Source organism: Paraburkholderia sp. BR10936 (genome assembly GCF_040965735.1).
GTDB lineage: Bacteria > Pseudomonadota > Gammaproteobacteria > Burkholderiales > Burkholderiaceae > Paraburkholderia > Paraburkholderia nodosa_A.
In genome coordinates, this window is sequence record NZ_JBFRCM010000023.1 from 1 (window position 1) to 56,656 (window position 56,656).

A 56,656-nucleotide genomic window follows, 5' to 3' on the forward strand; every position below is an offset into this window, starting at 1 on the left:
TGAAGGTGCGAGGTGACAGACGCTCCGGAGCCATTCACCATTTACGTCGAGATGTGAACTGTGGCAGGCGCTAGCGGTTTGAGCGGCTTTCTTTGCCTACTTTCTTTGCCGCCGCAAAGAAAGTAGGTGCCGCCCCGCACAGGGGCAACACTTGCATACCGACGCGAACACAAGGAAAGGCCAAAGCAAAAGCCGCAAACGCTCAGACCGGCGCCAACTGCAGCCCCTCCAGCAACTGCCGCACCCGCGAGAGATCGCGATTCACCGCGCCAGCATCCTCGAACAGCTCCGCGAGCCAGTCAACGAACACGCGCACACGCGGCGACAACTGTCGCGACTTCACGAACGCCACCGAAACGGGCGTAGGCAGCGGCTTCCACTGCGGCAGCACCTCGACCAACGCACCGCTGTCCAGGTACGGCTGCGCAGCGAGCAGCGGCGGCTGGATCAGCCCATAGCCCTGCAAACCGCACGTGAGGTAGGCGAACTCGTCGGAGACATGTACGAAGCCATCCACCTTCACCTTGGTCGGACTGCCCTCCACCTCGAAGTCGAACTCGAACGGGCGGCCCGTGAGCGGCGAGAGGAAGTTGACGACCGGATGCCGCGCGAGATCGTCGAGCGTTTGCGGCGCGCCGTGCCGCTCAAGGTACGCGGGGCTCGCGCAGGTCACGTGCTCCAGCACGCCGAGGCGCCGCGCCGCGAGTCCCGAATCGGGCAACTCGCCGAGCTGGATGCTGCAATCCACGCCTTCGCCGACGAGGTCGACGTTGCGCAGGCTCACGCCGATCACGAGGTCGATCTGCGGATAGCGCGCGTGGAAGGCGTCGAGCGCGGGCAGCACGATCGCATTGGCGATGAGCCCCGGCATTTCCACGCGCAAGCGCCCGCCGATCGCGCCGGGCGACTGGCGCACGCTCGCTTCGGCATCGTCGATGTCGGCGAGGATCTGCGAGGCGCGCTCGTAGTACGCGGCGCCTTCGGGCGTGAGCGAAAGGCGCCGCGTTGTGCGCACGAGCAATTGCGTGCCGAGCAGCGATTCGAGGTTTTGCATCAGCGTGGTGGCACTGGCGCGCGGCATATCGAGTGACTGCGCGGCTTTGGTGAAACTATTGGTGTCAACGATGCGCACGAACGTGCGCATCGCCTGGATGCGGTCGATCACGGGCGAGCTCCTGCAATGGGCTTGAGGCTTGAACGAAATCCGCGCTGCTGCAGCAAAAGGGTGAGCCGCGTAGCGATGAAAGCGCTTCGCGGTGCCGGCGTCTCGCGGAAAGCGACGCTCAGCGGTTAAACAGCCATGACGATTGGATGGCGGCGTATGTGACGCCGGCTCGACTACGGGAGGCCAAAAAAGAAGGCCTCGAAGGGAAAGGGCTGGCGGGCCATCCGGAACGGATGGCCCGGCGGGGCAGGGTGGTACGTCTGGGTGCGCGGCGCTTGTTTGCCGCGCTGCGTGCGCGTTACTTGCGCAGCGAATCGAGGTCGATCACGAAGCGGTACTTCACATCGCTCTTGAGCATGCGCTCATAGGCGTTGTTGATGTCCTGCATCTTGATCATTTCGATATCCGACGTAATGCCATGCTTGCCGCAGAAGTCCAGCATTTCCTGGGTTTCTGCAATGCCGCCGATCAGCGAGCCCGCCAGACGGCGGCGCTTCAGGATCAGGTTGAACACTTGTGGCGACGGGTGATCGTGTTCGGGCGCGCCCACCAGCGTCATCGTGCCGTCACGGCGCAGCAGCTCGATGAACGGGTTGAGGTCGTGCTGCGCGGCCACGGTGTTCACGATCAGGTCGAAGCTGTTGGCGTGCGCCTGCATCTGCTCCGGGTCCTTCGAGATCACCACTTCGTCCGCGCCCAGGCGCTTGCCGTCTTCGATCTTCGACGGCGACGTGGTGAACAGCACCACGTGCGCGCCCATGGCATGCGCGAGCTTCACGCCCATGTGGCCGAGGCCGCCGAGACCCACGATGCCGACCTTCTTGCCGGGGCCGGCGCCCCACGTGCGCAGCGGCGAATACGTGGTGATGCCCGCGCACAGGAGCGGCGCGGCCGCGGCGGCATCGAGGTTCTCGGGTACGCGCAGCACGAACGCTTCGTCCACCACCAGCTGCGTGGAGTAGCCGCCGTAGGTGATGTCGCCGCTCACGCGGTCGGCGCCGTTATAGGTGCCGACCCAGCCGTTCTCGCAATACTGTTCGAGGCCTTCGGCGCAGCTCGGGCAGGTGCGGCAGGAGTCGACGAGACAGCCCACGCCGACGAGTTCGCCCACCTTGTACTTCGTGACACCCTTGCCGACTTCGGCCACGCGGCCGACGATCTCGTGACCGGGCACGACCGGGTAAATCGTGTTGCGCCATTCGTCGCGCGCCTGGTGCAGGTCGGAGTGGCACACGCCGCAGAACAGCACGTCGATACGGACGTCGAGTTCGCGCATGTCACGGCGCTGGAATTCGAACGGGGCGAGCGGCGAGGCGGCGTCGCGGGCGGCGTATCCGTAGGTTGGGTACATGGGTTGGCTCTCCTCTAGTGCATGGGTGTTGCGGCAGGGTTCCCATCGTAAGGATCGGCACCCACCCAGGGAATACCTGAAGCTATCGAAGACTTGCCTGATTCTCCTGGCGCGCAGCACATCCACAGGTTCGGTGATAGATTGGCAAGCCTGTTTCTCTGCCTGACTTCATCTTTTGGGGCACAACCGATATGGGCTACGTCAAAACCCTCGCCGCGGCGGCCATCGCGCCGGCGGCCGCCACGCAGGCGCGCACGGTCGACCTGCTCATGCAAATCACGCAGCGCGACGGCGTGCACGCCACGGCGGTCGAAGGCGTGCGGCTCTACCGCGGCAGCGAAAGCCATCCGCGCCAGCCGGTCATGTACGAACCGAGCATTTTCATCGTCTGCCAGGGGCGCAAGCGCGGCTTTCTCGGCGACCAGGTGTTCATCTACGACGCCCAGCAATATCTGGTCCTCTCCGTGCCGATGCCGTTCGAGTGCGAGACCGAGGCGAGCCCCGAGAAGCCGATTCTGGCCATCTCGATCCGCGTCGATCTCACGACCGTCGCTGAACTGCTCATGGCGCTCGACGATCCGCGCCGCGCCGTGTCCGAACCGTCGGGCATCTACGCCACGCCGCTCGACGCCACGCTCTCGAACGCCGTGCTGCGCCTGCTCGAAGCGCTCGCGCAGCCATACGAGGCACGCATTCTCGGCCCCTCGATCGTGCGCGAAATCTGCTACCGCGTGCTGATGGGCGAGCAGGGCGACGCAATTCGCGCGGCGCTCACGCATCAGCATCACTTCGGGCGGATCGCGAAGGCGCTGCGGCGCATTCACACCGACTACCGCGGCGACCTCGACGTCGAAACGCTCGCCTCCGAGGCGGGCATGAGCCTTGCCGTCTTTCATGCGCACTTCAAGGCCGTCACCTCGACGTCGCCCATGCAGTACGTGAAGACCACGCGCCTGCATCATGCGCGGCTCCTGATCACGCACGACGGTCTGACCGTGAGCGCGGCGGCCACGCGCGTTGGCTATGAAAGCGCGTCGCAGTTCAGCCGCGAATTCAAGCGCCTCTTCGGCATGAGCCCGGCCGATCAGATGCGCCGCGCGCGCGACGCCGCAGCCGCCGCAGCCGCGCCGCGCGTCGAGGTGTTGCCGCCGCGTTATGTGACGGCCGTATGAAGTCCACGCGCGGGCGTGCGGTATTCGATTCGCATATCGAAACATTGACGGAAGGGTGACACGACGATGAAGCCATGCCTGCTGGTCCTGATACTGCTTCCCGCTGAAGACCTCGCCGGGTTTGGCGAACAGTTCGACGTGATCTACGCGCCCGATGCCGATGCGCGCGCCAAAGCGGTCGCGGAACGTGGCAAGGACGTGCACGTGGTGCTCACCAACGGCACGACGGGCCTCACCGCCGACGAGATCGACCGCATGCCCGCGCTCGAACTGGCGGCCGCGCTTGGCGCGGGCTACGAAAATATCGCGCTCGACCGTGCACGCGAGCGTGGGATCGCGCTGTGCAACGGCGCGGGCGTCAATGCCGACTGCGTGGCCGACCACGCGCTCGCGCTGCTGCTCGCGGCCGTGCGCGCCGTGCCGCAGTTCGACGCCGCGTGCCGCACCGGCGTCTGGCGCGACGCGCTGCCCATGCGTCCCACGGTAACGGGGCGGCGGCTCGGCATTGTCGGCTACGGTCATATTGGCGAGAAGGTTGCGAAGCGCGCGGCGGGCTTCGGCATGGAACTCGGCTATCACAACCGCAAGCCGCGCGAGGGCGCTCAGGCGCGCTACTTCGAGAGCGTGATGGCGCTCGCGCAATGGAGTGACTTTCTCGTGATCGCGACGCCGGGCGGCGCGCAAACGAAGCATCTGATCGATCGCGCCGTGATCGATGCGCTGGGGCCGCAGGGTTTTCTCGTCAACGTGTCGCGCGGCAGCGTGGTCGATACGGCCGCACTCGCCCTCGCGCTGAAGGCGGGGGCGCTGGGCGGCGCGGGGCTCGACGTCTACGAGGGCGAGCCGCAGCCGCCCGCTGCGCTCATCGGGTTAGACAACATCGTGCTCACGCCGCACGTGGCCGGCGCGTCGCCCGACGTGCGCACCGCCACGGTGCGCCATTTCGCCGAAAACGCGGCGCGGCACTTCGCGGGCGAGGCGTTGCTCACGCCGCTTTGAAGGCGGACGTTGGGCGCTTTTAGCGCCCGCTTGCGCCGCCTTGTGTATGCCATCGTGCGCGGACGCCTGCGGCGCATGACGTATCATTCCTTCTGTGCGAGCCACAATCGCTGTTCGAGCGGCCGCTAATGACCACTATGGCCATGAACGTGGCGCGACATCCTGCCCGATTTGCAGATCCGGGCCGTGACGCCAGGGCGGTGATATCGAAGGCTCAAAAATGAAAACGCTGATTGGCGCGCTACACGAGCACGCGGCCCACGTGGTCAACCGCTTCTACGAGGAGCTGGGCCGCTTGCCCAAATCCCGCCGCATCCTCGAAATGCTTTCGGGTGCGGAACTCGCGCACCTCAAGGCGCGGCAGATCCAGAATCTGCTTGCCCTCGCCAGTCTCGGGCCGACCTCGCGCGAGCATGAGGACATGGCGCAGCGCATCGGCCGCATTCATGCCATTGTCGGGCTCGACAAGGAAGAACTCGTGCGCAGCCGCGGCATTCTTCAGGAACTGATCTACGCGGACGTCGGCCGCACGGTGAGCACGCAACAACTCTCGCTCTACGCGCGCCGTCTGACCGCCGACCTCGCGTGGCAGCTCAAGGCGTATCAGGCCGTCCAGGACTCGCAGCAGGAGGCGCTGTTGCGCATCACGCGTCTTGTCTGGGAGGCGGGCAGCTACACGAATTTCATCGACCAGGTCATTGCCGCGCTGGCGGAGCATGACGAAGTGAGCGCCTGCACCATCGGACGTCCTGACGAAGCGGGTATTTTTCACTTCGAGGCCGGCGCGGGCGGCAAGACGCAAGGCGGCATGCTCAACGTGCTTGCCGCGCACGATCGGGAAATCAGCGTGCGCGCCGATCATCCGCAAGGGCAGGGCGCCATTGGGCGTGCGTGGCGCAGCGGCAAGCCCGAGCGCGTCATCAACTATCAGACGGATCCGCTCGTCGCGCCGTGGCGCGATCTCGCGGCGCGCGAGGGCGTGCGCTCTTCGGTGTCGATTCCGCTGGCCGCGCCCGGGCAGCCGCCGCTCGCCGTGTTGAGTCTGTATAGCGCGTTTCCGGGCGGCTTCGTCGGGCCCGATCAGGTGGCCTTCGTCGATTTACTGCAAACGCTGCTCGGCTGCGCCGCGACGCGCATCGCCGGCAACGACGGCCTGAGCGCCGCGGTGCCGGTGAGCGTGCGCCAGCATTGGGCGGCGCTCGTGCGTACCGGCGCGCTGGAAATGCACTATCAGCCGCTGCTCAGCCTCGCCACGGGCAAGGCGACCAAGGTCGAAGCGCTGGCGCGTCTGCGCGACGGCGAGCGCCTGCTCGTGCCCGACGTGTTTCTCTCGGCACTCTCTTCCGACGATCTGCTCGCACTCTTCGCACGCGGCATCGAGCAGGCGCTCGCCGACCGCGCACGCTGGTACGCCCAGGGCCGCGATCTCGACGTCTCGATCAACCTGCCGCCGGCGGCGCTCAACGACATCCGCTATTTCGAGGCCGCCCGCACCGCGCTGGCCGCGCACCGTTGCCCGGCTGAGCGGCTCACGCTGGAAGTTCTGGAGAACGAAGCACTGTCGCTGAGCCAGGGACAGCGCGCCATTCTCGCGAAGTTCCGCGAGCTGGGCGTGCTGCTCGCGCAGGACGATCTTGGCGCGGGGCATAGTGGCCTCACGCGACTGCGGGAATTGCCCTTCGACTGGATCAAGCTCGACCGCGAGATGGTGAAGGTGAGCGGCGGCGACGCGCTCAGTACGCTGCGCGTGATCTATCAGTTGACGCGCCTCGGCCATTCGCTGGGCAGGCGCGTGCTTGCCGAAGGCATCGATACGCTCGACCTCCTTCGCGCGCTCGCCATTCTCGGCGTGGACGGCGCGCAGGGCTATGGCATCGCGAAGCCGATGGAAGGCGCACGTCTCATCGAATGGCTCGACACGACGCCGGCCTTCGCCGCGACCGCGAACGTCGAAAGCGGCGCTGGAACGGAAGGCCTCCTGGCGCGGCTCGCCCGCTTCGTGATCTGGGAAGAGCGCATGCTCATGATCGCGGCGGTGCCCGAAGCGGCGCAAGACCTCTTGCGCGCCTTGACGCGCGAAGAGGGCGAGGGCGGCAGCACGCCGCTCGCGCAGTCGCTGACGGGCTTCGGCGATATTCTGCCCGCCGGCGCGCGACGCGACGCGTTGCATCGGGAGGTGGTGGGCGCACTGCTGACCGAAGGCCCGAACAGCGAAACGTGGCGCGTTGCGCTGAACGGGCTGATAGCGGCGATTACGGCGGCCGTCTAGCAGAGCGTTAGTCCTGAACGCGATCGCCACATCGCCTTGCGTGGCCGACGACTGCTTGCGCTGCAGCACCGCGATACACACGAGGGAAATGGCCGCAGGCGCGCTGTAGAACAGCGCCAGCGGCCACCACGCCGCCCCGGACTTGAGCACCAGCCCTCAACCGCAGGTCCCGATCTCGCCGCACGCCGTGCAGAAGTCGCACCCGTCTTTGCGGATCACCGCATTCGCCCCGCACGATCCGCACTTGCGGCCGAGCATCGCGTGAGCAAAGGCATGCTGGGTATCGGCGGGCAGCGCGTTATCGCCGTCCAGCACCTGGTCGCCGGGGTGCTCCGCGCCGGCCCGCGCGTTGCCGGTGAACTGCGCGGCCAACGCACCGTCACGCCGCTGCGCGAGCAGCCGTGACGGCACTTGCCGTCCCTCGGCATCGAGAAAGCCGCGCCGATGCAGGATCTGCTGGATTGCGTAGGCGATGGCCGCGACCTCGGAGTCGTGCCACAGCGGAATGCGCCGGCCGTCCAGACGCTGCGTCTCGCCATACCGCACCTGGCCGCGATCCCACGACACCTTGCGCAAATCCTGCAGATTGCGCGCGACGAAGCCGCCTCGCGCCGCGAGCGAGAGCGAACGCATGGTCGCCGTGATCCATTGCTGCTGCTCGTCGCGCTGGCCCACGGGGATGAAGAATTCGATGGGCCGCTCGATGGTCACGGCTTCGCCGCCCACCTGGCCCGTCACTTCGAGAAACGACACCGCCACGTAGAGCGACACCTTGCCCGTCTGCGTGATGTATTCGATCTTCTCGATCACGGCGGGCAGCTCGCCCTTGGGCCGGTGGTCGATCGCCACGCGCAGCGGGTCGAGCAGGGCGTCGCCGAGCGCATCGTCGGCCGTTGCCGCCGCTTCGGGAGGCAGCGTCTGCAGCACCGCGCCGAGCGTCTCGTTCGGGCGGTAAGTCGCGAGTCCCTTGAGGCCGCGACGCCATGCGTCGAGATAGAGATTTTCGAAATCTTCGAACGGATAGTCGGCGGGGACGTTGACGGTCTTCGAGATCGACGTGTCGACGTACGGCTGCACGGCCGCCATCATCGCCACGTGTTCCTGTGCGCTCATTTCCAGCGCGCTCACGAAGTACGGGGGCAGTGCGCTCACGTCGCCTCCGAGTTCGCGGAATACGCGCCACGCGTGGTCTTCGACATTGAACGTTTCGCGGCTGCCGTCGGCCATGCGGCGTGTGCGCTGGTAGGTCCACGAGAACGCGGGCTCGATGCCGTTCGAGACATTGTCGGCGAACGCGAGGCTCACCGTGCCGGTGGGCGCGATGGAAAGCAGATGACTGTTGCGGATGCCGTGCGCGCGGATCTCGGCCTTGAGGTCCTCGGGCAGGCGCGAGGCGAAGGTGCCTTCTTCGAGGTAGGACTTCGCGTCGAAGAGCGCAAACGCGCCGCGCTCGCGCGCAAGCTCGACGGAGGCGCGATAGGCCGCGTCGCGCATCGTGCGCCCCACGCGCGCGCCGAATTCGCAGCCTTCGGGCGAGTTGTAGCGGATGCCGAGCATCACGAGCGTGTCGCCGAGTCCCGTGAAGCCCACGCCGATACGCCTCTTGGCCGCCGCCTCCGCCTGCTGCTCGGGCAGCGGCCAGAGCGTGGCGTCGAGCACATCGTCGAGAAAGCGCACCTGGGTGCCCGTGCGCTCGGCGAGTTGATTCCAGTCGAAATCTGCCTTGCCGCCGCGCATTTGGGCGAACGGGTCGATCACGAAGCGGGTGAGGTCGAGCGGTCCGAGGTTGCAGCAACCGTACGCGGGTAGCGGCTGCTCGCCGCACGGGTTGGTCGCGCGGATCGATTCGAGCGCGCGCAGGTTGTTGTCCTCGTTCATGCGCGAGATGAACACCACGCCCGGCTCGGCCACGTCGTAGGTCGAACGCATGATCGCGTCCCATAGCGCGCGGGCGCGCGTTTCGGCGTAGACCCACAGGCCGTCGTCGCGGCGCCGCAGGTCGCCCGAGGCGCGCAACGCGGGCGAGGGCTCGGCGCGATGCACGAGCTGCCAGGGCGCGTCGTTTTCCACCGCGCGCATGAATTCGTCGGTCACCGCGACCGACACGTTGAAGTTGTTCCAGCGCCCCTTCGAATGCTTGGCCTCGATGAATTCGGGCAGGTCGGGGTGATCGCAGTCGAGCACGGCCATCTGCGCGCCGCGCCGTGCGCCCGCGCTTTCCACGGTGCGGCACGAGGCGTCGAACACGTCGATGTAGCTGCACGGGCCCGATGCGCTCGACCCAGTCGACTTCACGTGTGCGCCGTGCGGCCGGATCGCCGAGAAGTTGTAGCCCACGCCGCCGCCGCGCCGCATGGTTTCGGCGGCCTGCAGCAGGGCGACGTAGATGCCGGGGCGGCCTTCGTCATCCACGCCCTGGATGCTGTCGCCGACCGGCTGCACGAAGCAGTTGATCAGCGTGGCTTCGATGCCGGCGCCCGCCGCGCTCATGATCCGCCCCGCACCCAGCGCGCCATTGCGCAGGTTGTCGACGAAACGCGCCTCGACCTCGGCGCGCAGCGCAGGCGGCTCGACCTGCGCGACGCCGCGCGCCACGCGGCGGTAGATGTCGTCGGCGGTCTGCTCGTCGCCTTTGGCGTACTTCTCGAGCATCACGTCGAGCGAGAACTGCTGCGGGGGAAATGGAAGCGGGGGCGTGTTTTCTGCCATGACCGGACCTCGCGTAGCGCCGCGCGGGAGCGGCAGTTGAAGGGCGTTCGAAGGGCGGCGGCTGGGCCGCGACCGTTCAACCTTACCCCAGCGGCGCGCGGCGTGCACGGTGGCGCGAGCGCGCATGCGGCGGCGCCGGAGCATGCCGGTGTCGCGGCGGACGAGGCGTGTCTGCGGTTACACTGCTCCCGCCTGCACGCGGGCACCAAATATGGAGACGGGAGAGGAGACTGGATGACGAACGAAACGGCGCCCGTGGTCTACCGCGACACGGTGCGCGCGGAGTGGGTCGATTACAACGGCCACTTGCGCGATGCGTTCTACATGCTGATCTACAGCTACGCGACCGACGCGCTGCTCGACGCCATCGGGCTCGACGCGGCGGCGCGCGAGGCGCGCGGGCGGTCGATGTACACGCTGGAGGCGCACCTGAACTATCTCCGCGAGATCAAGGAGGGCGCGCAGGTGCGCATCGACGTCCGGGTGATCGAGCACGACGCGAAACGCATGCGCCTGTATCTGGAGATGTTCGCGGGCGATCTTGACGATGCGCTCGCCTCGGCCGTCTCGGCGAGCGAGCAGTTGCTCCTGCACGTGGACCGCTCGGGCCCGCGCGCGGCGCCGTTCGACGCCGATGTGCTCGCGCGCGTGGCAGCGTTGAGCGCCGCCTCGGCGGGCTTCGCGCCGCGCCATGCCGCGCGGGCCATTTCGCTCGCGCCTCGCTGAGGCCGCGGCAGACGTCGCCGCGCTTACTTCGGCAGTTCCGCGCCGATGAGGGCGCCGAACACTTCGGCGGCGATCATGACGGAGGCGTTGAGCGGCGCGGGACGTTCGGCCGGCTTGAAGACGGCGTCGCCCCGGCGGATCTTGCGGCGCGACACCGCGCAGGTGCCCGACGAATGCGCCGAGCGGCGGCGCCAGCGCTGTTCGCCATAATGGCAGCGACCGGGTTCGACCCAGCGGATCACCAGCGCCGTATCCGTCTGCTCGAGTATTTCGATACGCTCACCGTTGGCTCCGTCAAGCGAGAGGCACGCTTTTTTCTTCATTGTCGGCTCCGTAAGTGTGGTGCCGCGAATGTAGTCCTGCGCGCTGACAAGTGCCATTCTGTCGCCGTTGAAACACCATTCCATTATCAGCAACAATCGCCCTGCGACACGTTGCGATTCACGAAGGAATGGGGGTTTGCGCGGATTTGGGGTCGACATCTCGAATTTGTGCAACGCACTGTTGTGCGTGGCGCGACATCGAGGGGCCCGAAAACGGGCGCCTGGAGGGCGTTCCAGGATAGGGACGGAACGACCGGGGCGGATTGGGATCTGAGGGAAGACCAGCCCGGCTGGATCGATTTTCTGCACCGCGCTGGCGGGTGGCACCGCACCTGCGCAGCCACGAAACCGGCCAGCTGTTTTTGAATTTTCAAGAGGTTACATGATTCATCGTCCGCCTGCTCCGAACTCCGCAAACGAGCAAAAAATCCAGCGCGCCGCCTCTGCGGTGCTGTACGCCACGCTCGTGTTGCTGGCGCTGTGGATCGTGCGCGAGTTCGTGCCCGCCGTGGCCTGGGCGAGCGTTTTTGCCATCGTGCTGTGGCCGACCTATCAGGCGATCGAGCGACGCGCCCCGTTCAAGGGCCGCAAGACGCTGATCGCCACGCTGCTCACTGCCGCGATCGGCCTGCTCGTGCTGCTGCCGATCGCCGTCACGGCCATTCAGGCCGGCGGCGAGGCCCACGAGCTTTACCTGTGGCTGCGCGACGCCCAGGAGAACGGCGTGCCGGTGCCCGACTTCGTTTCACATTTACCGGTCGGCAGCCGTCAGGTGAGCGACTGGTGGCAGGCCAATCTCGCCCAGCCGCTCAAGGCTTCGCCGGCGATGAAGAGCCTGCACGGCGACACCATCACCTCGTTCGGCCGCCACTTCGGTGCGCGCGCCGCCCACGCCACGATGACGTTCGGCTTCATGCTCGTCACGCTGTTCGTGATCTTCCGGGCCGGCCCGCGTCTTTCGGCAACGGTGATGCGCGGTGCGCGCCGCGCCTTTGGCGCCGACGGCGCGCAACTCCTGCAGCGCATGGCTGCCGCCGTGCGCGCCACGGTCACGGGGCTCGTGGTCGTGGGGCTGGGTGAGGGCGTGCTGCTGACCGCCGCCTATATCGCGACCGGCGTGCCGCATGCAGCGCTGCTCGGCACGGTCACCGCCATCGCGGCTATGCTGCCGTTTTGCGCACCGATCGTGTTCGGCGGCGCGGCGCTGTGGCTCGTCATCCAGGGCTCGCTGATCGCGGCGGCGGCGCTCGCGATATGGGGATTCGTGGTGGTGTTCGTCGCCGAGCATTTCGTGCGGCCCGTGCTGATCGGCAATTCCACGCGTCTGCCTTTTCTGCTCGTGCTGTTCGGCATTCTGGGCGGGGCGACGACCTTCGGCCTGATCGGCATCTTCATCGGCCCGGCGCTCATGACCGTGCTGATGGTGCTTTGGGTGAACTGGGCGGAGTGACGCTCAGTTCAGGGCGAGGCGCGCCTCGTGCCTTGCTCAACGGAAGCAGGCGAGCGTGTACTTGAGCGCGGCGGGCAGCAGCTCGCGCCACACAGGCCACACGTGGCCGCCGTCCACGATGCGCAGCGCCGCCGTATTGCCGGCCTCGCGCAGCCGCGTGTAGAGCAGCGACGACTCGGCCTGGATCACGAGGTCGTCGTCGCCGGCCGCGATGAAGAACGGCACGCGCCGGGGCTGCGCGAAGTACGGCTTCCAGAGCGCCGGATAGTTGAGCGTGCGCCAGATCTGCGCATCGAACTGATGATCGCCGAACACGCCCACGTGACGCGCCGCCGAACTGGGCGGCGGGTCGCCCGCGTAGACCGCCGGGGACAGCAGCAACGCGCCGCAGAACATGTCGGGGTGCTCCAGCGTGTAGCGCAGCGCGCCGAACCCGCCCATCGAGACACCGCCGATCGCGCGGCCGTCGCGCGCGTCGTCCACCGCGAAGTGCGCCTCGATCTCGGGCAGCAGATCCTGGAAGAACGCCGTCTCCATCCTCTCCTTTCGGTCGACGTACCAGTCGGTGCCGCCCTGCGGCATCACGATCACCACGGGGGGGATCTCGTGACGGGCGATCAGCGTGTCGGCGGTGGTCTGGAGCTGGCCTTGCGTGACCCAGTCCATCGGCTCGCCGTTGTTGCCGTGCAGGAGATAGAGCACCGGGTAGCGGTGCTGGTCGGCGCGATAGCCGTTCGGCAGGTACACCACGTATGGCCAGTCGCGGTTGAGCGCCTCGGCGTGGAACGTGCGGACCACGACGGTGCTCGCTGCGGCCGGCGCCGCGGGCGTGGCGAACGCCGCGCAGGAGAGAGCGAGCGGGAGCAGCGCGGTGCGAAGGAGTCTGCGCATGGCAGGGACATCGAGAGCGGTGGCGCGCGGGCGGCGCGGGGTCATCATGCTAGCAGCCGCTCATGCGTGCCGGAAGCCATGATGATCGGTTCGCCGGCGCGCAGTGCATGGCCTGTGCGCCGCGTCGTTTCAGGCGGAAGCTTTGGCGCGCGAGGGCAGCAGCCGCTTGAGCGGGTCGGACGCACGCGCGACGAGCAGCAGCGCGGTGATCGCGACGGCGTCTGCGCAGAGGCCGAGCGGCACGTTCAGATAGCCGTCGGTGTACCAGTAGAGCACCGAGTCGACCGTGAGCGAAATGACGGCGCCGGCCACGAACGAGAGCATCCCCTTGCGACCGACGAGGCCCACCCAGGGCAGCGCATGCGCCACGCGCTTCGCCCAGCCGAAGCGGATGACATGCGCCGTGAGCCACGCGATGCCGAGGAAGTTGAGCACGCGAAACCATGCGAGGTTGCGCTTGAAGTCGCCGTCGAGCGCGACGTTGCCGAGCTGCAGGCGATAGATCGCGGCACCCGCCACGACGGCGAGTGCGGCGAGGGTCACGAGCGTGCCGAGACGATGGGCAGTCACGCGCTGGAACACGGGTTGCGCCTGCGCGATCACGCCGAGCACGAACATCAGCTGCCAGCCGAACGGGTTGAAGTCCCATTGCACGTCCTCGACGTGCGGCAGCCACGGTGCCAGGTGCGGTGCGACGCCCCAGAGCACGAGGCTCACGGCCAGCAGCAGCCACGGCCGCGTGCGCGCAAGCGGCAATGCGAGCGGGGCGGCGAGGGCGAACCAGGCATACATCGGCAGCACGCCGGCCAGATACGGCTGGCGGCGCAACAGCACGATGTCGCGCAAAGCGGCGGCAGGCGCGAGCGTGAGATCGTCGAGATCGGTGGTGGCGAGGTTGGGCGCATCCACGTTGCACGCCACGAGAATCGCCGTGACGAGCAGCATCAACAGCGCCGTCACGACGAACGCGCGGTAGATCTCGAACGCGCGCTTGATGAAACGCTGCCGCGCCGCGGCCTCGGTGCGGCGTGCGCACAGCGTGGCCCACGCGGTGGCCGTGGCGAAGCCGCCGAGGAAGACGAAGACCTCGGCCGCGTCGCACAGCGCGTAGGCGTGGAGCGTGACGCGCGAGACGATGCTGCCGCCGATGTGATCGACGACGATGATGAGCAGAACGAGGCCGCGGAAGAAATCGAGTTCGACTAGACGGTTGGATGACTTTGGCATGGTGGGGCAGCAGGCCGGGCCGGTATGAGGCGCATGAAGCAGCCGATGATGCAAAACGGGCCGGGCGGGCAGATGCTGGAAGTACCTGGCTAAAAATCGGGAAATCAGGAATTCGGGCGACGTTCGCGGCGCGCCTCGCGCCGGGAACCGGGAAGTGGCCATCAGGGCGGCCGCACGACAAACGCAGGAAAAGACCTGAAGAATACGCGAGGGTTCCCGCCGAATGCGGGTTTACGTTGACACCGCCGATGTTAGCGTAATTTCAAATAGCTTTCAGTGGGCGCGGCCAGTGCGCTGTTCAAGTTTCTGGGACGTGTGCCGATAAGGCAGGGGATGGGGCACGATCATGCAGGTGCACCAAACGCCGCCCTGACGCGGGTTTGGGCGATTTACTCTGGCCCTTTGCCAATGCGCTGCTGAGCAAGAATTCGGCTAATTAACATTTGTTTCAAAGTGTTCTCCCTGGGCTGATTTCGTGGAGTTGCGCTTTACAATGCCGGATCGAATTTGAGATGGCACGCTCGTTCGTTAATGGGGCGATCGCGTGCGTTGAATGTTTATGGTTCGAGATGTCGTCGGTTTAGATGCAGATCGACGCAGCCCGGCGCAGGCGAGCCGGCACGCCATGAGGGACGGGAGCGCGGCATACGCGGCAGACCGTCCGGGGCAGCCATTCGCTGCATCGCACGGCTGCAGGCACCGCAGGAGAGAGGGTTATGTTTGAAGACGATCGTATCGGTCAGCGCGGCCTCAAAGGGTTTTGGGCCGCGTTGGGATTGGCGGCCCTATTGGGGGGCTGCGCCAACATGAATCAGCAGCAGCCGCAGCAACAACCGCAGCCTGACACGGCGGCAGCGGCGACCCCGGCCTCCGACGCAGCGAGCGCCGACGCCAGCAGCGCACAACAAGCGACGAGTGCGCCCGTCACGCGCGTCGTCACCAAAACGACCTACGTGCGCGTGCGCCGCGGTGACACGCTTCAGCGCATCGCGCAAAAGCACAGTGTGTCGGTCAAGGATCTGGCCACCTGGAATCACCTGAAGCCGAACGCTCACCTGCGCGCAGGCCAGTCGATCAAGCTGGTTTCAAAGCAGACGATCACCGTCCAGGTGGCCGCGCCGCAAGCAGGCGGAGCGACGGCGAATGCCAGCCCGAACGCAGCTGGAAACCGCCAGGTTGCGGCCGAAGTGGCACGCCATTCGAACAGCGTCGCACTCGTGTGGCCAGCGCATGGCCGTGTGGTCGAACCGTTCGCGCCGGGCACGACGCGCGGCATCGAGATCGCGGGCAAGGCCGGCGACCCCGTGCTCGCCGCCGCCGACGGCAAGGTCATGTATGCGGGCACGGGCCTGAACGAATACGGCAGCCTGATCATCGTCCAGCACAACAAGGACTTCCTTACGGCTTACTCGCACAATCGACGTCTGCTCGTGAAGACCGGTGACACGGTGCATCAGGGCCAGCAGATCGCCGAGATGGGTAGCGAGAACAACGACCGCGTGGCGGTGTTGTTCGAGGTGCGCCGCGATGGGAAGCCAGTGGACCCGATGCCCTATTTGCCTTCTTCTCCGCAGGGCTGAGCGTCCCACCTGTGCGGCGAGAAAAACAAAACCGCCCTGACGCATCACAACGTCAGGGCGGTTTATTTCATCATCGCAAACCGCGTACTTCCTAAAACCGCTGCTTAAAACGCGTCGCCCGGCACTCGCACCCAGCCTTCCATCAGCACGCGCGCGCTGCGGCTCATGATGGCCTTCGTGACCGTCCATTCGCCGTTTTCCTGACGCGCCTCGGCGCCTACGCGCAGCGTGCCCGACGGATGCCCGAAGCGCACCGCGCTGCGTTCGCCGCCGCCCGCCGCGAGATTCACGAGCGTGCCGGGAATGGCCGCCGCGGTGCCGATCGCCACGGCCGCGGTGCCCATCATGGCGTGGTGGAGCTTGCCCATCGACATGGCGCGCACCAGCAGGTCCACATCGCCGGCTTCCACGCGCTTGCCGCTCGACGCCGTATAGCCCGCGGGCTTCGCCACGAAGGCGATTTTCGGCGTGTGCTGGCGCGTGGCGATCTCGTCGAGGTGCTTGATGAGCCCCATGCGCAGCGCGCCGTGCGCGCGGATCGTCTCGAACTTCTCGAGCGCCTGCGCGTCGCTGTTGATCGCGTCCTGCAATTCCGTGCCCGTGTAGCCGATGGCCTCGGCGTTCACGAAGATCGTCGGGATGCCCGCGTTGATCATCGTGGCCTTGAGCGTGCCCACACCAGGCACTTCGAGGTCGTCAACGAGATTGCCGGTGGGGAACATCGCGCCGCCCGCGCCCTCTTCCTCGGCGGCCGGGTCGAGGAATTCGAGCTGCACTTCGGCGGCGGGGAAGGTCACGCCGTCCAGTTCGAAATCGCCCGTCTCCTGCACGTGGCCGTTCGTCATCGGCACGTGCGCGATGATGGTCTTGCCGATGTTGGCCTGCCAGATGCGCACCGTCGCCACGCCGTTGTCGGGCACGCGGCTCGGGTCGACGAGGCCGCCGCTGATCGCGAACGGGCCCACGGCGGCGGAGAGATTGCCGCAGTTGCCGCTCCAGTCGACAAAGGCCTTGTCGATGGCGACCTGGCCGAACAGGTAGTCGACGTCGTGGTCGGGCTTGCTGCTCTTCGCCAGAATCACGGTCTTGCTCGTGCTCGACGTCGCGCCGCCCATGCCGTCGATCTGCTTGCCGTACGGGTCGGGGCTGCCGATCACGCGCATGAGCAGCTTGTCGCGCGCAACGCCCGGCTGCTGCGCCGAAGCGGGCAGATCCTGGAGGCGAAAGAACACGCCTTTGCTGGTGCCGCCGCGAATGTAGGTGGCGGGGATCTTGATCTGAGGTACGTGTGCCATGTGTTGTCCTGAAACGAAGGGCGGCGCGCGTGTGAGCGCTGCGCCGCCCGTTTCCCGTTTATGCCGCTGCCTGTGACGATTCGAGGAAGTCCTGCGCGAAACGCTGCAGCACGCCGCCGGCTTCGTAGATCGACACTTCCTCGGCCGTATCGAGTCGGCAGGTGACCGGCACTTCCACGCGCTCGCCGTTCCTGCGCTGAATCACGAGTGTGAGGTCGGCGCGCGGCGTGCGCTCGCCGATCACGTCGTAGGTTTCCGTGCCGTCGATGCCGAGCGTCGTGCGGTTCGTGCCCGCCTTGAACTCGAGAGGCAGCACGCCCATGCCGATCAGGTTCGTGCGGTGAATGCGCTCGAAGCCTTCCGCTACGATCGCTTCCACACCCGCGAGACGCACGCCCTTGGCCGCCCAGTCGCGCGACGAACCCTGGCCGTAGTCCGCACCCGCGATGATGATGAGCGGCTGCTTGCGTTCCATGTAGGTTTCGATGGCTTCCCACATGCGCGTGACCTTGCCTTCCGGCTCGACGCGCGCGAGCGAGCCCTTCTTCACGTTGCCGTCCACCACGGCCATCTCGTTGATGAGCGTGGGGTTCGCGAAAGTTGCGCGCTGCGCCGTGAGGTGGTCGCCGCGGTGCGTCGCGTACGAGTTGAAATCCTCTTCGGGCAGGCCCATTTTCGCGAGGTACTCGCCCGCTGCGCTGTCCAGCAGGATGGCGTTGGAGGGCGAGAGGTGGTCGGTCGTGATGTTGTCGCCGAGCACCGCGAGCGGGCGCAGGCCCTTGAGCGTGCGCTCGCCGGCCAGCGCGCCTTCCCAGTACGGCGGGCGGCGGATGTAGGTGCTTTGCGCGCGCCAGTCGTAGAGCGGGTCGGTCGTTTCACCTGTTACCGCGGTGGCCGCGAACATCGGTTCGTACACCTTGCGGAACTGCTCGGGCTTCACGCTCTTCGCGACGATGGCGTCGATCTCTTCGTCGCTCGGCCAGAGGTCCTTGAGGTACACGGGCTTGCCGTCCTTGTCCGTGCCGAGCGAGTCCTGTTCGATGTCGAAGCGGATCGTGCCCGCAATCGCGTACGCGACGACGAGCGGCGGCGAGGCGAGGAACGCCTGCTTCGCATACGGGTGAATGCGGCCGTCGAAGTTGCGGTTGCCCGAGAGCACGGCGGTCGCATACAGGTCGCGGTCGATGATTTCCTGCTGGATCTTCGGGTCGAGCGCGCCCGACATGCCGTTACACGTGGTGCATGCAAACGCGACGATGCCAAAGCCGAGCTTTTCCAGATCGGGCAGCAGGTTGGCTTCCTCGAGGTAAAGCTCGACGGCCTTCGATCCCGGCGCCAGCGAACTCTTTACCCACGGCTTGCGCGTAAGGCCGCGCGCGTTCGCGTTGCGCGCGAGCAGCGCCGCGGCGATCACGTTGCGCGGGTTGCTCGTGTTCGTGCAGCTCGTGATGGCGGCGATGATGACCGCACCGTCGGGCATCTGGCCCGGCGTTTCTTCCCACTTGCCTGCAATGCCGCGCTCGGCGAGAGCGGATGTGGGCAGACGCTTGTGCGGATTCGACGGGCCGGCCATGTTGCGCACCACGCTCGAAAGATCGAACGTCAGCGTGCGTTCGTATTGCGCGTTAGCGAGCGTATCGGCCCACAGGCCCGCGGTCTTCGCGTAGGTTTCGACGAGCTTGACCTGCTCTTCGTCGCGGCCCGTGAGACGCAGATACTCGAGCGTCTGGTCGTCGATGAAGAACATCGCGGCCGTGGCGCCATACTCGGGCGCCATGTTGGAGATCGTGGCGCGGTCGCCGAGCGTGAGGCTCGATGCGCCTGCTCCACGGAACTCCAGATAGGCGCCCACGACCTTTTCCTTGCGCAGGAACTCGGTGAGGGCGAGGACGATGTCGGTGGCGGTAATGCCGGGCTGGCGCTTGCCGGTCAGCTCCACGCCGACGATATCGGGCAGGCGCATCCACGAGGCGCGGCCGAGCATGACGTTCTCGGCTTCGAGGCCGCCCACGCCGATGGCGATCACACCGAGCGCATCGACGTGCGGCGTGTGACTGTCGGTGCCGACGCAGGTGTCGGGGAACGCCACGCCTTCACGCGCCTGGATCACCGGCGACATCTTCTCCAGATTGATCTGGTGCATGATGCCGTTGCCCGGAGGAATCACGTCGACGTTCTTGAACGCCTTCTTCGTCCAGTTGATGAAGTCGAAGCGGTCTTCGTTGCGGCGGTCTTCGATTGCGCGGTTCTTCTTGAACGCGTCCGGGTCGAAGCCGCCGCATTCCACGGCGAGCGAGTGGTCGACGATCAGTTGCACCGGTACGACCGGATTCACCTTGGCGGGGTCGCCGCCCTGGTCGGCAATGGCGTCGCGCAGGCCGGCGAGATCGACGAGTGCGGTTTGCCCGAGGATGTCGTGGCAGACCACGCGCGCCGGGAACCACGGAAAGTCGAGGTCGCGCCTGCGCTCGATGAGCTGCGTAAGCGAGGCGGTGAGCGTGGCCGGGTCGCAGCGGCGCACGAGGTTTTCGGCGAGCACGCGCGAGGTGTACGGCAGCGTGGCGTAGGCGCCGGGCTGGATGGCCTCGACGGCTTCGCGCGCGTCGAAGTAATCGAGCCGGGTGCCCGGGAGGGACTTGCGGTAGGCGGTATTCACGGCTTGGGGACCAAATGGATTGTAAGCGGCGATGCGCAGGATCGAAGGCGACGTCGTCACGCTACGACGCATCGCCTCCGGCGATCAGCGCTTGCTGATCGGCGTGAACTTCAGATTCTCCGGACCCGTGTAGTTCGCGCTCGGGCGGATGATCTTGTTGTCGATGCGCTGCTCGATGATGTGCGCGCTCCAGCCGGCCGTGCGCGCGATCACGAAGATCGGCGTGAACATGGCGGTCGGCACGCCCATCATGTGATACGACACGGCGCTGAACCAGTCGAGGTTCGGGAACATCTTCTTGACTTCCCACATTGTCGATTCGAGGCGCTCGGCAATGTCGAACAGCTTCATGTTCGACTGCTCCTTCGAGAGCTTCTTCGCGATTTCCTTGATGACCTTGTTGCGCGGGTCCGAGATCGTGTACACCGGGTGGCCGAAGCCGATCACGACTTCCTTTTTCTCCACGCGTGCGCGGATATCGGCTTCTGCGTCGTCGGCGTTTTCGTAGCGCGACTGGATCTCGAACGCGACTTCATTCGCGCCGCCGTGCTTCGGACCGCGCAGCGCGCCGATCGCGCCCGTGATGGCCGAGTAGATGTCCGAGCCCGTGCCCGCGATCACGCGGCCCGTGAACGTCGAGGCGTTGAACTCGTGCTCGGCGTACAGGTTGAGCGACACGTGCATCGCGTCGACCCACGACTTCGACGGCGCGCGGCCGTGCAGCAGGTGCAGGAAGTGGCCGCCGATCGAGTCGTCGTCGGTTTCGACTTCGATGCGCTTGCCGTTGTGCGAAAAGTGATACCAGTACAGCAGCATCGAGCCGAGCGAGGCCATCAGGCGGTCGGCGATATCGCGCGCGCCAGGCAGGTTGTGGTCGTCTTTCTCTGGCAGCACGGTGCCGAGAATCGAGACGCCGGTGCGCATCACGTCCATCGGATGCGCCGAGGCGGGCACGGCTTCGAGGGCCGTCTTCACGTTGGCGGGCAGGCCGCGCAGCGCCTTGAGCTTCGCCTTGTAGCCGGCCAGTTCGGACGTGTTCGGCAGCTTGCCGTGCACGAGCAGGTACGCGACTTCTTCGAATTCGCACGCGGTGGCGAGGTCGAGAATGTCATAGCCGCGGTAGTGCAGGTCGTTGCCGGTGCGGCCCACGGTGCACAGCGCCGTGTTGCCCGCCGCCACGCCCGACAGCGCAACGGACTTCTTGGGCTTGAAACCGCCAGCGGCTTGCGTGGTGTTTTCTGCTTCGCTCATGGTGTCTTCCTCTCTCCAGGTATCTGTGAACTATATGGTGGGCGGATTTACTTCTTCGCGGCAAAGAGCGCGTCGAGCTTGTCTTCGTATGCGTGATAGCCGAGGTAGCGGTAGAGGTCTTCGCGCGACTGCATCGTCGAGACGGCGGCCTTTTGCGTGCCGTCGCGCTTGACGGTCTCGTAGAAGTTCAGCGCGGCGGCGTTCATCGCACGATACGCGCCGCAGCAGTAGAGCGCGATATCCACGTTCGCGCTCTTCAGTTCTTCGGTCGTGAAGAACGGCGTCGAGCCGAACTCCGTGAGGTTGGCGAGAATCGGCACCTTCACGGCGGCGCGGAAACGGCGGTAGTCGTCGAGCGTCTTCATCGCTTCGGGGAAGATCATGTCCGCGCCCGCTTCCACGTAAGCCATGGCGCGCTCGATCGCGGCGTCGATGCCTTCCACGGCGGCCGCGTCGGTGCGGGCCATGATGACGAAGCCGTCGTCGGTGCGCGCGTCCACGGCGGCCTTCACGCGGTCCACCATCTCGTCGGTTCCCACGACTTCCTTGTTCGGGCGATGGCCGCAGCGCTTCTGACCCACCTGGTCTTCCAGGTGCACGGCGGCCACGCCTGCCTTGATGAACGACTTGATCGTGCGCGCGATATTGAATGCGCCACCCCAGCCGGTGTCGATGTCGACCATCAGCGGAATGTCGACGGCGTCGGTGATGCGGCGGGCGTCGATCAGCACGTCGTCCATTGTGCTGATGCCGAGGTCCGGCACGCCGAGCGAGTTGGCGGCCACGCCGCCGCCCGAAAGATAAACGGCCTTGAAGCCGGTCGCCTGCGCGAGCTTGGCCGCATACGCGGTGATGGCGCCGACGACTTGCAGCGGTTGTTCGGCGGCCACGGCTGCGCGGAATTTCGCGCCGGCGCTGGCGGGGGTTTTGTTGTTCATGCGGGATGTCTCCAATTGAATCGCCGCCTGATACTGCAGTTAGCGTGCCAGCTCCGCGCCAGGAGGCTAACGCGTTGATTTTGCGCCGGAATCGCGTGTGCCGGTGGCGGGCCCCGATTTCCATGGTGAAATCACAATTTCAAAAATGAAATCGGCGCGCGATAATGCGAAATCTGGCTGACGGTCGGCTATCGGCTGCACCGTCCCCGGCGTCACGACCGTATCGTTGGACATCATGAACCGCTTTCCCGCTCCCGCTTCCTCCGCGATCCGCCCGCGTGTCTGGGCCATGGGTATCAGCCGCCTGCGCGACCTGTTTCGCGACATCGCCCGCGAATACGACGAGCTCGCGGACCTGCGCGTGGTGCCGCGCGGCTTCGAGGAAGCGGTGGCCGAACTCGCCGCCGCGGGGCCGAACCAGCGGCCCGATGTGGTGGTCGCGGCGGGCTCGAACGGCACCTATCTGAAAGCGCGTATCGACCTGCCCGTAGTGCTCGTGCAGCCCACCGGCTTCGACGTGATGCAGGCGCTAGCCCGCGCGCGGCGCGAGGCCGATCTCGTCGCGCTCGTCACCTACGGTGAGACGCCTGTGGAAGTACGGCGCTTTGCCAGCGCCTATGGCATCGACGTGGTGTTCGGCCAGTACCGCACGGTTCAGGACGCCGAGGCCTGCGTGCTCGACCTGCGCGACCGCGGCGTGGGCGCGGTCGTGGGGCCGGGCCTCGTCAACGATCTCGCGGCCCGGCTCGGGCTCGTGCCGTTTTTCGTCTACTCGCGGCCCTCGGTGCGCGCGGCGTTCGACAACGCGCTGGATCTCGTGCAAGCCACCTGGCGCGAAACGCAGCGCCGGCAGCGCCTCGACAGCGTGCTGCAACACCTGCGCGACGGCGTGGTCGCGCTCGACGCGCGCGGCCGCGTGGAGGCGATCAACCAGCGCCTCGCGGCCGTGCTCGGCATCGATCCGGCGGCGGCCGCGGGCCAGTCGCTCGCGGCGCTCGCGCCCGACATCGCGTTCGCGCTGCCCGAAGCCGATGGCGAATCGCTCGAGACCGTGCGCGGCGTGAGCTATGTCGTGCATCGCGGGCCGCTCGTCGACAACGGCGTGACGACAGGCGCCGTGCTCACATTTCAGGAGTCGCGTGCGGTGGAGCGGCTCGACCGCACGCTGCGCTCGCGTCAGCGCACGCAGCAGTTCGTCGCGCGCTACCGGCTGGACGACCTGAGCGGCGCGACGCCCGGCATCGAACGCGTGCGCCAGCTCGCGCGGCGCTATGCGAAGTCGGACGCCACGGTGCTGATCCGCGGCGAAAGCGGCACCGGCAAGGAGATGATCGCTCAGGGCATTCATCGCGAGAGCCCGCGGCGCGACTTTCCGTTCGTCGCGATGAATTGCGGCGCGTTTCCCGAGGCGCTACTGGAGAGCGAGCTGTTCGGCTACGAGGAGGGCGCGTTCACGGGTGCGCGGCGCGGCGGCAAGGTGGGGCTCATCGAGGCCGCACACCGCGGCACGCTCTTTCTCGATGAAATCGGCGAGATGCCATTGCCGTTGCAAAGCCGCCTGCTGCGCGTGCTGCAGGAGCGCGAGGTGGTGCGCCTCGGCGCCACCGAGCCCACGCGCGTGGACGTGCGCGTGGTCGCCGCCACGCACCGCGCGCTCACCGAGCAGATCGAAGCGGGCGAGTTTCGCGCGGATCTCTTCTATCGCCTGAACATTCTCAATCTCGCCATTCCGCCGTTGCGCGAGCGCGGCGCCGACATCGCGCTGCTGGCGTCGGAACTGCTGTTCCAGGCCTCGCGCCGCGAGCCGCGCGTGGCCGTGCGCATCCGCACGCCCGAAGACGCGTCGCGCACGCTCGCACGGGTGAGCGGCGCGCTCGCGCGGCACGCATGGCCCGGCAACGTGCGCGAGTTGCAGAACGTGGTCGAGCGGATGGTGGTGGAACTGGCCGATTCGGAAGAGGACGTGCTGGCGCCCGACGTGCTGCGCTCCATCGCGCCGGAGGTGTTCGAGTCGCGCCGTGCTGCGAGTGGCGCCGCGGCGACAGCAGGCGAGGGTGCGCTCACCTTGCGCGAGCGCAGCCTCAACACCGAAGCCGATGAAATCCGCGCCGCGCTCGACGCCTGCAACGGCGATCGCGACCGCGCGTGCGAGATGCTCGGCATCAGCAAGACGACGTTGTGGCGACGCCTTTCCGCCGCGAAGGGCAAGCGCGGCGGCGCAGCAGCCGAGGCCACGGTGGCCGCGGCGCCTCGCAAGGCGCCGCGCGCCTGAACCCTTAGTTCTTCAGGGCGTTGAGGAGAGGCGCCACGGTCCCGTGCAAGTGCAGGATCTCGGGGCTCGCCTGCAGCAACGCCTGATAGCGCTCGTAGAACTCCGCCGATTCCTCGCCGGAGAAGAGTGCGGCCACGCCTTGCGCCGCACCGATGCGATCGTCGGGGCTCGCATCCTTGGCGTCGAGCGTTTCGTCGACGTTGGCGATCACCGTCGAGAGCGGCATGAGCCAGCGAAAGCCCGAGCCGTTGATGAGCACCTGCAGGAAGGCCGCCGGCGTGACCGGTCCGAACTCGCGTTCGTAGTCCTTGCGCTCGTGGTCGAGAATCGCCTTGTGCAGCGTGAGCAGGGGCTTGCGCACGGTCGTGAGGAATTGAATCGCGCTTTGTTCGTTCATCGTACGGCTCCTTGGGTAGCGCGAACCGTTCGCGCGGATATGCGGACGATGGTAGCGCAATGGCCGGCTGCGCGTGGCTAAGCCGTGGATGGGCGGTGGATGAGCGGTGGATGAGCGCGGCCAGCGCTACACTCTGCCGGTCCGCGAAACCGCGATGCCCACGCCGACCACCCTGAGAACGCTTCGATGACGATCCTGCCACTGCACCGCCACGACCTGCCGCTCGATACCGCCGAGCTGGCGCGCTTCATGGTCGGCAAATATCTCGTGCGCGACCTGGCGCGCGGGCGCATGGTGGGGCGGCTCGTCGAAGTCGAAGCGTATCCCGTGGGCGACTCCACGAGCTACGCCTACATCGGACGCCGGCCCTATAACGCCGCAATGTTCCTCGAGCGCGGTCATGCCCACGTGCGGCTGACCTACGGCAGCGCCTGGATGTTCAACATGTCGAGCGAAGCCGTGGACGTGGGCGCGGGCATCCTGTTTCGCGCGCTGGAGCCGCTCGAAGGCATCGGCGCGATGGAGGCGCTGCGCCCCGGCGTCCCGCTGCGGGATCTCGCGCGCGGGCCGGGGCGGCTCTCGCAGGCGTTCGGCATTGCGGCGGCCTTCGACGGCGTGGACCTGTGCCGCGGGCACGGACTCTGGATCGGCCGCGTGGACGAACCCGAGCGGCCCGTGGGCGTGACGACACGCATCGGGCTCTCGCGCGAGATGGACCGGCCGCTGCGTTTCTACGAACTGGGCAGCCGGTTCGTGAGCGGCCCACGCAAGCTGCTGGACGGCAGCGTCGCCCCGCTGTGACTGGCTCGAGCGCTCCGGCGAAATCCGCGGGAAGCGCCGCGCCGCAAGGTGTTCGGCCGATATCGCATGCGCGCGGCATTGTTGCCGCGATTGAAAGTGTATTTTCCCAAAATTAGGGTTTCCCCTGGGCTCCTGTCTCAATACACTGAAATCACTGGTTCGGCGATGCAAGCAGACACCGCCGTCGGAATAAAACAAGTGATGGAGGTAATGAACATGAAATCCCGTACCCTGATTCAAGCCGCATTCGTCGCCGCCCTCGTGGCTGCTCCGGCCCTTTCGTTTGCCCAGGTGCAAGGCAACGGTCCGGTCACACGCGCCGAAGTGAAGTCCGAATTGATCCAGCTCGAGAAGGCCGGCTACAACCCGGCTACCGCCAACGACGCGACGTACCCGAGCGACATCCAGGCCGCCGAAGCCCGCGTGAGTCAGCAGGAAGGATTGGCGCAACAAGCGCCGGCAGCCGAAACGAGCGGCTATGGCCCGTCGACCTCGGGTTCGGCGCAGTCGGGCCAGCCGGCCACGGTGCGCCCGTCGCAGTCGGTGTACTTCGGCAACTAAGCGGGCGACCGGCGCGGGCAACTAGCGAATAGCTGAGCGGCTAACCGGGCAGGGCGCACGGTCACCGGACGCCAACGGCTGTCGCTCGGACACACGGCACAGGCGAGATCGATCGGCCACCGGCTGGCCGCTCCAGCGCCAACCGCTGTCCGGGCGCTTCGAGCAGGCACCGATGCCCTCGCAAGCTGAGCCCGCAGCGCCACCACCCAGCAAAGCTCCCAACCGACACCGGCGAAGGCGGACACCGTTGCGCCTTTGCCGCCCGCCGCCCGCGCAAACCATCGCGCGATTTTTTATGCGTGGAACCTCCGCCGCCGAAAGGTGGCTTCGCCCAACCCCGTCGGGATTGGGCGCTTTTTCACGTCTGGTGGTCTGGAGGGGCAGGAGCGTTACGTCAGGCGCCAGACCCGCCGGTGATGTAATGCTCGAGTTGCTCGATCGTGAACTTCTGCTCGGCGATGATTTCCTTCACGAGGTCGCCGATCGACACCATCCCCACGAGCTTGCCGCCGTCCATGACGGGCAGATGGCGCATGCGCCGCTCGGTCATGAGCGCCATGCAGTCGTAGGTGGTCTGCTCCGGCTGGACGAAGCGCACGTGCGTGCTCATGATGTCGCGCACGGCGGTCGTTTTCGAAGATCGGTCCATCAGCACGATCTTGCGCGCGTAGTCACGCTCCGTGACGATGCCGGCGATCGATGGACCGTCGGTCACGAGCAGCGCGCCGATCTGCTTATCGGCCATCAGGCGGATTGCGTTGTAGACGGAATCGGAGGCTTCGATCGTGTACACCACCTGTTCCGGTTTCGATTTGAGTACCTGTGCAACGCTTGTCATAGGGCGACCCTCTTCGTCCTTCTGGTTGTCCAGTCATTGCGCGGTGCGGCAAGCCGGGTGTATCGCCCGTCAAGCCATTGGAAAGCCATTTCAGTATAGGCGGCTGGCGTGCCGTGCGTCCTCGGGGTATGCGCGGGGGTCGCACCATTTATGCCGAGGGCATGCGGCGCGGGCCGAGCCTCCCCTACTGGGCTGGGCGGCGGGGTGGAGCAAATGGCGGTAAACTCCGGTTCCGAACCTCAACCCGGCCCCTTGCCGGTTTTGCCAGTTTTTGCTCGAGAATCATGCCTACGCTTCCTGAGTCGTCCTGTGCGGACGGCGACAACGCCAACGAATGCGTCGTGCTCGACGCGACCGCCACGCTGCCGACCCGCTACGGCACGTTCGAGTCCTATGTCTACCGGGTGAAGGACGGCGGTGCCGAGCATCTCGCGCTCGTCATGGGCGACGTGGGCAGCGGCGAGCCCACGCTGACGCGGCTCCACTCCGAGTGCCTGACCGGCGACGTGTTTGGTTCCTACCGTTGCGACTGCGGCGAGCAGCTCGACCTCGCGCTGCGCTACATCGCGGCCGAAGGCCGTGGCGTGCTGCTCTATCTGCGTGGCCACGAAGGCCGGGGCATCGGCCTGTCGAACAAGATCCGCGCGTACCAGCTCCAGCAGCAGGGCCGCGACACCGTCGAGGCGAACCTCGATCTCGGTCTGCCCGACGACGCGCGCGAATACGATTCGGCGGCAGCGATCCTGCGCCTGCTGAAAGTGTCGTCGGTGAAGCTCATGAGCAACAATCCGAAGAAGTTCGACACGCTCAGGCAGCACGGCCTCCCGGTGATCGAACGCGTGGCGCTCGCGATCCCGATGCGCGAGGAAAACGAGCGTTATATCCGCACCAAGCAGGTCAAGTTCGGGCATTACTTCGAAGAAAACGAATAGCCTCGAATCGTCGTCACGACGGGCCGGGCACGGCAATTGCGCAGCGGCAAAACAAACTAGCTGGAACAGGGAGAAACGATGTCCAAGCGCTTCAACACGCGCCTGCGCGCGGTCGTACCTGCGCTCGCCGGCGCGTGCCTCGCAACCGGTCTCGTGCTCGCGTCGTCCGCCGCCAGCGCGCAATCTGCGGCCTACACGAGCGAACCGGTGGATCTGTACGCGGGGCCTTCAGGCGACTATCCCGTCGTAGCCGAACTGGGACCCGGCCAGCCCGTCACCGTGATGGGCTGCGTGGGCGACTATTCGTGGTGTGACGTCACCGTGCCCGGTCTGCGCGGCTGGGTCTACGGCGGGTATCTCAGTTATCCGTATCAGGGCAGCTACGTGCCGCTCACCGACTATGGCGCGCAGATCGGCCTGCCGATCGTGGCGTTCTCGCTGGGCGCTTACTGGGGCAGCTTCTATCGCGACCGGCCGTGGTATGGCGAACAGCATCGCTGGGAGCACGTGCCGCCGCCCGAACGCGGCCGCCCGCCGGCAGCGCCGGCGTGGCATGGTGCGCCGGGCCGGCCGTCCGCCATTGCGCCTGGCGGTGGCGAGCGTCCCTCGCGACCCGATGAGCCGATGCGCGGCGCACCGCCGCCCGGGACGCAACGGCCGCCTGGCAACCCCGAAGCGCCGCGTGCGCCGGGCTACATGCCGCCGCAGGGCGCGGGCCGCCCGCCCGGCAACGGGGAGCAACCGGGCACCATGCGTCCCCACGAGGCGGGGCATCCGCCCGAGCAGCAGCAGTTCGGCGGCCGGCCGCCCGCCGGCGCGCCCGCGCAGGGCTATGCGCGTCCGCCGGAGCCCCAGCCGCAGGGCGGCATGCGCGCGCCTGGGCCCGCACCTCAACAGCCGCAGGCCGGCATGCGCCCGCCCGCACTTCAACAGCCGCAGGGGCGGCCGGCTGCGCCGCCTCAGGGTGGTGGTCAGGGCGGGCATGCTCCCCAGGGTGGCGAACGGGGCAATGACCGGCAATCCGAGCACTAACGCATACTGACTTGCTTCGCTGCGGCGGCGGGATATCTCCATGGCGGGAATCCCGCCGCTGCCGTCTTCCGGCTGAGAGTTAGGATTACGAATCAATCCGGGCGCGTGACGGGCATGCGCTGCGTTACGCGGGCTCGCTGGAGCCATCCCCCAAGCCATGCCATCTGCCCGGCTGTTCACCGCTTTTCATCGGCTCTGACAGATTTAACAATCCCTGACAGTAAATTCACGGCACCCAGGTGAGAATACGTCGTCGCGGCAAGTGCAATCACGGCCGCACGCCGCCAGCGCCACGCGAGCTTCGCGCATGCGCCGCTGGCAACGGATTTCTGCTACGGGGGCTGGCTCGCTCGGGACCTGGCGACGCAGTCAGCAAGAGGAAGTCAGAGCGAACCCGAGTTCGCCGGATAACGCTGGGAAAACCAGTGCTTTGAGGTGGACGTGGCGATGGCGGCACGTGCCTCGTCGTGCAGGGAGGCGGCTGCGGCCCGCTGACAGCGTCGGGCGGTGACGCTGGCAGCGGGGCTCGCGCCGCGTACGACGATGACTGCGCTGGCGGTCCGACTCCGGGGGCGGAATCCGGAGACCACGCAGTGCGTAGCACGCGGCCGTCGCCACATTTTTTTCCGCACCAGAGAACGCATTCTTTTTGCCGCTTCGCGCATTGCGAGCGGCTCGACGTTGTTGCGTCCGCGAAAAAACGCCTGGCCGCCCCTTCACTTCTGTTGCTCTGCCTGCTTGTCTTCACGGGGGCTACATGTTTTTCCGATCCGGCCGTAAGCGTTTTCCACCGGGCTCGCGCGCGGACGGCCCCGACGGTGGCCGCGAGTTCGACCGCATCGAGCTCGACCTCGCGCGCGACCAGCATGCGCGCGCCGCGATGGAAGCCTACGCGGACTCCTGCGCGGCCGAACTCCCGTGGCTCAGCGAAGCGCTGCACCTTTCGCGTTTCGGCGCGGCCGAGCGTCTGACACAGTGTTCGTCCACGGTACTGCGCGTGTTCGTGATGGCGCAGTCGCGCGCGGCCTTGCAGCCGGACTATGCACACGCGGCATGGGAGCACGTGCGCTCCCACCTGACCGCGCTGCTCGCGCAATCGCCGTCAGCTGCGGGCGAGGCGGCCAGGCCCGGTTCGAACGACGGCAAATTCGACTACCATGAGTGATTAACATGAGAGCGATCTGTTCACCGAAGTCGAGCGTGGCCTCGCGCTCGCATTTTTTTCGAGACGCGGCGAGAGTAGCGGGCTTTGGTGCGCGGCGGGTCCCGCGTGCCGCCAGAGCCCGGGCCCGGGCCCGGGCGGGTGGCCCACGATCCGGCGCCGAAGCGCGCGCCGGCGCCCGCCAGGCAATGGTCCTGGTGGCAGCGCGGTGCGGCAGGGAAGCAGTCCATCGCAGGACGATGAAGAACAAACCTGGTTGCGGGGTGCTATGAGAGTTGCAGTACTGGATGACGATGCAGCGCAGACAGAGTTCGTCTGCCAGGCCTTGAGCGCTGCGGGCCACGTCTGCCACGCGTTCGCCAAGGGTAGCGAGCTCGTCAGACAGCTTCGGCGGCAGACGTTCGATATGCTCGTGCTCGACTGGAACGTACCCGACATGGCGGGCGACGAGGTGCTGCACTGGGTGCGGCAGAGCCTCTCCACGCGCCTGCCGGTGCTCTTCATGACGAGCCGCAGCCGCGAGGCCGACATCGCGCAAATGCTCAACGCCGGCGCCGACGACTATGTCGTCAAGCCCGTCTCGGCGCCGGTGCTGATCGCCCGCGTCAATTCGCTGTTGCGCCGCGCCTATCAACTGCACACGCCCGCGTTCAAGGAAACCTTCGGCGAGTACGAGTTCGACCTGAAGTCGCGCCAGGCTTCGGTGAGCGGCCGCAACGTCGCGCTCACGCAGAAGGAGTTCGAACTCGCGCTGCTGCTGTTTCAGCACCTGAGCCGTCCTCTGTCTCGCGCGCACATTCTCGACGTGATCTGGAAGCAGTCCGACGACATTCCTTCGCGCACGATGGACACGCACGTTTCCATGCTGCGCTCGAAGCTCGGCCTGCGTCCCGAAAACGGCTATCGCCTCACGCCGATCTACGGCTACGGCTACCGGCTCGAGCGTATCGAGGGGGACAGCGCGTGAGGGGCGCGCGTGCGGTGCGCGCCACCGCGGCGCCGTTCCTTGCTTTCGCGCTTGCGTTCGTTGCACTTCCCCGCGGCGCCGAGGCGCGCGAGAACGCTCCGGCCCAGCCGCCCGAGATGACCCCCTACGTCGCGCGCCCCGGCGACTCGCTCTACGACATCGCCACGCGTTACCTGCGCAATCCCGCCGACTGGAAGAAGCTCGCGAGCCTCAATCATGTGAGCGAGCCGCGCCACCTTCGGCCGGGTACGACGCTGCGCGTGCCGGTCGCGCTGCTGCGCCAGGACGGCCTGAGCGCGAAGGTGATCGCCGCGAACGGTCCCGTGCAGCATGCGTTCCGCACCGGCCCGCTTCTGCCGCTCTCCGTCGGCGCGAGCCTTGTCGAAGGCGACCGGGTGCAGACCGGCCACAACGGTTTCGCCACCCTCGAACTGGCCGATGGCTCGCATATCGCCCTGCCGCCCGATACCTCGCTCGACCTTGCCACGCTGCGTCAAACGGCGCTCACGGGCGCGACCGACCGCATCGTCGATCTCCATCACGGCGAGGTGAGCAACGAGGTCACGCATGCCACGAAGAAGGACGATCGCTTCCAGATCCGCTCGCCTTCCGTGGTGGCCGGCGTGCGCGGCACGCAGTTTCGCGTGAGCTACGACGGCGACAAGGGTGCGACGGCGGTCGAGGTGCTGGACGGCGCAGTGGGCGTGGACGCCGACTCGGTGGCCCGCAACGGCCGCAGCGCGCTCGCGCGGCCGCCGTCACCGGGCACCCCGCTCAGCGCCTCTGAGCAACTCGTCGCCGCGCACCACGGCAACCTCACGCTGACGGGCCGGCCGGCGGGCGCGCCCGTCACGCTGCTCGACGCGCCCGAACTGCTGCAGCCGTCCAAAGTGCAGGACGACGAAGCTGTCGTCTTCGAAATCGCGCCCTCGGCGGGTGCGAGCGCCTGGCGCGTGCAGATCGGCCGCGACGCGGGCCTGCTCGACATGATTCGCGACCAGCGCAGCGCCGACCCGCGCGTGTCGTTTGCCAATCTCGAAGACGGCACCTACTTCGTACGCCTCTCCGCCATCGACGCCAGCGGTCTCGAAGGCATGCCGGCGTCGTATGCGTTCGAGCGCCGGCGCGTTGCGCTGGGCACGAGCGCCGGCCCCATTGAAGGATCGCGCGACTTCGCGTTCCGCTGGTTCATCGACCGCAATGCGCCGAACACGCGCTTTCGCTTCGTGCTCGGCACGACGTCCGATCTGCGCGTGCCGCTCATCGACCGTACCGACATCACGACGGGCGATGCGGTCGTGCGCGACCTGCCGAAGGGCGTCTACTACTGGACGGTGATCGCCGAGCAGTTCGACAACGGCCACTATTACCAGAAGGCCAGCCCGGTCCAGTCATTCAGGCTCGACTGGTGACTCGGCCGGACGAGGTGGAGCCCCGCATGAGCGTGAGGCCGCCCGCGCGCCTTGGCCGCTCCGTCGGGCGACGCTTCCTGTTCGAATGGGCCGGCGTGGGCTGCGCGGGCGTGGTCGTGGTCGTGCTCTGCGTGCTCTGGCGGCTCACGAGCGGCGCCGACCATCTCGTCTATGACCGCCTGCTCTCCGCGCGTGCGTTGCCGGTGTCGCCCGACATCGTGCTCGTGGAGATCGATAATGCGAGCGTCGCGGCGCTCGGGCGCTGGCCGTGGCCGCGCGAGCTGCATGCGCGGCTCGTCGATCAACTCGCGAAAGCGGGTGCCGCGGCCGTCGTCTACGACGTGCTGTTCACCGAATCGTCCCCCGACGACGCGCACTTTGCGCAGGCGCTGCACGCGCGCCCGTCGTTCCTCCCCATCCTGCTCACGCCCGCCGACGACACCGGTCGCCGCGAGGCCGTGCGTCCGGTCGCGCCGCTCGCGCAGGCGGTCGCCGGCATGGGCCATATCAACCTCGAAGTCGATAGCGACGGCATCGTGCGCAGCGTCGCGCTGTTCGAAGGCGACGCGCAGCAGCGCTGGCCGCAACTGATGGTGCCGGTCTGGCGGGCGGTGCGCAGCGGCGCGGTGACGCTCGCGCACGGCATGCCCGCCACCGCGCAGCGCGATGATGTGCTGCATGCGGCGGCGCCGGGCAGCGAGGCGCGTTTCCTGATTCCGTTCGGCGCAAATTCCCAGGCGTTCCACAAGGTCTCGTTCGCCGACGTGCTCGATGGCCGCGTGCCGCCCGAGCAGTTGCGCGGGCGCGTGGCGATCGTCGGCGTCACGGCCTCGGGGCTCTACGACCGCTTCGCCACGCCGCTCTCGGGTACGCTCGGGCCGCTGCCCGGCGTGTACATCCACGCCATCGTGCTCGACACGCTGCTCAACGGGAGCGCCATCCAGCCAGCGCCGCCGGTCATGGTCGTGTTTGCCTCGCTCGCGCCGCTCGCGGTGCTGCTGGCGGGTTTCCTCGTGCTCTCGCCGTTGCGCACGCTGCTGCTGCTCGCGTTCCTGATCGCCGTGTCGCTCGGTGCGAGTGCGGGCATGCTGCACGCGCGCCTCTGGCTCCCGCCCGTGCCAGCGATCGTCGCGCTGCTCATCGTCTATCCGGTATGGAGCTGGCGCCGTCTCGAGATGACGATGGCTTACCTGCGCAAGGAACTGCGCCAGCTTGCCGACGAACCCTACCTGCTGCCCGAGGCGCCCACGCCGCGCCGCGAATTCGCCGGCGACGCGCTCGCCCAGCAAATGGCGCTCATGGCGCAGGCCGCGCAGCGGCTGCAGGACATGCGCCGCTTCGTATGGGACAGCCTCGATTCCGTGCCGGAGCCGATTCTCGTGGCCGATCTGCGCGGTGTCGTGCTGATCGCGAATCATGCTTCGCGTGCGTATCTCGAGCGCCTGAACGTGAGCGCCGCGGAAGGGCGCCGGATGCAGGACGTGTTCGGCGACCTCGCGCTCGTCAAACCGATCGACCCGGCGCCCGACGCGATGGCGTTTGCGCACGCGCATTGGCCCGCGCCGCTCGACCCGGCGCGCGACGAGTTCGCCGAGTTGATGGAACGCGGCGTGGAAGTGCGCGCGCGCGACGGCAGCGACTATCTGCTGCGCTACGCGTGCTGTACGAACGCGCAGGGACAGGCGGTGGGCTGGATCGCGGGTCTCGTCGACGTGACCGAGCTGCACGACGCCGAACGCCAGCGCGAGGACGCGCTGCGCCTGCTGTCGCACGACATGCGCTCGCCGCAGGCCTCGATCGTCGCGCTCGTCGAGACGGAGCGCGAGCGCGGCACGCTTGGCTCCGAGCCCGTGCGCGGCGTGATGGAGCGCATCGAGCGCTACGCGCGCCGCTCGCTCAAGCTCGCCGACGACTTCGTGCAGCTCGCGCGCGCCGAGTCGCAGGTGTACGCGCTCGAGCCCACCAGCCTCGCGGAGCTGGTGATCGACGCGAGCGACGAAGTGTGGCCGCAGGCGCACGCGAAGCGCATCCAGATCGACACCGTGTTCGAAGGCGAGCAGATGGGCTGGATCAACGCCGACCGCTCGCTCATGACGCGCGCGCTCGTGAACGTGCTGAACAACGCAGTGAAGTACAGTCCTGCGGATACGCGCATCGTCTGCACCGTCGCGCTGGACGACCGCGTTCCGCCGCGCGTGGTCTGCTCGATTCGCGATCAGGGCTACGGCATCGCGCAGGAAGATCAGGCGCGGCTGTTTCAGCCGTTTCAGCGCTTTCATGCGGAACAGCGGCCCGAGGTGAGCGGCGCGGGGCTCGGCATGGCGTTCGTGAAGACAGTCGTGACGCGCCACGGCGGCGACGTCCTGCTGGAGAGCGAGCCAGGCAAGGGCACCGTGCTGACGATGTCGCTGCCCGCGATCGGTGCGCCGGCATGAGTCGTGCCGTGTCGTTCCTGCTGCGCATGCATGCATGAATAACCCGAATGCCGTTGGCCGCATGCCGGCGGCAACCCGATGGAGTGTTTCGTGAAGACCTTGCTGTCGATCTGTCTGCTACCGATGCTCGTCGCCCTTGCCGGATGCGCGGGCGTGACGACCGACGTCGTGGCCACAGGCGCGCTGCCCGCAACGGCTGCGACCAGCCAGCCCGCGACCTACCGTTTTGCGCCAACGCCGGCCCAGGCCGATGCGGGCGAGATCCTCCCGTACCAGGCTTTGCTGAGCGACGGTCTCGCGCAGCGCGGCTTCAAGGCAGGCGCGCCCGAGGCGGCGCGCTATCTCGTCTCGGTGGCGTGGGACACGCATCCCGCCGAGGTGAAAGTCGTGGACGCTAGCTGCGGCGCCGGCTGCGCGCCGGCCGAGGGACCGTCGTTGCCGTGGTTCGGGCGGCCCTACGTGCACACGCTGACGCTGCGTTTTTTCGCGTTGCCCGATGGTAACGAGGTCTACAAGGTGAGCGCCGTGAAGCGCGACCGCAACGCCGACGCCCGCGAGGCCGTGCCGTATCTCGTGGCGGGCGCACTGGCGCGGCTGCCGTACGCGGGCGCGCCGCAATGGCGCGTCAAGCTGAAGGGTCCGGCCAGCGCCGGCACGGCGGATCAAGCGCCGGGCATGCCGGAAGTGCTCTCCGTCTCACCCGTCAATCAGCAGTAGTTCAGGGCAACTTTCCGGGTGTGTTCGGCGCCGCTTCGGGCACGCTCGCCGGCTCGTCCTGCGGCCAGCGGTTTTCGAACACGCATTCGCCAAGCGGCTTGCGTTCGGCCCACTGTTCCATTTCGAGCATCGGCTGCGGGTAGAACGCGTCGACCTGACCCACGCAGAGGATCGCCACCGGCTTGGCGCCGGGCGGCATGGCGAGCAGGGTGCGCACCTCGTCGACGTCGAAGATCGACACCCAGCCCATACCGAGCCCTTCGGCGCGCGCCGCGAGCCACATGTTCTGGATCGCGCACGCCACGGAGGCGAGGTCCATCTCGGGCAGCGTGCGGCGGCCGAAGACGTGGGTTTCGCGGCGGTCCATCAGCGCGACCACGAGCACCTCGGCGCAATCGCGCATGCCCTCCACCTTGAGCTTCATGAACTCGTCGCGGCGTTTGCCCAGCGCATCGGCGGTTGCAATGCGCTCACGCTCGACCGTCGCGTGCAACTGCTCGCGCACCGAATGGTCCGTGATGCGCACGATCCGCCACGGCTGCATGAAGCCCACGCTCGGCGCGTGATGCGCGGCGTCGAGCAGGCGCGCGAGTGTCGCGGGATCGATCGGGCCCGGTGCGAAGTGCCGCATGTCGCGGCGCTCGTAAATCGCGCGGTAGACCGCCGCGCGTTCGGCTTCGTCAAAGGGCTGTGCCATGGAAGAGTGCGGCCGCGAAAGCCGGGTTGGAGGGCCAGTAAGCGTGCATATAGGTGGCCGCGATCGAGCCGTGCCGGTACAGCGCCTCGCCGGGCGCGCCGGTCTGTGCGTGGTGTGCCGTGAGCGCGGGCGCCAGCGGCGTGGCGACGCGCGAATAGTGAAACGTGTGGCCGCGTAGCGCGCCATGCGCGCCGTCGAGCTGCTGCATGCCGAGCGCCGCGAAACGCTTTTGCATGACCGCCTCGCCGGGAAGCAGGCCGAGCATCGGCGTGCGCGTGCCTTCCACGTCGGTCAGTGCATCGAGCAGATAGAGCATGCCGCCACATTCAGCGACGAGCGGCTTTCCCGCGGATACATGCGCGCGCAACGAATTCGCGGTCTGCGTATTGTGCGCGAGCGTCGAGGCATGTAGCTCGGGATAGCCGCCTGGCAGAAAGATCGCGTCGGCGCCGGCGGGCGCGAGTTCGTTTGCGAGCGGCGAGAAGTAACTTACAGTCGCACCCAGCATCTCGAGTAACGCGATGTTCTCAGGATAGAGAAACGAGAACGCAGCGTCGCGCGCAATGGCGACATGACGGCCTTCGAGCCGGCGTGCAATCGTTTCGTCGTGCGAAGGATCGGCGAATGCCACCGCAGGCGGCAATTCGGCGAGCGCGGTTTGCGCGAGCGCGTCGGCGGCGCGTTCGATGCGCGCGTCGAGGTCGTCGATCTCAGCGGCCTGATGCAGGCCGAGATGGCGATCGGGCAGCGCCATCGTTGCTTCGCTCGCAACGTGCCCGAGCCAGCGCACATCGGCGGGCAATGCCTCCTGCAGCATCTGCGCGTGACGCGCCGAGCCCACGCGGTTGGCCAGCACGCCGTGAAAGGGCACTTCCGGCCGAAAATGCGCGAGACCGAACGCGATCGCGCCGAAGGTCTGCGCCATCGACTTCGCGCTGACGATGGCGGCCACCGGCACGCCAAACTCGGTCGCGAGATCGGCGCTGCTCGGCGTGCCGTCGAACAGGCCCATCACGCCTTCGATAAGGATCAGGTCGGCGTCGCGCGCGGCCTGCGCGAGCAGGGCGCGGCACGCTTCTTTACCCACCATCCACAGGTCGAGCGAGAGCACGGGCGCGCCGCTCGCGCGTGCGAGGATCATCGGGTCGAGAAAATCCGGCCCGGTCTTGAAGACGCGCACGCGTCGGCCCGCGCGCCGGTGCAGTCGCGCGAGGCCAGCCGTGAGCGTGGTCTTGCCCTGGCCCGAAGCGGGCGCGCTGATGAAGAGCGCGGGGCAGGCAATCGTTGCGCTCATGCGCTTAAAACTCCACGCCCTTTTGCGCCTTCACGCCTTGCTCGCGATACGGATGCTTCACGAGGCGCATTTCCGTGACGAGGTCGGCCGCTTCGATCAGCGCGTCGGGCGCATGGCGGCCCGTCACGACCACGTGCACGTGCGGCGCGCGCGAGGCGATCACACCGAGCACTTCGTCGAGCGGCAGGTACTCGTATTTGAGCACCGTGTTGAGTTCGTCGAGGATCACCATGGCGTACTCGCCGCTCTCGATCATGCGCTTCGCTTCGTCCCAGCCCTTGCGCGCGGTGGCGATGTCGCCGTCGCGATTCTGCGTGTTCCAGGTGTAGCCGTCGCCCATCGTCACGAAATCGCAGTGAGCAACGCTGCCGAGGAAATCGCGTTCGGCCGTGTGCAGCGCGCCCTTGATGAACTGCACGACGCCTAGCTTCATGCCGTGGCCGAGCATGCGCACGGCCATGCCGAACGCGGCCGTGCTCTTGCCCTTGCCGTTGCCGGTGTTGACGATCAACAGGCCCTTTTCGTGCGTCGCGGCGGCCTGCTTCTTCTCGTGGCCCTCGCGGCGGCGTTGCGTCATGCGTTGGTGCGATTCGGGATCGGTTTTCATCATCGGGATTGGATTGGTTGCGGCGCTTTCGCGTCCGCATTTGCGTCGTTTGGCAGAAAGGCTGCGATTGCGACCGTCACGCCGTCGAGCGCCAGCTTGCCGCGCACGAGCGGAGCGCCGCCCGCCGCCAGACGCGCGCAGGGTTCGCACACGCCGCCTACGCCGAACTGCGTTTGCGCGGCTGCGGAGGGCGGCGCCAGTATCGGTGTCGCGGCGAGTTGCTCCCGCGTGTACGTCTGAAGCGGCAGCGCATGTGCCGCGCAAAACGCCTGCAAGCCGGGTTCGCCGGCTTTTGCATCGAGCGTCGCCACGGCCGTTACGCTGTCGAGAGGCCACGCGCCGAGCGCGGCGCGCACCGCGGCTTCGACCTGCGCGAGCGTCACGCCGCGCCGGCAGCCGATGCCGAGCGCAAGCGGCGGCACGCGCTGCGCGGGTTCCGGCGTGGCTTCGAATGAGGCTGCGCCCGAGGCGCGATTTTCGGCAGGATTCACGGCGAGGGCGTCGATCGAAGGCGTGACCGCAGGGGCAAAACGAGCAAAAGCGTCGCGTTCCGGCGGGCGCCGGATGCGCGCTACGATAGCACACGCTTTTGCGGCTTCCCACGCCTTCCTTGACGCACGGGCCCCCCGCGCCTACACTCGCACGCACTCTGGTGCTCGCGCGCGATTCATAATGCGCGCGCAGTTAAACGGGAATCAGGGAGCCATCCCGCCTCGGGCGTGGCCAACCTGAACTGCACCCGCAACGGTACAACGAGCGCGGCGTTCGCACGAATGCCGCAAACCGCTTCCATGCTTTACGCAGTCCACGCCACTGTGCAAGCCGGCCGCAAGGCCGCTCGCGCGGGAAGGCGAAGCGGTGTTTCGTCAGTCCGGATACCGGCCAGATACGTGGGATTCGCGCTGCGGGGATGCGGTGCCGGGTCCGTGATTTTCATGCGTCAGCCGGGCGAGGCCCGGGTGCGTTTCTGGTCGTTCGTCCCCTGCAGGTTGTTGAATCGTTGCGCGTGACAGCGTCTCCATGGATACGCGCGTGTGCGCAACACGGCACCCGCACGAACGGCAGGCGCGACGCACCATGCCCCTCGATACGGCCTGGCGCCGAAGGAGCACTTCATGCAAATGCGCAAGATTCCAGTCACGATCGTGACGGGCTTTCTCGGCAGCGGTAAGACCACGTTGCTGCGTCACATTCTCCAGCACGCGGGCGGCCTGCGCGTCGCGGTCATCGTCAACGAATTCGGCGAACTCGGTATCGACGGCGAGATTCTGCGCGGTTGCGGCATTGGCTGCGACGAAAACGGCAACGAAACGGAAGGCCAGCTCTACGAACTCGCGAACGGCTGCCTTTGCTGCACCGTGCAGGAAGAGTTCTTCCCCGTGATGGAGAAACTGCTCGAACGCCGCGGCGATGTCGATCACGTGCTGATCGAAACTTCGGGCCTCGCGCTGCCCAAGCCGCTCGTGCAGGCGTTCAACTGGCCGTCGATCCGCAACGCGTTCACCGTCGATGCGGTCGTGACCGTGGTGGACGGCCCCGCCGCCGCGAGCGGGCAGTTCGCCGAAAATCCGCAGGCCGTGGACGCGCAGCGCCGCGCCGACCCGAACCTCGATCACGAGTCGCCGCTGCACGAGCTGTTCGAAGACCAGCTTTCGGCGGCCGACCTCGTCATTCTCAACAAGACCGATCTGCTGGACGTTGCGGGCCAGGACGCGCTCATCGCCGAACTGCGCGAAGAGCTGCCGCCGCAGGTGAAGATCGTGCGCGCGCAGCACGGCAAGCTCGATCTGCATACGCTGCTCGGGCTCGAGGCGGCCTCCGAGGAGAGCATTCATCTGCGGCACGACCATCACGGTTCCGCCGACGATCCCGATCATCATCATGACGAGTTCGATTCGGTTGTGGTGTCGGGCAATGCGGCTTCGCGCGAGACTGTGATCGAGGCGCTGCAGCAACTCGTCGATGCGCACACGATCTATCGCGTGAAGGGTTTTGCCGCGTTGCCGGGCGCGCCCATGCGCCTCGTGATTCAAGGCGTGGGCCGTCGCTTCGACAGCTATTTCGACCGCCGCTGGAACGCGCAGGAAAGCGCGGCGCAGCCGCTTGCGAGCCGCTTCGTGCTGATCGGAGAGGATCTCGATGGCGCGACGCTGCAAGCGGCCTTCGATGTCGCACTGGCGAATGTGCAGACCGCGGGCGCGAAGTGATCGCACCCAGCTAGACGAGGCCGTCCCATGCATTTGCTGCGCACTACGCCTGGCGGCTTCGTCGACGACACGCAGGGCGTTATCCGGATCGACCAGCAGCCCGCCGAGATCGTCGTGCTCAGTTCGGCGGACACGACGCTCGCGCTGCTGGCGAGCGTCGTGCCGCGCCTGCCCGCAGGTTTTCCGAGCGTGCGGCTTGCGAACGTCACCTATTTGCGCCAGCCCGCGTCGGTGGACTTCTACGTCGATGATGTCTTGCAGCACGCGCGCGTGGTGGTGGTCGATCATCTGGGCGGTGAAACGTACTGGCCATATGGCATCGAGCAGGTCGTCTCGCTAGCCGAGCGCCGCGGGCAACTGCTCGCGATGTTTTCGGGCGACTTGCAGGAAGACCCCAATCTCATCGCGAAGAGCCGCGCCGAGCCCGAGTTTTGCCGCTTGCTGTGGCGTTATCTGCGCGAAGGCGGCGCGGCCAACGCCGAATCGTTCCTGCGTGCGCTCGCGTGGCGCGCATTCGACTGGGGCAGCGAGCCTGCGCCGCCCATTGCGTTGCCCGCCGCTGCGCTCTATTGCCCGCAGCGCGACGTCGCGACCATCGACGAATGGCGCGTGCGCTGGCAACCTGGCGCGCCGGTCGTCGCGCTGCTGTTTTACAAGGCGCATCTGCAGGCGGCGAACACCGCCGCTTTCGATGCCCTCATCGACGCGCTGCTCGCGCGCGGCCTGAACCCGCTGCCGCTTGCGATCACGTCGCTCAAGGACACTTTGAGCCGCGACGTGCTTGATCAACTGGCGGCCGAGCACGACGTCTCGCTCGTGCTGAATACCACGGCCTTCGCGGCTTCGTCGCTCGACGACCCCGAACCGATCGCGCTCGCCGGCGACGCGCCCGTGCTCCAGGTGATCCTGAGCGGCGGCAATCGCGAAGACTGGGTGAAGGACAATCACGGCCTGAATTCGCGTGACATCGCCATGCATATCGCGCTGCCCGAAGTGGACGGCCGCGTGATTACGCGTGCGATCAGCTTCAAGGGCCTCGCATACCACTGCAAAGAGACGCAGGTCGATGTCGTGCGCTATCAGCCCGATGCCGAGCGCGTGGCGTTCGTCGCCGAACTGGCGCGCCGGTGGTGCCGTCTGCGCAGCCTGCCGAACGCGGAGAAGAAACTCGCGCTCGTGCTCGCGAACTATCCGATGAGCGAAGGGCGCATTGGCAACGGTGTGGGGCTCGACACGCCGGCCTCGGTGGTCGGCATCCTGCGCATGCTGCGCGACGAAGGCTATCGCGTGGCCGATCTGCCCGCAGACGGCGACGCGCTCATGCGCATCCTAACGCAGGGCGTGACCAACGATCCCGACACGCGCGCGCTGCGTCCCGCATGGCAGAGTCTTTCCCTCGACGACTACCGCGCGCGCTTCTCGCAACTGCCCGCCGAGGCGCAAAACGCGCTGATCGCGCGCTGGGGCGTGCCGGAGGATGACCCCACGGTGCGCCGCGGCCGCTTCATGATTGCGGGCTGGCGCTGTGGCCAGGTGTTCGTGGGCATCCAGCCGTCGCGCTCGCGCGGCGACGACACCTACGCGAACTACCACGACGCCGAACTCGTGCCGCCGCACGCGTATCTCGCGTTTTACTTCTGGCTGCGCGAGACCTTCGGCATCGACGCCATCGCGCACGTGGGCAAGCACGGCAACCTGGAGTGGCTGCCGGGCAAGAGCGTGGCGCTCGCCGACACCTGCTGGCCCGACATGGCGCTCGGGCCGCTGCCGCATCTGTACCCGTTCATCGTCAACGATCCGGGCGAGGGGAGCCAGGCCAAGCGCCGCGCCCAGGCCGTGATCATCGATCACCTGATGCCGCCGCTCACGCGCGCCGAAAACTACGGACCGCTGCAAGACCTCGAACGTCAGGTCGATGAGTATTACGAAGCATTGATGGTGGACCCGCGCCGCGCGAAGCTGCTGCGCAAGACCATACTCGCGACCATCATCGAGCATCGGCTGCACGAGGAATTGAGCGTCGCCGCGCCGCAGGATCAGGCTGCCGAAGACGAATTGCTCACGCGCGCCGACGCTTACCTGTGCGAGCTGAAGGAAGCGCAGATTCGCGACGGCCTGCATACGTTCGGCGAATCGCCGCAAGGCCAGCAGCGGCGCGACACGCTGCTCGCGCTCGGGCGATACGCATGCGGGGACGGGCAAGGCGCAAACGCAGGTCTCATCGATGCGCTCGCGCGAGACCTGCGCATCGATCACCTCGTCGATCCGGCCACGGTCGATTGGGCTGCGCCGTGGCAGGGCCCGCGTCCACCACGGCTCGCAGCGGTGAGCGATACGCCATGGCGTCATGCGGGCGACACGCGCGAACGCCTGGAAATGCTCGCGGCCACGCTGATCATCGAAGACATTTGCTCAGGTCAACGAAGCGATGCGGAGACTGCGTCGCTTCCCCACGCTGCCCAGGTGCTCGCGCGCCTGCGCGACGACGTGCTGCCGCGCCTCGACGCCTGCGGCCCCGAAGAGATGCGCCAGCTGCGTCGTGGCTTCGAAGGCCGCTTCGTGCCGCCAGGCCCGAGTGGTTCGCCCTCGCGCGGCCGCCCCGATGTGCTGCCCACGGGCCGCAACTTCTACTCCGTCGATACGCGCGCCATTCCGACGCAAGCAGCGTGGGCGCTCGGCATGAAATCGGCGCATCAACTCATCGAGCGCCATCTGCAGGAGCACGGCGACTACCCGCGCGCCATTGGGCTTTCGGTCTGGGGCACGGCGACGATGCGCACCGGCGGCGACGACATCGCCCAGGCGTTCGCGCTGATCGGCGTGCGGCCGAAGTGGGCCGCCGGCAGCCAGCGCGTGACCGACTTCGAGATCATGCCGGTCGAGGCGCTGGACCGGCCGCGCATCGACGTGACGCTGCGCGTATCGGGCTTTTTCCGCGACGCGTTTCCGAGCGTCATGCATCTGTTCGACGCCGCCGTGCAGGCGGTGGCCGATCTCGACGAGCCGGAGCACCAGAACCCGCTGCGCGCACGCGTGCTGCGCGAGCGCGATGCGCTGGTCGCGAACGGCATGGCCGCCGACGAGGCGCGACGCCGCGCGGGCTGGCGTGTCTTCAGCGCGCGCCCCGGCGCGTATGGCGCGGGCTTGCAGTCGTTGATCGACCATCGCCAGTGGCAGACCGACGCCGATCTCGCGAACGCGTACCAGGCGTGGGGCGGTTACGCCTACGCACAAAAGAGCGCGGGCGACGAGGCGAGCGAGGCGTTCCGCGCGCGACTCGCGACACTCGACGTGGTCCTGCAGAACCAGGACAACCGCGAACACGACCTGCTCGACTCGAACGACTACTACCAGTTCCAGGGCGGCATGGCCGTGGCGGCGCGGCATTTTTCGCAGGCCCAGCCCGCGCTCTATCACGCGGACCACAGCAACCCCGCCGCGCCGCGCATTCGTCTGCTGCACGAAGAGATTGCGCGCGTGATCCGCTCGCGCGTGGTGAACCCGAAGTGGATCGACGGCGTGAAGCGCCACGGTTATAAGGGCGCGGCGGAAATGGCGGCGACCGTGGATTACCTGTTTGGCTATGACGCGACTGCGCGCGTGGTGGGAGATCATCAGTACGCGCTCGTCGCGAACGCCTACGTGCACGACGACGACACGCGCGAATTCATGCAGCGCCACAATCCGCACGCGCTGCATGCCGTGTGCGAGCGCCTGCTCGAAGCGATCCAGCGCGGGCTCTGGCAGGAGCCGGGCGAGCATCGCGCACAACTCGAACACCGTCTGCTCGAAGCCGGGCAGCATCTGGAAGGATCAGGACCATGAGCGCAGCGGCCACGCGTCCCGCTTTTCCTTTTACCGCGCTGGTTGGCCAGGCGGCATTGCAGCGCGCGCTGCTGCTCGCGGCCATCGACCCCGCGATAGGCGGCGTGCTGGTGAGCGGGCCGCGCGGCACCGCGAAATCCACGGCGGCGCGTGCGCTCGCGGCGCTCTTGCCGGAAGGCGCGTTCGTCACGCTGCCGCTCGGCGCGAGCGAGGACAAGCTGATCGGCACGCTCGACCTCGAAGCGGCGTTGCGCGAGAGCGCGGTGCGCTTCGCGCCGGGGCTGCTCGCGCGGGCACACGGCGGCGTGCTCTACGTGGACGAAGTGAACCTGCTGCCCGATGCGCTCGTCGACGTGCTGCTCGACGCGGCGGCGAGCGGCGTGAACACCGTGGAGCGCGATGGCGTGTCGCACACGCACGACGCGCACTTCGTGCTGGTTGGCACGATGAATCCCGAAGAGGGCGAGTTGCGTCCGCAATTGCTCGATCGCTTCGGCTTGATGGTCGAACTCGGCACGCCTTATGACGTCGCTGAACGGCAACGCATCGTCAAGGCGCGGCTTGCATTCGACGCCGATCCGCAGGCGTTTTGTGCGGTGCGCGAGGCCGAACAGCGCGCGCTCGCGCAGCGCATCGCGGCGGCCCGCGATGCGCTCGACAAGCTCGACTGGAGCGACGCCGTCCACGAGCGCGCGGCGCAGCGTTGCATCGAGGCCGCCGTCGACGGCTTGCGCGCCGATCTCGTGATGCTGCGTGCGGCGCGCGCGCTCGCCGCGTTCGAAGGGGCGCAGGCGGTGAGCCCGGAACACGTCGACGAGGTTGCCGATTGCGTGCTCGCGCATCGCCGGCACGCCATGCCGCAGCGCTCCGATGTGCCGTCTTCACCCGAGACGCAGCCGCCCGCCTCGCCGAGGCACGAAGACAAGCACACCGAAACATCATCGGATGCCGATTGGGGCGAGCTGCCGCCCGAGCCCGTCGCGGCGAAGGCCGTGAAGGGCGTGATCCCGCTGCCCGCAAAAAAACGCTGACCCGTCGGGCACAGGCCGCCGCCTCGGCACAGGGCGGCGCTCGACGGCGAGAAGGCCCGGGACGCGGTCCCGCACAAGTTGCGAAGCACGGCGAGCGCATCGCCTGGCCGCCCACGCTCGCAGCCAAACGCGCCGGATCGTTGCAGGCGCGACATTTCCGCTACGCCAAACGCAAGACGGGGTCCGGCGCGCTCCATTGCTTCGTGCTGGACTGCTCGGCTTCGATGCTCGCGCGCGGCCAGCTCGCGCTCGCCAAGGGGTTGTTGATCGCGCTATTCGACCGCGCCCGCGCCGAGCGTGTGGAAGTGGCGCTGATTGCTTTTGGGGGTGCCGGCGCCGAGCTGAGGTTCGGGCCCGCGGTGCCGCGCTGGTGGAACGAGCGCTGGATCGAGCCGATCGGCGGGGGCGGCGGCACGCCGCTCGAAGCGGGCATCGGCTGGGCGGCACAGGTGCTCGACACTGCCGCGCGCCGCGATCCGGCGCGCACCCGCCATCTCTGGCTGTTCAGCGACGGCCGCACGACGCAGTGGCCCGCGCGGCCACGCCACGCCGACCACGTTACGGTGATTGATTGCGAACTTGGCGCGCTGCGCCTGGGGCGCTGCGAGGCACTCGCGCAGGCATGGGCCGGCGAGAGCCTGGACGCTCAGGCGCTGCTCGCCTGAACGCGCGTCAGCGCATGCTGCCGGTCCAGTAGAGTACGTCGTCCTGACGATCGAATACGTACACTTTCATCGCCATTTGCTCGGCGGCCGTGAGGCGGTCGAGTTCGAGGCCGAGCGTCGCGTGGGCGGGGTCGCCCGTTTCCGCTTGCACGTTGCGGATGACAGCGCTGGTTTCGATCGCCGTTGCGTTGTCGCCCGAGCGCAGCTGGAAGGCCACGCGCAGCCGCTCGCCAACCTTGCCGAGCGCCCACGCGGCGCTCACCGAAAGCCCGAGCGCGCTGATCCCGCGCGCGAGCGCCACGCCGTCATAACCCGCACCTTCCTCGCCGATGCCGTAGCGCACGGGAAATTGCGCGCGCACCCGAATCGAGCGGCGTTCGCGCAGGCGGCGGATGTTGGCGGGCTTCGAAAGCACGAGATAGTCGAGCGGCGACTGGCTGAGCGCATGCACGGTGCATACGAAGCGATAGACGGCCTGGCTCGCAATCGCGACGATCTCCACGTTTTCACCCGGCGTGATGGCGACGGGGCGGCCATCGACATAGGGCGTCGTCACGAAGAGCGCCTCGTTGGGCGCGAAACCGATCATGCGGCACGGGTGCATCGGCGCGCCGCTCGCACCCATCTGCGGACGCAGGCCCATCAGCGCGCCGATGGTCAGGTGCATGTCGCGCGTGGTGGCCGCGGTATCGCCGATGCTAGCCCCATTCGCGGCCGCCGCGCTCTCCGGTGCAACCTCGAGCCGTTCCTTGTCGCCGCGATGCGGCGCGAAATGCAGGAACAGGAAGTCGCGTTCCGCTTCACCCATCAGCACCGAGCCGGCATCGAGCAGCAAGGCGCCGTCCCGATCGACGACAGGCCAGGCGAGCGGCTCGCCGACCGGCAGGGCTTGCGGCGTGAGCGGGGCGGCTTCGGTTGCAGCGTCGGCTGCGGCGTCGGTGGCTGCGGCTTGATCTTCAGTGGTCGGCTTGGTCATCGGCGCAGGGTGGACGGTGAGCGGTTCGCGTCGCGAATTCACTTCGCGGGTTCACCTGGTTTACGGCGCTACGACAGGGAAATTGAGTATGTGCCGCGATTCGAAGGCGGTTTCGCGAGCCGCAGTATGATGGCGCCTGAATGCAATCTGTAATCGGCCGGCACGCGGTACGAGCGGTATCAACGGAACGCGCGGAGCAAGAGGAAATGCCTCATGAAGCTCTGGACACGATGTTTGCGAATCCTCCGCCAATGGAACCGGGCGCTCATGCAGTGGGTGGGCAGCCATCCGTTCATTGTCGGCACGATGGGCTCGCTAGTCGGCGCGGCCATCGTTGCCATCGTGCTGTTGGGGCTGATGCAGCAGCGCACCCAGGCCATCTTCGGCACGCAGCGCCATTCGGCCGCGCTCGTTGCGCTGATGTCGAACGACCTCGAGGCGAATTTCGGCATCTACGACCTTTTGCTGATCGATGCCGCCGAAAGCGCGCGCGACCCGCGCACGCAAGGGCTTCCGGCCGACATCCGCCGCAAGTTGCTGTTCGGCCGCGTGGCGGCCGGCGCGTATCTCGACGACGCGTTCAGTGCCGACGCGAGCGGCAATATCGTCGAATCGCGGGACGGCCGCGCGTATCCCGGCGTCAATCTGGCGGATCGCGACTATTTCACGGTGCAGCGCGATCGCTCGGTCGGCATGTATATTTCGGACCCGATTCGCTCGCGCACGCGCGAAGGCCAATATTCGATTGCGCTGTCACGCCGCGTGACCGAATACGACGGCTCGTTTGGCGGCGTCGTGCTGCTCACGCTGCGGCTTGCCTATTTTCAGCAACTGTTCGACCGGATCGACGTCGACCCGAAGGGCAGCGCGTTTATCCTGCTGAACGACGGGACCATGCTCGCGCACCGTCCCTATTCGGACTACGAAGTGGGTGCGCAAGTCGGCGAGCTGGAATACATCCAGCCGATGCTGAAGGCGGGCGCCGGCTCGTTCATCGCCGCGGGCGAGGAGGACGAGGTCGAACGCATCTACACGTTCAAGCGTGTTCCGCACACGACGCTCATCGCGGTGGTCGCGCCTTCCGTGGACGGCGCGCTCGACGCATGGCGGCACCGCCTGCAAATCTATGCGCCGATGGCGTTGATCTTCGGCGCGCTGATTGCGGCTTCGTCGTGGCTGCTCGCACTGTCGATGCGCACGCGGCTCGCCACGCAAAAAGAATTCGAACGTCTCGCGGTTACCGACGCGCTCACGGGCCTCTTCAACCGGCGCGCGCTCGACTTGCGCATCGAAACCGAATGGCAGCACGCGAGACGCGCGGGCGAACCGCTCTCGGTGCTCTTCATCGATATCGACAAGTTCAAGCTCTTCAACGACTTCTACGGGCACGCAGAGGGCGATAAGGTGCTCGCCGCCGTGGCACGCGCGATACGCGAGGCCTGCCGCCGCGCCACGGACATGGTTGCGCGCTACGGCGGCGAGGAGTTCGTCGCGGTCCTGCCGGCCACGCCGGCGGACGGCGCCGTGAAAATCGCGGAAGCGGTGCGCCAGCAGGTGGCGGCGCTCGGAATCGAGCACGAGCACAGCGAATTCGGCACGCTGACCGTGAGCATTGGCTGCGCCACCTGCGTGCCGCACAAGCGCGATGGCGCGCAGGCGCTGCTGCGCGCCGCCGACACGGAGCTTTACGCCGCGAAGCAGGCGGGGCGCAATCAGGTGAAGGCGCGCGAGTTCGAGGGTGCACCACCCGACCCGCGCGACGCGCTGCCTACCTTGAAGGCGTGAGCGCTTTTTTAGGCATCCTCGCGATACCAGCGCGGCGTGTAAATCCATTCGCCACCGTCACCACGAGCGAACCCGCGTGTGGCCGACGACCCGACGATCACCATCGTGCGCATATCGACGTCCGCCGAACGCAGTTCGCCCAGGGTCATGGCGCGCAGCGTCTCGCCGGGGCGGCCTACGTCGCGGCCCAGCACCACGCGCGTGTGCGGCGCGCGCACGCTGCGCACGATTTCCAGCGCGCGCTCGAGCTGCCAGGGCCGCGCGCGCGAGATGGGGTTGTAGAACGCCATCACGAGATCGGCCTGCGCCGCGTGCAGGAGGCGCTTTTCGATCACCGTCCACGGCTTCAGGTTGTCGGAAAGCGAAAGCACGCAGAAGTCGTGGCCGAGAGGCGCGCCGACTTGCGCCGCCGTGGCGAGCGCTGCGGAAACGCCTGGCACGATAGCCAGCTCGACGGCATGCCAGCGTGCGTCGTCCGAGCCTTCGAGCGCTTCGAGCAGGGCAGCCGCCATGGCGAACACACCGGGGTCGCCCGAGGAGACCACGGCCACGCGCCGGCCTTCGCTCGCCATCTCGAACGCGTGGCGGGCGCGCTGCAGTTCTTCGCGATTGTCGGTGGCGTGGCGCTGCTGGTCCGCGCGAAACGGGCCCGCCATCTCGACATAGGTTGCATAGCCGACGATATCGGTGGCGCTGTCGAGCGCGGCGCGCGCGGCAGGCGTAAGCAGGTCGGCGCGGCCGGGGCCGAGGCCCAGCACCGTGAGCTTGCCGCGCGCGCGGCCCAGCGCGCGCGGGTCGAGCGGCACGGCCGCGCAGGCGAGGGCGACGCCGTTGTCGTTCGGCGTGTAGCGCTCGACGTCCGCCGCGAAGTCGAGGGCGGCGAGCGTAGCTTGCGCCGTGTTCTCCTCGCTATCGACGAAGCGCAGCGGTACGCCGAGTTCCGCTGCCGCCTGCGCGAGCGACGCATCGCGCATGTGCGCAGCAGGGGCGACGAGCGCCGCGAGCGCAAGCGGCGCGAGGCCGTGCGCATCGAGCGCGCGGCGCACGTTATCGGCAAGCGCCTCGCGTGGCGCACCCACGGCCGCGACGATGCTGCGCGGATGAATGACGAGGTCGTCGGGACTGCCGTCCCAGACATGCGCGCTCACGCGGATGGCATGGCGCGCCGCGGCCTCGCGTGGCAGATCGACATTTTCGAGCCACGGTGCGTGGCCGTCCACGCGTGTCGCTGCGCCCGCAAGCAGATCGGAGACGAAGCGCTTGCCTTGCGCGAGGCTCGCGAGCGCATAGCCCGCAGGCGGATTGAGCAGGCAGGTGCCGAAGCGCAATTCGCCGCTCGTGGTGATGGCGGGCGCAACCGCGAGCGCCGCGCCGATTTCGCGTGCCATGACGTTCACGCCCGTGAGTCCACCGAGCAGCGGCACGACGGCGCTGCCGTCCTCGGCGAGCGCGAGCACCGGCGGCTCTGCGCCCTTGTTGGCAAGGAGCGGCGCGAGGCAGCGGATCACGATGCCCGCCGCACACAGCGCGACGATGGGCAGGCCGCGCGTATAGCATTCGCGCAAATGCGCGCCAAGCTCGCTGAACGCGACATCGCCTGCCACGCGGCCCTCCAGCGCATGGACCTGCGCGCCTGGGTAAAGCGTCTGCACGCGCCGCGCCGTGGCGAGCGCGCCGGGCCCGAGAATGACGATGGCGGGCGGCGTCACGACTGCCATTTCACCCCCGGCACGACGAGCAGCGAGAAGTACGGCGAAGCCATCGGATCGACGTCGTCGAGCGGGACGATGCGCTGGTTCGCCATGGTTGCGCGCTCGACATACAGCGCGCGATGCGCGAGGTCCAGTTCGCCCAGCACGCGGCGCACCTTGTCGAAATTGCGGCCCAGCTTCATGATCACGGCGGCATCCGCGTCGGCCAGGCGCCGGCGCAATTCGTCCTCGGGCAGCACGCCCGAGAGTACGGCGAGGCTCTGGTTGCGGTAGACGAGCGGCACGCCCAGCACCGCCGCGCCGCCCAGCATCGAGCACACGCCCGGCACGACTTCGGCCTCGTAGTGTGCGGCGAGCCGGTCGTGCAGATACATGTACGAGCCGTAGAAGAACGGATCGCCTTCGCAGATCACGGCCACGTCGCGTCCGGCGTCGAGATGGCGCGAAAGCGTTTGCGCCGCGCCGTCGTAGAAGTCGGCGATGATCGCTTCGTACGAGAGCGGCGGTTCGAGCGCTTCGGTCGTCACGGGGTACACGAGCGGCAGGCGTTCCTGCTCCGCTTCGAGATGGGCCTCGACGATGCCGAACGCATTGCCTTTCTTGCCCTTCGCGACGAAATACGCGACCACGGGCGCGGCCTTGAGCAGGCGCAGCGCCTTGAGCGTGAGCAGTTCGGGGTCGCCGGGGCCGACGCCAATGCCGTGCAGACGTCCTTTGCGGATCATTTATTCGGTCTCCGAAGCGAGTGCGTTGATGGCGGCGGCGGCCATCGCGCTGCCGCCGCGACGGCCGTGCACGACGACGAAGGGTACGCCGTGGCTTTCGGCTGCAAGCTGCGCCTTGGACTCGGCCGCGCCGACGAAGCCGACGGGAAAGCCGAGGATGAGCGCGGGGCGCGGAGCACCGGCGGCAATCATGTCGAGCAGATAAAAGAGTGCGGTGGGCGCATTGCCGATCGCTACGACGCTGCCTGCGAGATGCGGCCGCCACAGTTCGAGCGCGACTGCCGAGCGCGTGTTGCCGATCTCGCGCGCGAGATCCGGTACGGCGGGATCGTCGAGCGTGCAGATCACGGCGTTGTTCGCCGGCAAGCGCGCGCGCGTCACGCCATAAGCGACCATTTTCGCGTCGCAGAGAATCGGCGCGCCGCCCGCGAGCGCGTTGCGGCCCGCTGTGCCCGCGCCTGCGGAAAATGCGAGGTCGGCGGCCACATCCACCATGCCGGATGCGTGAATCACGCGCACGGCAAGTTTTTCGAGGTCGGCGGGAATGCGCGAGAGGTCGGCTTCGGCGCGGATCGTCGCGAACGACTCGCGATAGATCGCCTGGCCGTCGCGAATGTAATCAGACATCTTGGTTACTCCGGGGCCGCTGCGCGAGTGCAAGCGCAGCGGCTTCGATCGTCAGGTTGCGCGCGATGAGTTGGCCAAAGCGCTGGACGAAGCCGCTTTGCGTGTCGTCGCGCTGGTACAGGTCGTAGTGGTCCGGGGTGCTGGCGAGCAACGTGAACGGCGCGCAATGCGCGGCCGCGCAGGAGCGCTCGCAGCCGCTCAGGTGGGCTTCGGCGTCGGGCGGCAGCATTGCGGCGAGGCGCTGTGCGTCTGCCTTCGTGTCCGCGCGGCTTTTTGCACATCCCGTCGAGCCCGTGCACGCGACGAGGCGCGCGAGCGGGTCGGCGCGGGAGGCGATGAGACCGAGCGCGTCCAGGCGTTCGAGCGCGACGGGCATGGCGTGCGCGGGCACATTCGGCAGCAGGACGCCTTGCCAGGGCGTCACGCGCAATGTCGCGTCGCCCGAGTCTTCCGCGAGCGCGGCAAGTGCGCGCAGCGTTGGCGCGTCGATACGGCCGAGAGCGGGCTGCGCGCCCACGTAGCCGCTGCCGTCGGCGTGCAGCGCGTGTGCGCCGAGGCGCAAGCCGGCGGGGCTCGCCGCGCGGCGCCAAGCGGGCAGCGTGGCGTCGTCACGCGTCAACGTGAAGTCGCCATGCTGTTGCGCGCGCTGTAGCAGCGAGTCGAGCGAATGAGTGGCGAGGACGTCGCGCATGCGTGTGGCGTCCGCGCCCGCGAGATCGAGGAACGCATGCAACAGCGCGCGCATCGATGCGCAAACGTCTTCGGCCGCGAGCGTGCCGACTGGCTGCGCCGTGGGGCGACCTGCGAGGCCCACCGCGAAGCGCACCGTTGCGCCATAAGGCAGCGCGGCGAGCCAGATGTCGTGCGGATGCTCGAGCATCGCCACACGTTCACCGCCGTCGAGTTGCAACGCGAACTTGGGCGAGAGTGCGGCGAAGCGTGGCTCGCGCTGCATCATGTCGATGAGCGCGGCGGCGAGTTCCGTCGTGTCCCACAACGCGTCAGGGTCGAGGCCCGTGAGCGGGCTCAGCATCACGTTGCGCAATTCGTCGGCGGCGCATGCACGCTCGACCGGGCTCGCGGCGTCGATGCCGGCAGGTCCGAGGCCTGCGTCGATCAGCGCGGCGCTCAATGCCGCTTCTTCGCCGGCGCGCACGCCGCGAATCTGCACGTTCGCGCGATTGGTCAGTTCGAGTACGCCGTTCGCGTGCGTCGACGCTGCGTCGGCGAGGGCCCGCGCACGCGCGGCGCTCAGCGCGCCGCCAGGCAGGCGGATGCGGCACAGGCCGCCGTCGCGCGCCGCGACCACGCGCAGGAGCCCCGGGCACGCCGAGGGGCGGAGCACGGCCAATGCGGCAGCGGGCGAGACAGGCTTCGTTTCGTGTTTCAAGGCATTACCGGGTAAGCATCACGCTGGAGCGGCGCGTTGCCCGCACGGCAGGCGGGAAACGGCAGCGGTATCGGTACACCCCGTCCGATATGGGTTCGCGCGAACAGTCGGCCGGCAGGTCTCCTGGCTCGCAGGTCGTGAACCGCATCGGCCTTCCCGGTAAAACCAGTGGCTCGGGTGGATGCGGTCTCGCTGCTCACAGTCGCGGGGCGGCCACAGCTTGCTGTGTTCCCTGATTGCGATCCGGAGTTAGCGCTTCAGCGCTTACTCCGGTCCCATGCAAAACTGCCTTAAAGGCGCCGGCGGACACGGTATTATGCCCGTTTTCACGCGTGCTCCGCCCCACAATAGGGCTGCGGGCCCGTGGCGGTGTAGAGAAACAGGCAACGGCGGGAGAGCGAATGCAGGGCAAGCAGGTATGGCTGACGGTGGTGGGCATCGGCGACGATGGATACGCGGGGCTCGGGCGCGACGCGCGGCGCGCGCTGTTCGACGCGGCCATCGTGACGGGTGGCGAACGCCATCTGGCGATGTTGCCCTCGCGCGTGCGTGCACGGCGCGAAGCGTGGCCGCAGCCGTTTAGCGTCGAGGCGCTGCTTGCGTACCGCGAGTCGAATCAGTCCGTATGCGTGCTCGCGAGCGGCGACCCCATGCTGTTCGGCGTGGGCGCGACACTCGCGCGCCGCGTGGTGTCCGGTGAAATGCGCGTGCTGCCCGCGCCTTCATCGCTCTCGCTCGCGGCGGCGCGCAAGGGGTGGGCGCTGCAAGATACGGCGATGGTCTCGCTCGTCGGTCGTCCGCTCGATGCGCTGCGCCGCCATCTCTACGCGCGCTCGCGCGTGCTCGCGTTGAGCGCGGATGGGCGCACGCCCGCGGCGCTTGCCGCGTTGCTCGCCGAAGCGGGCTTCGGCGCCACGCGTCTTGCCGTGTTCGAGCATCTGGGCGGCCCGCTCGAACGCCGCATAGAAGGCCGCGCCGATGCGTGGCACGTTGAAGAAGCCGCGGCGCTCAATCTGGTCGCGTTCGAATGCGAAAGCGATAGTGCGCAGACGCCCGCGCGCGGCTGGACGCTCACGCCAGGGCTTCCCGACGACGCCTACCGACACGACGGTCAGATTACGAAGCGCGACGTGCGCGCGCTCACGCTCGCGCGCCTCGCGCCGACGCCCGGCGCGTTGCTGTGGGACGTGGGCGCGGGCAGCGGCTCGATCGGCATCGAATGGATGCGTTCGCACGCCGCTTGCCGCGCGATCGCGATCGAGGCGAACGCCGAGCGTCAACGCTTCATCGAGCACAATCGCGCGGCGTTGGGCGTGCCGGGTTTGCAACTCGTTGCGGGCCGCGCGCCCGACGCGCTCGCAGGGCTCGCCGCGCCAGACGCGGTCTTTATCGGCGGCGGCGTGACCGTACCCGGCGTGCTGGACGCGTGCTGGGCGGCGCTCGCGAGCGGCGGCCGACTCGTCGCGAACGCGGTGACGTTGCAGAGCGAAGCGGCACTCGTGGCATGGCGCGCGCAGCACGGCGGCACGCTCACGCGCGTCGGCATCGGCGAGGCGCAGCCGCTGGGCGGCTTCGACACCTGGCGTCCGGCCTTGCCCGTCACGCTTTACGAGGCCGTCAAGCCATGACGGCGCGCATCCTGCTGCTCGGCGGCACCGGCGATGCGCTGGCGATCGCGCGCACGCTCGGCCCGCAGCACGTGTACTCGCTCGCGGGCCTTGGCCGCGTGCCCGCCGATCTCGCCTGCGCGGTGCGGGTGGGCGGCTTTGGCGGAGCCGAAGGGCTCGCGCGCTTTCTCGCGGACGAAAACATCACACTGGTTTTCGACGCCACGCATCCCTATGCCGCGCAGATCAGCGCCAACGCGGCGCGTGCGTGCGAAGCGGCGCACGTGCCGTACTGGGCGCTGCGGCGTGCGCCGTGGCAGCCGCAGCCCGGCGACGACTGGCGCATGGTGAGCGGCTGGGCCGGCGTGGTCGAAGCGGTCATGCCGTTCGCGCGCCCGCTCTTCACGCTCGGGCGCGAGCCGCTTGCGCATCTGAACGAGGTGCCGGAGCATCAGCACTGGACGGTCCGTTGCCTCGAAGCGCATCCTGGCCACGCCCGTGCGCGCATCATCGACGCGCGCGGGCCGTTCACGGCCGTTGGCGAGCGCACGCTCTTTACCGAAGCGCGCATCGACGTCGTGGTCAGCAAGAACAGCGGCGGCGCGGCGACCGAAGCGAAACTCGCCGTCGCGCGCGAAAAGGGCTTGCCCGTGGTGATGATGCAGCGCCCGCCGCTGCCCGACGCGCAATGTGAGTTCACATCAGCGCAAGAAGCAATCGACGCGCTCGCGAACCCTATTCAGCGGAGTTTCCACGCATGACCGTTTTCTTCATCGGCGCGGGGCCGGGCGATCCTGAACTGATCACCGTGAAAGGCCAGCGCCTCGTGCGCAATTGCCCCGTCATTCTCTACGCGGGCTCGCTCGTGCCGCCCGCCGTGCTGGAGGGCCACCGCGCGCACAAGGTGGTGGACACGGCGCCGCTCACGCTCGACGAGATCGTCGCGTTGCTCGAAAACGCGCATGCCCAGGGCTTCGACGTGGCGCGCGTGCATTCGGGCGACCCGTCGCTCTATGGCGCGATCGGCGAGCAGATCCGGCGGTTGCGTATGCTCGGTATTCCTTATGAAGTCGTGCCCGGCGTGACCGCGACCGCTGCGTGCGCGGCGGCGCTCGGCAGCGAACTCACGCTGCCCGGCATTTCGCAGACGCTCATTCTCACGCGCTACGCCACCAAAACGTCGATGCCCGAAGGCGAGCAGTTAGGCGACCTCGCGCGTCACCGAGCGACGCTCGCGATTCACCTGGGCGTGCGCCATATCGCGCGCATCGTCGAGGAATTGCTGCCGCACTACGGCGAAGATTGCCCGGTCGCGGTGATCTATCGCGCGAGCTGGCCCGACGAGGAACGCGTAACGGGCACGCTCGCGGATATCGCGCAGAAGGTGCTCGCTACGGATATCGAGCGTACCGCGCTCATTCTCGTAGGGCGCGTGCTCGCGGCGGAGGGGTTTGCGGAATCGAAGCTGTATGGGGCGCAAAAGCGCCACGACTAGGAAAGCGCGCGCAAGTGCGCGCGCAGCTTGTCCACCTCGCCCTCGGCGAACTCCTTTTCGATCTCCTCATGCGTTTGCTGCCATAGCGGAAACGCAGCATTGAGCAGCCGATGCCCCTCGTCCGTGAGGCTCAGCAGACGGCTGCGCTTGTCTTCCGGGTCCTGCTCGATGACCACGAGACCGCGCCGCTCCAGCGGCTTGAGTGCGGCCGTGAGGGTGGTGCGGTCCATGGCGAGCAGCGACGCCACGTCTTTCATACCGGGCGGATGCGGCCGGTTCAGCGACATCAGCAGCGAAAACTGCCCGTTCGTGAGATCGAGCGGACGCAGCACGTCGTCGAAAATGCGCGCGAGATTGCGTGCCGCCCGCTGCATATGCAGACACAGGCAGCAATCGCGCACCAATAGCGTGGTTTCGAAGGGAAGTTTCTTTGCGCGTGCCATGTTGCAATTATGTTGATATCAACCTATGCTGTCAAGGCCGGA

Annotated in this window: 47 protein-coding genes and 2 riboswitches; of the genes, 24 read left to right on the forward strand and 23 right to left on the reverse strand. The window is 67.5% G+C overall.

Annotated elements, in window-relative coordinates; translation table 11 throughout:
* Positions 1 to 202: 202 nt before the first annotated feature.
* Together AB4Y36_RS34410 and AB4Y36_RS34415 are read right to left on the reverse strand one after the other, a co-directional pair.
* Positions 203 to 1,165 carry a LysR family transcriptional regulator gene (locus AB4Y36_RS34410; RefSeq protein ID WP_368602837.1) on the reverse strand — a complete coding sequence of 321 codons (963 nt, stop codon included), beginning with the start codon at positions 1,163 to 1,165 and terminating at the stop codon, positions 203 to 205.
* A gap of 298 nt (positions 1,166 to 1,463) precedes the next feature.
* Entirely contained in the window at positions 1,464 to 2,516 is a 1,053-nt protein-coding gene (locus AB4Y36_RS34415) for an NAD(P)-dependent alcohol dehydrogenase (RefSeq protein ID WP_069266197.1), read from the reverse strand.
* 191 nt (positions 2,517 to 2,707) lie between these two features.
* Between AB4Y36_RS34415 and AB4Y36_RS34420 the strand changes: the two genes are divergently transcribed.
* From AB4Y36_RS34420 to AB4Y36_RS34430, 3 genes are all read left to right on the forward strand, one after another.
* Positions 2,708 to 3,688, forward strand: coding sequence for an AraC family transcriptional regulator (locus tag AB4Y36_RS34420; RefSeq protein WP_069266198.1), 981 nt, complete (start codon positions 2,708 to 2,710; stop codon positions 3,686 to 3,688).
* A gap of 66 nt (positions 3,689 to 3,754) precedes the next feature.
* Positions 3,755 to 4,687 (forward strand): NAD(P)-dependent oxidoreductase, encoded by a 933-nt coding sequence (locus AB4Y36_RS34425; protein ID WP_368619135.1) that lies wholly within the window; start codon positions 3,755 to 3,757, stop codon positions 4,685 to 4,687.
* Between the two features lie 220 nt (positions 4,688 to 4,907).
* Entirely contained in the window at positions 4,908 to 6,956 is a 2,049-nt protein-coding gene (locus tag AB4Y36_RS34430; protein WP_368685348.1) for an EAL domain-containing protein, read from the forward strand.
* Between the two features lie 156 nt (positions 6,957 to 7,112).
* Here AB4Y36_RS34430 and AB4Y36_RS34435 read toward each other — a convergent pair whose 3' ends face one another.
* The gene (locus tag AB4Y36_RS34435; protein WP_368685349.1) at positions 7,113 to 9,665 is read right to left on the reverse strand and encodes an adenosylcobalamin-dependent ribonucleoside-diphosphate reductase; all 2,553 of its coding nucleotides are present in this window, start codon (positions 9,663 to 9,665) and stop codon (positions 7,113 to 7,115) included.
* 234 nt (positions 9,666 to 9,899) lie between these two features.
* Between AB4Y36_RS34435 and AB4Y36_RS34440 the strand changes: the two genes are divergently transcribed.
* Positions 9,900 to 10,391: a thioesterase family protein gene (locus tag AB4Y36_RS34440; protein ID WP_368685350.1), complete on the forward strand. Its 492-nt coding sequence runs from the start codon at positions 9,900 to 9,902 to the stop codon at positions 10,389 to 10,391.
* 23 nt (positions 10,392 to 10,414) lie between these two features.
* Here AB4Y36_RS34440 and AB4Y36_RS34445 read toward each other — a convergent pair whose 3' ends face one another.
* Complete coding sequence (locus AB4Y36_RS34445) at positions 10,415 to 10,714, reverse strand: DUF3331 domain-containing protein (RefSeq protein ID WP_069266348.1); 300 nt, start codon at positions 10,712 to 10,714, stop codon at positions 10,415 to 10,417.
* Between the two features lie 382 nt (positions 10,715 to 11,096).
* On the opposite strand from AB4Y36_RS34445, the gene AB4Y36_RS34450 reads away from it, so the two are divergent.
* Positions 11,097 to 12,164, forward strand: a complete 1,068-nt coding sequence (locus AB4Y36_RS34450) for an AI-2E family transporter (RefSeq protein ID WP_069266203.1) — start codon at positions 11,097 to 11,099, stop codon at positions 12,162 to 12,164.
* A gap of 36 nt (positions 12,165 to 12,200) precedes the next feature.
* On the opposite strand, the gene AB4Y36_RS34455 is transcribed toward AB4Y36_RS34450, so the two are convergent.
* Together AB4Y36_RS34455 and AB4Y36_RS34460 are read right to left on the reverse strand one after the other, a co-directional pair.
* The gene (locus tag AB4Y36_RS34455) at positions 12,201 to 13,055 is read right to left on the reverse strand and encodes an alpha/beta hydrolase-fold protein (protein ID WP_342946604.1); all 855 of its coding nucleotides are present in this window, start codon (positions 13,053 to 13,055) and stop codon (positions 12,201 to 12,203) included.
* A 129-nt stretch (positions 13,056 to 13,184) separates the two neighbouring features.
* Complete coding sequence (locus AB4Y36_RS34460) at positions 13,185 to 14,282, reverse strand: OpgC domain-containing protein (RefSeq protein ID WP_342946603.1); 1,098 nt, start codon at positions 14,280 to 14,282, stop codon at positions 13,185 to 13,187.
* 716 nt (positions 14,283 to 14,998) lie between these two features.
* On the opposite strand from AB4Y36_RS34460, the gene AB4Y36_RS34465 reads away from it, so the two are divergent.
* The gene (locus AB4Y36_RS34465) at positions 14,999 to 15,862 is read left to right on the forward strand and encodes a peptidoglycan DD-metalloendopeptidase family protein (protein WP_069266205.1); all 864 of its coding nucleotides are present in this window, start codon (positions 14,999 to 15,001) and stop codon (positions 15,860 to 15,862) included.
* A gap of 104 nt (positions 15,863 to 15,966) precedes the next feature.
* On the opposite strand, the gene prpF is transcribed toward AB4Y36_RS34465, so the two are convergent.
* The 5 genes from prpF to AB4Y36_RS34490 form a co-directional block, all read right to left on the reverse strand.
* Positions 15,967 to 17,157: a 2-methylaconitate cis-trans isomerase PrpF gene (gene prpF / locus AB4Y36_RS34470; protein ID WP_368685351.1), complete on the reverse strand. Its 1,191-nt coding sequence runs from the start codon at positions 17,155 to 17,157 to the stop codon at positions 15,967 to 15,969.
* A gap of 58 nt (positions 17,158 to 17,215) precedes the next feature.
* On the reverse strand, positions 17,216 to 19,813 hold the full coding sequence (acnD, locus tag AB4Y36_RS34475) for a Fe/S-dependent 2-methylisocitrate dehydratase AcnD (RefSeq protein ID WP_368685396.1): 2,598 nt from the start codon (positions 19,811 to 19,813) through the stop codon (positions 17,216 to 17,218).
* 84 nt (positions 19,814 to 19,897) lie between these two features.
* Positions 19,898 to 21,064, reverse strand: coding sequence for a 2-methylcitrate synthase (gene prpC / locus AB4Y36_RS34480; protein ID WP_069266207.1), 1,167 nt, complete (start codon positions 21,062 to 21,064; stop codon positions 19,898 to 19,900).
* A 47-nt stretch (positions 21,065 to 21,111) separates the two neighbouring features.
* Positions 21,112 to 22,002, reverse strand: coding sequence for a methylisocitrate lyase (gene prpB, locus AB4Y36_RS34485; protein WP_368619132.1), 891 nt, complete (start codon positions 22,000 to 22,002; stop codon positions 21,112 to 21,114).
* Positions 22,003 to 22,068: 66 nt separating this feature from the next.
* On the reverse strand, positions 22,069 to 22,239 hold the full coding sequence (locus AB4Y36_RS34490; RefSeq protein WP_368619131.1) for a hypothetical protein: 171 nt from the start codon (positions 22,237 to 22,239) through the stop codon (positions 22,069 to 22,071).
* Between AB4Y36_RS34490 and prpR the strand changes: the two genes are divergently transcribed.
* The gene (prpR, locus tag AB4Y36_RS34495) at positions 22,238 to 24,274 is read left to right on the forward strand and encodes a propionate catabolism operon regulatory protein PrpR (protein ID WP_368685352.1); all 2,037 of its coding nucleotides are present in this window, start codon (positions 22,238 to 22,240) and stop codon (positions 24,272 to 24,274) included. The genes AB4Y36_RS34490 and prpR overlap by 2 nt on opposite strands.
* A 4-nt stretch (positions 24,275 to 24,278) precedes the next feature.
* Here prpR and AB4Y36_RS34500 read toward each other — a convergent pair whose 3' ends face one another.
* Complete coding sequence (locus tag AB4Y36_RS34500; protein ID WP_069266209.1) at positions 24,279 to 24,671, reverse strand: hypothetical protein; 393 nt, start codon at positions 24,669 to 24,671, stop codon at positions 24,279 to 24,281.
* Between the two features lie 186 nt (positions 24,672 to 24,857).
* Between AB4Y36_RS34500 and AB4Y36_RS34505 the strand changes: the two genes are divergently transcribed.
* Entirely contained in the window at positions 24,858 to 25,472 is a 615-nt protein-coding gene (locus tag AB4Y36_RS34505) for a DNA-3-methyladenine glycosylase (RefSeq protein ID WP_368685353.1), read from the forward strand.
* A gap of 216 nt (positions 25,473 to 25,688) precedes the next feature.
* On the forward strand, positions 25,689 to 26,033 hold the full coding sequence (locus AB4Y36_RS34510; RefSeq protein ID WP_368602848.1) for a DUF4148 domain-containing protein: 345 nt from the start codon (positions 25,689 to 25,691) through the stop codon (positions 26,031 to 26,033).
* Between the two features lie 394 nt (positions 26,034 to 26,427).
* On the opposite strand, the gene AB4Y36_RS34515 is transcribed toward AB4Y36_RS34510, so the two are convergent.
* Positions 26,428 to 26,871: a CBS domain-containing protein gene (locus AB4Y36_RS34515; RefSeq protein ID WP_342922544.1), complete on the reverse strand. Its 444-nt coding sequence runs from the start codon at positions 26,869 to 26,871 to the stop codon at positions 26,428 to 26,430.
* A 284-nt stretch (positions 26,872 to 27,155) separates the two neighbouring features.
* On the opposite strand from AB4Y36_RS34515, the gene ribA reads away from it, so the two are divergent.
* The 7 genes from ribA to AB4Y36_RS34550 all read left to right on the forward strand — a co-directional run bounded on the left by ribA (position 27,156) and on the right by AB4Y36_RS34550 (position 35,528).
* Positions 27,156 to 27,803, forward strand: a complete 648-nt coding sequence (gene ribA, locus AB4Y36_RS34520) for a GTP cyclohydrolase II (protein ID WP_035513597.1) — start codon at positions 27,156 to 27,158, stop codon at positions 27,801 to 27,803.
* Between the two features lie 78 nt (positions 27,804 to 27,881).
* Positions 27,882 to 28,835 carry an SH3 domain-containing protein gene (locus tag AB4Y36_RS34525; protein ID WP_368685354.1) on the forward strand — a complete coding sequence of 318 codons (954 nt, stop codon included), beginning with the start codon at positions 27,882 to 27,884 and terminating at the stop codon, positions 28,833 to 28,835.
* A gap of 757 nt (positions 28,836 to 29,592) precedes the next feature.
* Complete coding sequence (locus AB4Y36_RS34530; protein ID WP_069266212.1) at positions 29,593 to 30,000, forward strand: hypothetical protein; 408 nt, start codon at positions 29,593 to 29,595, stop codon at positions 29,998 to 30,000.
* A 265-nt stretch (positions 30,001 to 30,265) separates the two neighbouring features.
* A complete protein-coding gene (locus AB4Y36_RS34535) occupies positions 30,266 to 30,964 on the forward strand; it encodes a response regulator transcription factor (RefSeq protein ID WP_368602851.1) in 699 nt (232 codons plus the stop codon).
* A complete protein-coding gene (locus AB4Y36_RS34540; RefSeq protein ID WP_368685355.1) occupies positions 30,961 to 32,376 on the forward strand; it encodes a FecR domain-containing protein in 1,416 nt (471 codons plus the stop codon). Before AB4Y36_RS34535 ends, AB4Y36_RS34540 begins: the two co-directional genes overlap by 4 nt.
* Before the next feature lie 26 nt (positions 32,377 to 32,402).
* Positions 32,403 to 34,811, forward strand: a complete 2,409-nt coding sequence (locus tag AB4Y36_RS34545) for a CHASE2 domain-containing protein (protein WP_368685356.1) — start codon at positions 32,403 to 32,405, stop codon at positions 34,809 to 34,811.
* Positions 34,812 to 34,901: 90 nt separating this feature from the next.
* Entirely contained in the window at positions 34,902 to 35,528 is a 627-nt protein-coding gene (locus tag AB4Y36_RS34550) for a DUF4136 domain-containing protein (protein WP_368685357.1), read from the forward strand.
* 1 nt (position 35,529) lies between these two features.
* On the opposite strand, the gene bluB is transcribed toward AB4Y36_RS34550, so the two are convergent.
* From bluB to AB4Y36_RS34570, 4 genes are read right to left on the reverse strand one after another with little or no spacing between them, the layout of a single operon-like run.
* A complete protein-coding gene (gene bluB / locus AB4Y36_RS34555; RefSeq protein WP_368685358.1) occupies positions 35,530 to 36,225 on the reverse strand; it encodes a 5,6-dimethylbenzimidazole synthase in 696 nt (231 codons plus the stop codon).
* Positions 36,209 to 37,519 (reverse strand): cobyrinate a,c-diamide synthase, encoded by a 1,311-nt coding sequence (locus tag AB4Y36_RS34560; RefSeq protein ID WP_368685359.1) that lies wholly within the window; start codon positions 37,517 to 37,519, stop codon positions 36,209 to 36,211. The genes bluB and AB4Y36_RS34560 overlap by 17 nt, the downstream gene beginning before the upstream one ends.
* A gap of 4 nt (positions 37,520 to 37,523) precedes the next feature.
* Positions 37,524 to 38,126 carry a cob(I)yrinic acid a,c-diamide adenosyltransferase gene (gene cobO, locus AB4Y36_RS34565; protein WP_028205563.1) on the reverse strand — a complete coding sequence of 201 codons (603 nt, stop codon included), beginning with the start codon at positions 38,124 to 38,126 and terminating at the stop codon, positions 37,524 to 37,526.
* Positions 38,126 to 38,617 carry a cobalamin biosynthesis protein gene (locus tag AB4Y36_RS34570; protein ID WP_368685360.1) on the reverse strand — a complete coding sequence of 164 codons (492 nt, stop codon included), beginning with the start codon at positions 38,615 to 38,617 and terminating at the stop codon, positions 38,126 to 38,128. Before AB4Y36_RS34570 ends, cobO begins: the two co-directional genes overlap by 1 nt.
* A 142-nt stretch (positions 38,618 to 38,759) precedes the next feature.
* A riboswitch (cobalamin riboswitch) is annotated at positions 38,760 to 39,028 on the forward strand.
* A gap of 213 nt (positions 39,029 to 39,241) precedes the next feature.
* On the opposite strand from AB4Y36_RS34570, the gene cobW reads away from it, so the two are divergent.
* From cobW to AB4Y36_RS34590, 4 genes are all read left to right on the forward strand, one after another.
* The gene (gene cobW, locus AB4Y36_RS34575) at positions 39,242 to 40,333 is read left to right on the forward strand and encodes a cobalamin biosynthesis protein CobW (RefSeq protein WP_342946460.1); all 1,092 of its coding nucleotides are present in this window, start codon (positions 39,242 to 39,244) and stop codon (positions 40,331 to 40,333) included.
* Positions 40,334 to 40,360: 27 nt separating this feature from the next.
* Complete coding sequence (cobN, locus tag AB4Y36_RS34580; RefSeq protein ID WP_368685361.1) at positions 40,361 to 44,158, forward strand: cobaltochelatase subunit CobN; 3,798 nt, start codon at positions 40,361 to 40,363, stop codon at positions 44,156 to 44,158.
* Positions 44,155 to 45,189: an ATP-binding protein gene (locus tag AB4Y36_RS34585; RefSeq protein WP_368685362.1), complete on the forward strand. Its 1,035-nt coding sequence runs from the start codon at positions 44,155 to 44,157 to the stop codon at positions 45,187 to 45,189. The genes cobN and AB4Y36_RS34585 overlap by 4 nt, the downstream gene beginning before the upstream one ends.
* Before the next feature lie 140 nt (positions 45,190 to 45,329).
* Positions 45,330 to 45,854 carry a VWA domain-containing protein gene (locus AB4Y36_RS34590; RefSeq protein ID WP_368685363.1) on the forward strand — a complete coding sequence of 175 codons (525 nt, stop codon included), beginning with the start codon at positions 45,330 to 45,332 and terminating at the stop codon, positions 45,852 to 45,854.
* Between the two features lie 7 nt (positions 45,855 to 45,861).
* Here AB4Y36_RS34590 and AB4Y36_RS34595 read toward each other — a convergent pair whose 3' ends face one another.
* On the reverse strand, positions 45,862 to 46,872 hold the full coding sequence (locus tag AB4Y36_RS34595; protein ID WP_368685364.1) for a flagellar brake protein: 1,011 nt from the start codon (positions 46,870 to 46,872) through the stop codon (positions 45,862 to 45,864).
* 192 nt (positions 46,873 to 47,064) lie between these two features.
* Between AB4Y36_RS34595 and AB4Y36_RS34600 the strand changes: the two genes are divergently transcribed.
* Positions 47,065 to 48,615 carry a diguanylate cyclase gene (locus tag AB4Y36_RS34600; protein WP_368685365.1) on the forward strand — a complete coding sequence of 517 codons (1,551 nt, stop codon included), beginning with the start codon at positions 47,065 to 47,067 and terminating at the stop codon, positions 48,613 to 48,615.
* An 8-nt stretch (positions 48,616 to 48,623) separates the two neighbouring features.
* On the opposite strand, the gene cobJ is transcribed toward AB4Y36_RS34600, so the two are convergent.
* Genes cobJ through cobG form a run of 4 tightly spaced genes read right to left on the reverse strand, consistent with a single transcriptional unit; the run spans position 48,624 to position 53,069 of the window.
* Positions 48,624 to 50,333: a precorrin-3B C(17)-methyltransferase gene (gene cobJ, locus AB4Y36_RS34605; RefSeq protein ID WP_368685366.1), complete on the reverse strand. Its 1,710-nt coding sequence runs from the start codon at positions 50,331 to 50,333 to the stop codon at positions 48,624 to 48,626.
* Positions 50,321 to 51,052 carry a precorrin-2 C(20)-methyltransferase gene (locus AB4Y36_RS34610; protein ID WP_368602863.1) on the reverse strand — a complete coding sequence of 244 codons (732 nt, stop codon included), beginning with the start codon at positions 51,050 to 51,052 and terminating at the stop codon, positions 50,321 to 50,323. The genes cobJ and AB4Y36_RS34610 overlap by 13 nt, the downstream gene beginning before the upstream one ends.
* Positions 51,053 to 51,679 carry a precorrin-8X methylmutase gene (locus AB4Y36_RS34615; protein WP_368685367.1) on the reverse strand — a complete coding sequence of 209 codons (627 nt, stop codon included), beginning with the start codon at positions 51,677 to 51,679 and terminating at the stop codon, positions 51,053 to 51,055.
* A complete protein-coding gene (gene cobG, locus AB4Y36_RS34620; RefSeq protein WP_368685368.1) occupies positions 51,672 to 53,069 on the reverse strand; it encodes a precorrin-3B synthase in 1,398 nt (465 codons plus the stop codon). Before cobG ends, AB4Y36_RS34615 begins: the two co-directional genes overlap by 8 nt.
* A 95-nt stretch (positions 53,070 to 53,164) precedes the next feature.
* A riboswitch (cobalamin riboswitch) is annotated at positions 53,165 to 53,352 on the reverse strand.
* Positions 53,353 to 53,470: 118 nt separating this feature from the next.
* Between cobG and cbiE the strand changes: the two genes are divergently transcribed.
* From cbiE to cobM, 3 genes are read left to right on the forward strand one after another with little or no spacing between them, the layout of a single operon-like run.
* Complete coding sequence (gene cbiE / locus AB4Y36_RS34625) at positions 53,471 to 54,697, forward strand: precorrin-6y C5,15-methyltransferase (decarboxylating) subunit CbiE (protein ID WP_368685369.1); 1,227 nt, start codon at positions 53,471 to 53,473, stop codon at positions 54,695 to 54,697.
* Complete coding sequence (locus AB4Y36_RS34630; protein ID WP_069266229.1) at positions 54,694 to 55,437, forward strand: cobalt-precorrin-6A reductase; 744 nt, start codon at positions 54,694 to 54,696, stop codon at positions 55,435 to 55,437. Before cbiE ends, AB4Y36_RS34630 begins: the two co-directional genes overlap by 4 nt.
* On the forward strand, positions 55,434 to 56,171 hold the full coding sequence (gene cobM / locus AB4Y36_RS34635) for a precorrin-4 C(11)-methyltransferase (protein ID WP_368685370.1): 738 nt from the start codon (positions 55,434 to 55,436) through the stop codon (positions 56,169 to 56,171). Before AB4Y36_RS34630 ends, cobM begins: the two co-directional genes overlap by 4 nt.
* Here the strand turns inward: cobM and AB4Y36_RS34640 are convergent.
* Positions 56,168 to 56,614 (reverse strand): MarR family winged helix-turn-helix transcriptional regulator, encoded by a 447-nt coding sequence (locus tag AB4Y36_RS34640; protein ID WP_069266231.1) that lies wholly within the window; start codon positions 56,612 to 56,614, stop codon positions 56,168 to 56,170. The two genes, cobM and AB4Y36_RS34640, sit on opposite strands and share 4 nt — an antisense overlap.
* Between the last annotated feature and the right edge of the window lie 42 nt (positions 56,615 to 56,656).

Bases quoted from the DNA above. Each gene is read 5' to 3' on its own strand.
- AB4Y36_RS34515 (WP_342922544.1), bottom strand. From the start codon at position 26,871: ATGACAAGCGTTGCACAGGTACTCAAATCGAAACCGGAACAGGTGGTG.
- AB4Y36_RS34500 (WP_069266209.1), bottom strand. From the start codon at position 24,671: ATGAACGAACAAAGCGCGATTCAATTCCTCACGACCGTGCGCAAGCCC.
- cobW (WP_342946460.1), top strand. From the start codon at position 39,242: ATGCAAATGCGCAAGATTCCAGTCACGATCGTGACGGGCTTTCTCGGC.
- AB4Y36_RS34530 (WP_069266212.1), top strand. From the start codon at position 29,593: ATGTTTTTCCGATCCGGCCGTAAGCGTTTTCCACCGGGCTCGCGCGCG.
- AB4Y36_RS34505 (WP_368685353.1), top strand. From the start codon at position 24,858: ATGACGATCCTGCCACTGCACCGCCACGACCTGCCGCTCGATACCGCC.
- cobN (WP_368685361.1), top strand. From the start codon at position 40,361: ATGCATTTGCTGCGCACTACGCCTGGCGGCTTCGTCGACGACACGCAG.
- AB4Y36_RS34610 (WP_368602863.1), bottom strand. From the start codon at position 51,052: ATGATCCGCAAAGGACGTCTGCACGGCATTGGCGTCGGCCCCGGCGAC.
- AB4Y36_RS34460 (WP_342946603.1), bottom strand. From the start codon at position 14,282: ATGCCAAAGTCATCCAACCGTCTAGTCGAACTCGATTTCTTCCGCGGC.
- prpC (WP_069266207.1), bottom strand. From the start codon at position 21,064: ATGAGCGAAGCAGAAAACACCACGCAAGCCGCTGGCGGTTTCAAGCCC.
- AB4Y36_RS34525 (WP_368685354.1), top strand. From the start codon at position 27,882: ATGTCCAAGCGCTTCAACACGCGCCTGCGCGCGGTCGTACCTGCGCTC.
- bluB (WP_368685358.1), bottom strand. From the start codon at position 36,225: ATGGCACAGCCCTTTGACGAAGCCGAACGCGCGGCGGTCTACCGCGCG.
- prpB (WP_368619132.1), bottom strand. From the start codon at position 22,002: ATGAACAACAAAACCCCCGCCAGCGCCGGCGCGAAATTCCGCGCAGCC.
- AB4Y36_RS34465 (WP_069266205.1), top strand. From the start codon at position 14,999: ATGTTTGAAGACGATCGTATCGGTCAGCGCGGCCTCAAAGGGTTTTGG.
- AB4Y36_RS34425 (WP_368619135.1), top strand. From the start codon at position 3,755: ATGAAGCCATGCCTGCTGGTCCTGATACTGCTTCCCGCTGAAGACCTC.
- cobJ (WP_368685366.1), bottom strand. From the start codon at position 50,333: ATGGCAGTCGTGACGCCGCCCGCCATCGTCATTCTCGGGCCCGGCGCG.
- AB4Y36_RS34560 (WP_368685359.1), bottom strand. From the start codon at position 37,519: ATGAGCGCAACGATTGCCTGCCCCGCGCTCTTCATCAGCGCGCCCGCT.
- prpR (WP_368685352.1), top strand. From the start codon at position 22,238: ATGAACCGCTTTCCCGCTCCCGCTTCCTCCGCGATCCGCCCGCGTGTC.
- AB4Y36_RS34615 (WP_368685367.1), bottom strand. From the start codon at position 51,679: ATGTCTGATTACATTCGCGACGGCCAGGCGATCTATCGCGAGTCGTTC.
- AB4Y36_RS34455 (WP_342946604.1), bottom strand. From the start codon at position 13,055: ATGCGCAGACTCCTTCGCACCGCGCTGCTCCCGCTCGCTCTCTCCTGC.
- AB4Y36_RS34445 (WP_069266348.1), bottom strand. From the start codon at position 10,714: ATGAAGAAAAAAGCGTGCCTCTCGCTTGACGGAGCCAACGGTGAGCGT.
- AB4Y36_RS34440 (WP_368685350.1), top strand. From the start codon at position 9,900: ATGACGAACGAAACGGCGCCCGTGGTCTACCGCGACACGGTGCGCGCG.
- cobM (WP_368685370.1), top strand. From the start codon at position 55,434: ATGACCGTTTTCTTCATCGGCGCGGGGCCGGGCGATCCTGAACTGATC.
- AB4Y36_RS34415 (WP_069266197.1), bottom strand. From the start codon at position 2,516: ATGTACCCAACCTACGGATACGCCGCCCGCGACGCCGCCTCGCCGCTC.
- AB4Y36_RS34545 (WP_368685356.1), top strand. From the start codon at position 32,403: ATGAGCGTGAGGCCGCCCGCGCGCCTTGGCCGCTCCGTCGGGCGACGC.
- AB4Y36_RS34630 (WP_069266229.1), top strand. From the start codon at position 54,694: ATGACGGCGCGCATCCTGCTGCTCGGCGGCACCGGCGATGCGCTGGCG.
- ribA (WP_035513597.1), top strand. From the start codon at position 27,156: ATGCCTACGCTTCCTGAGTCGTCCTGTGCGGACGGCGACAACGCCAAC.
- AB4Y36_RS34420 (WP_069266198.1), top strand. From the start codon at position 2,708: ATGGGCTACGTCAAAACCCTCGCCGCGGCGGCCATCGCGCCGGCGGCC.
- cobO (WP_028205563.1), bottom strand. From the start codon at position 38,126: ATGAAAACCGATCCCGAATCGCACCAACGCATGACGCAACGCCGCCGC.
- AB4Y36_RS34510 (WP_368602848.1), top strand. From the start codon at position 25,689: ATGAAATCCCGTACCCTGATTCAAGCCGCATTCGTCGCCGCCCTCGTG.
- AB4Y36_RS34435 (WP_368685349.1), bottom strand. From the start codon at position 9,665: ATGGCAGAAAACACGCCCCCGCTTCCATTTCCCCCGCAGCAGTTCTCG.
- AB4Y36_RS34640 (WP_069266231.1), bottom strand. From the start codon at position 56,614: ATGGCACGCGCAAAGAAACTTCCCTTCGAAACCACGCTATTGGTGCGC.
- AB4Y36_RS34490 (WP_368619131.1), bottom strand. From the start codon at position 22,239: ATGATGTCCAACGATACGGTCGTGACGCCGGGGACGGTGCAGCCGATA.
- cbiE (WP_368685369.1), top strand. From the start codon at position 53,471: ATGCAGGGCAAGCAGGTATGGCTGACGGTGGTGGGCATCGGCGACGAT.
- AB4Y36_RS34450 (WP_069266203.1), top strand. From the start codon at position 11,097: ATGATTCATCGTCCGCCTGCTCCGAACTCCGCAAACGAGCAAAAAATC.
- AB4Y36_RS34430 (WP_368685348.1), top strand. From the start codon at position 4,908: ATGAAAACGCTGATTGGCGCGCTACACGAGCACGCGGCCCACGTGGTC.
- AB4Y36_RS34535 (WP_368602851.1), top strand. From the start codon at position 30,266: ATGAGAGTTGCAGTACTGGATGACGATGCAGCGCAGACAGAGTTCGTC.
- AB4Y36_RS34585 (WP_368685362.1), top strand. From the start codon at position 44,155: ATGAGCGCAGCGGCCACGCGTCCCGCTTTTCCTTTTACCGCGCTGGTT.
- prpF (WP_368685351.1), bottom strand. From the start codon at position 17,157: ATGGCACACGTACCTCAGATCAAGATCCCCGCCACCTACATTCGCGGC.